Annotated in this window: 57 protein-coding genes (2 of these 57 cut by a window edge); 34 read left to right on the forward strand and 23 right to left on the reverse strand. The window is 71.3% G+C overall.

Annotation, left to right across the window (positions count from 1 at the left end):
• From EV186_RS36960 to EV186_RS36985, 6 genes are all read left to right on the forward strand, one after another.
• On the forward strand, positions 1-315 hold the end of the coding sequence (locus tag EV186_RS36960; RefSeq protein ID WP_133854197.1) for an ATP-binding protein. The gene continues 1,164 nt to the left of window position 1, outside the view; only the last 315 of its 1,479 coding nucleotides appear in the window; the start codon falls outside the window, past its left edge; the stop codon is at positions 313-315.
• 66 nt (positions 316-381) lie between these two features.
• On the forward strand, positions 382-795 hold the full coding sequence (locus tag EV186_RS36965) for a roadblock/LC7 domain-containing protein (protein ID WP_133854198.1): 414 nt from the start codon (positions 382-384) through the stop codon (positions 793-795).
• Positions 792-1,151: a DUF742 domain-containing protein gene (locus EV186_RS36970; protein ID WP_133854199.1), complete on the forward strand. Its 360-nt coding sequence runs from the start codon at positions 792-794 to the stop codon at positions 1,149-1,151. The genes EV186_RS36965 and EV186_RS36970 overlap by 4 nt, the downstream gene beginning before the upstream one ends.
• A gap of 52 nt (positions 1,152-1,203) precedes the next feature.
• On the forward strand, positions 1,204-1,740 hold the full coding sequence (locus tag EV186_RS36975) for a GTP-binding protein (RefSeq protein ID WP_243754528.1): 537 nt from the start codon (positions 1,204-1,206) through the stop codon (positions 1,738-1,740).
• Positions 1,737-2,996, forward strand: coding sequence for a cytochrome P450 (locus EV186_RS36980; RefSeq protein WP_133854201.1), 1,260 nt, complete (start codon positions 1,737-1,739; stop codon positions 2,994-2,996). The genes EV186_RS36975 and EV186_RS36980 overlap by 4 nt, the downstream gene beginning before the upstream one ends.
• 277 nt (positions 2,997-3,273) lie before the next feature.
• On the forward strand, positions 3,274-4,395 hold the full coding sequence (locus tag EV186_RS36985; RefSeq protein ID WP_166659514.1) for an HNH endonuclease signature motif containing protein: 1,122 nt from the start codon (positions 3,274-3,276) through the stop codon (positions 4,393-4,395).
• A gap of 90 nt (positions 4,396-4,485) precedes the next feature.
• Here the strand turns inward: EV186_RS36985 and EV186_RS36990 are convergent, their stop codons facing one another.
• Complete coding sequence (locus EV186_RS36990; RefSeq protein WP_133854203.1) at positions 4,486-5,703, reverse strand: cytochrome P450; 1,218 nt, start codon at positions 5,701-5,703, stop codon at positions 4,486-4,488.
• A 392-nt stretch (positions 5,704-6,095) separates the two neighbouring features.
• Here EV186_RS36990 and EV186_RS36995 point away from each other — a divergent pair, with 392 nt between their 5' ends.
• The 7 genes from EV186_RS36995 to EV186_RS37025 all read left to right on the forward strand — a co-directional run bounded on the left by EV186_RS36995 (position 6,096) and on the right by EV186_RS37025 (position 15,460).
• A complete protein-coding gene (locus EV186_RS36995; RefSeq protein WP_279538361.1) occupies positions 6,096-7,952 on the forward strand; it encodes a RiPP maturation radical SAM C-methyltransferase in 1,857 nt (618 codons plus the stop codon).
• Positions 7,949-8,620 (forward strand): DUF5825 family protein, encoded by a 672-nt coding sequence (locus tag EV186_RS37000; RefSeq protein WP_133854205.1) that lies wholly within the window; start codon positions 7,949-7,951, stop codon positions 8,618-8,620. The genes EV186_RS36995 and EV186_RS37000 overlap by 4 nt, the downstream gene beginning before the upstream one ends.
• Complete coding sequence (locus EV186_RS37005; protein WP_133854206.1) at positions 8,617-9,207, forward strand: MPN domain-containing protein; 591 nt, start codon at positions 8,617-8,619, stop codon at positions 9,205-9,207. The genes EV186_RS37000 and EV186_RS37005 overlap by 4 nt, the downstream gene beginning before the upstream one ends.
• Before the next feature lie 2 nt (positions 9,208-9,209).
• On the forward strand, positions 9,210-10,700 hold the full coding sequence (locus tag EV186_RS37010; protein WP_133854207.1) for a cytochrome P450: 1,491 nt from the start codon (positions 9,210-9,212) through the stop codon (positions 10,698-10,700).
• The gene (locus EV186_RS37015; RefSeq protein ID WP_133854208.1) at positions 10,697-11,587 is read left to right on the forward strand and encodes a 2-dehydropantoate 2-reductase; all 891 of its coding nucleotides are present in this window, start codon (positions 10,697-10,699) and stop codon (positions 11,585-11,587) included. The genes EV186_RS37010 and EV186_RS37015 overlap by 4 nt, the downstream gene beginning before the upstream one ends.
• A gap of 178 nt (positions 11,588-11,765) precedes the next feature.
• Positions 11,766-12,830 carry a tryptophan--tRNA ligase gene (trpS, locus tag EV186_RS37020; protein WP_133854209.1) on the forward strand — a complete coding sequence of 355 codons (1,065 nt, stop codon included), beginning with the start codon at positions 11,766-11,768 and terminating at the stop codon, positions 12,828-12,830.
• 113 nt (positions 12,831-12,943) lie between these two features.
• Positions 12,944-15,460, forward strand: coding sequence for an ATP-binding protein (locus EV186_RS37025; protein WP_133854210.1), 2,517 nt, complete (start codon positions 12,944-12,946; stop codon positions 15,458-15,460).
• Here EV186_RS37025 and EV186_RS37030 read toward each other — a convergent pair.
• On the reverse strand, positions 15,457-16,659 hold the full coding sequence (locus EV186_RS37030) for a metal-dependent hydrolase family protein (RefSeq protein ID WP_133854211.1): 1,203 nt from the start codon (positions 16,657-16,659) through the stop codon (positions 15,457-15,459). The two genes, EV186_RS37025 and EV186_RS37030, sit on opposite strands and share 4 nt — an antisense overlap.
• 48 nt (positions 16,660-16,707) lie before the next feature.
• Positions 16,708-17,130 carry a MarR family winged helix-turn-helix transcriptional regulator gene (locus tag EV186_RS37035; RefSeq protein WP_133854212.1) on the reverse strand — a complete coding sequence of 141 codons (423 nt, stop codon included), beginning with the start codon at positions 17,128-17,130 and terminating at the stop codon, positions 16,708-16,710.
• Between the two features lie 96 nt (positions 17,131-17,226).
• On the opposite strand from EV186_RS37035, the gene EV186_RS37040 reads away from it, so the two are divergent.
• The gene (locus tag EV186_RS37040; protein WP_133854213.1) at positions 17,227-18,111 is read left to right on the forward strand and encodes an LLM class flavin-dependent oxidoreductase; all 885 of its coding nucleotides are present in this window, start codon (positions 17,227-17,229) and stop codon (positions 18,109-18,111) included.
• 33 nt (positions 18,112-18,144) lie between these two features.
• Here EV186_RS37040 and EV186_RS37045 read toward each other — a convergent pair whose 3' ends face one another.
• Entirely contained in the window at positions 18,145-18,822 is a 678-nt protein-coding gene (locus EV186_RS37045; RefSeq protein WP_133854214.1) for an alpha/beta fold hydrolase, read from the reverse strand.
• An 86-nt stretch (positions 18,823-18,908) separates the two neighbouring features.
• Between EV186_RS37045 and EV186_RS37050 the strand changes: the two genes are divergently transcribed.
• The 3 genes from EV186_RS37050 (at position 18,909) to EV186_RS37060 (ending at position 22,006) form a co-directional block, all read left to right on the forward strand.
• Complete coding sequence (locus EV186_RS37050) at positions 18,909-19,862, forward strand: helix-turn-helix transcriptional regulator (RefSeq protein ID WP_133854215.1); 954 nt, start codon at positions 18,909-18,911, stop codon at positions 19,860-19,862.
• 58 nt (positions 19,863-19,920) lie between these two features.
• Complete coding sequence (locus EV186_RS37055; RefSeq protein ID WP_133854216.1) at positions 19,921-21,192, forward strand: sensor histidine kinase; 1,272 nt, start codon at positions 19,921-19,923, stop codon at positions 21,190-21,192.
• A gap of 118 nt (positions 21,193-21,310) precedes the next feature.
• On the forward strand, positions 21,311-22,006 hold the full coding sequence (locus tag EV186_RS37060; RefSeq protein WP_133854217.1) for an AfsR/SARP family transcriptional regulator: 696 nt from the start codon (positions 21,311-21,313) through the stop codon (positions 22,004-22,006).
• On the opposite strand, the gene EV186_RS37065 is transcribed toward EV186_RS37060, so the two are convergent.
• Positions 21,982-22,671 carry a response regulator transcription factor gene (locus tag EV186_RS37065; RefSeq protein WP_133854218.1) on the reverse strand — a complete coding sequence of 230 codons (690 nt, stop codon included), beginning with the start codon at positions 22,669-22,671 and terminating at the stop codon, positions 21,982-21,984. The two genes, EV186_RS37060 and EV186_RS37065, sit on opposite strands and share 25 nt — an antisense overlap.
• A gap of 54 nt (positions 22,672-22,725) precedes the next feature.
• Here EV186_RS37065 and EV186_RS37070 point away from each other — a divergent pair, with 54 nt between their 5' ends.
• Positions 22,726-23,376 carry a hypothetical protein gene (locus tag EV186_RS37070; RefSeq protein WP_133854219.1) on the forward strand — a complete coding sequence of 217 codons (651 nt, stop codon included), beginning with the start codon at positions 22,726-22,728 and terminating at the stop codon, positions 23,374-23,376.
• Here the strand turns inward: EV186_RS37070 and EV186_RS37075 are convergent.
• Together EV186_RS37075 and EV186_RS37080 are read right to left on the reverse strand one after the other, a co-directional pair.
• Positions 23,359-23,901 (reverse strand): dihydrofolate reductase family protein, encoded by a 543-nt coding sequence (locus EV186_RS37075; protein WP_133854220.1) that lies wholly within the window; start codon positions 23,899-23,901, stop codon positions 23,359-23,361. The genes EV186_RS37070 and EV186_RS37075 overlap by 18 nt on opposite strands.
• On the reverse strand, positions 23,889-24,458 hold the full coding sequence (locus EV186_RS37080; protein WP_133854221.1) for a GNAT family N-acetyltransferase: 570 nt from the start codon (positions 24,456-24,458) through the stop codon (positions 23,889-23,891). The genes EV186_RS37075 and EV186_RS37080 overlap by 13 nt, the downstream gene beginning before the upstream one ends.
• 37 nt (positions 24,459-24,495) lie before the next feature.
• On the opposite strand from EV186_RS37080, the gene tsaA reads away from it, so the two are divergent.
• Positions 24,496-24,903: a tRNA (N6-threonylcarbamoyladenosine(37)-N6)-methyltransferase TrmO gene (gene tsaA, locus EV186_RS37085; protein WP_133854222.1), complete on the forward strand. Its 408-nt coding sequence runs from the start codon at positions 24,496-24,498 to the stop codon at positions 24,901-24,903.
• Between the two features lie 78 nt (positions 24,904-24,981).
• Here tsaA and EV186_RS37090 read toward each other — a convergent pair whose 3' ends face one another.
• Positions 24,982-25,917, reverse strand: coding sequence for a ketopantoate reductase family protein (locus EV186_RS37090; RefSeq protein ID WP_133854223.1), 936 nt, complete (start codon positions 25,915-25,917; stop codon positions 24,982-24,984).
• A 211-nt stretch (positions 25,918-26,128) separates the two neighbouring features.
• Between EV186_RS37090 and EV186_RS37095 the strand changes: the two genes are divergently transcribed.
• Positions 26,129-26,455 (forward strand): NIPSNAP family protein, encoded by a 327-nt coding sequence (locus EV186_RS37095; protein WP_133854224.1) that lies wholly within the window; start codon positions 26,129-26,131, stop codon positions 26,453-26,455.
• A 6-nt stretch (positions 26,456-26,461) separates the two neighbouring features.
• On the opposite strand, the gene EV186_RS37100 is transcribed toward EV186_RS37095, so the two are convergent.
• The 9 genes from EV186_RS37100 to EV186_RS37140 all read right to left on the reverse strand — a co-directional run bounded on the left by EV186_RS37100 (position 26,462) and on the right by EV186_RS37140 (position 32,557).
• Positions 26,462-27,217 carry an SDR family oxidoreductase gene (locus EV186_RS37100; protein WP_133854225.1) on the reverse strand — a complete coding sequence of 252 codons (756 nt, stop codon included), beginning with the start codon at positions 27,215-27,217 and terminating at the stop codon, positions 26,462-26,464.
• A gap of 7 nt (positions 27,218-27,224) precedes the next feature.
• Complete coding sequence (locus EV186_RS37105; RefSeq protein ID WP_133854226.1) at positions 27,225-27,671, reverse strand: TIGR03618 family F420-dependent PPOX class oxidoreductase; 447 nt, start codon at positions 27,669-27,671, stop codon at positions 27,225-27,227.
• A gap of 137 nt (positions 27,672-27,808) precedes the next feature.
• A complete protein-coding gene (locus EV186_RS37110) occupies positions 27,809-28,489 on the reverse strand; it encodes an MFS transporter (RefSeq protein WP_133854227.1) in 681 nt (226 codons plus the stop codon).
• A 29-nt stretch (positions 28,490-28,518) separates the two neighbouring features.
• Positions 28,519-28,809, reverse strand: a complete 291-nt coding sequence (locus EV186_RS37115) for a DUF4235 domain-containing protein (RefSeq protein ID WP_133854228.1) — start codon at positions 28,807-28,809, stop codon at positions 28,519-28,521.
• Complete coding sequence (locus tag EV186_RS37120; protein WP_133854229.1) at positions 28,806-29,120, reverse strand: DUF3618 domain-containing protein; 315 nt, start codon at positions 29,118-29,120, stop codon at positions 28,806-28,808. Before EV186_RS37120 ends, EV186_RS37115 begins: the two co-directional genes overlap by 4 nt.
• Positions 29,117-29,533 (reverse strand): phage holin family protein, encoded by a 417-nt coding sequence (locus tag EV186_RS37125; protein ID WP_133854230.1) that lies wholly within the window; start codon positions 29,531-29,533, stop codon positions 29,117-29,119. Before EV186_RS37125 ends, EV186_RS37120 begins: the two co-directional genes overlap by 4 nt.
• A gap of 33 nt (positions 29,534-29,566) precedes the next feature.
• Positions 29,567-30,550, reverse strand: coding sequence for a TIGR03557 family F420-dependent LLM class oxidoreductase (locus EV186_RS37130; protein WP_133854231.1), 984 nt, complete (start codon positions 30,548-30,550; stop codon positions 29,567-29,569).
• Between the two features lie 37 nt (positions 30,551-30,587).
• Complete coding sequence (locus EV186_RS37135) at positions 30,588-31,454, reverse strand: PfkB family carbohydrate kinase (protein WP_133854232.1); 867 nt, start codon at positions 31,452-31,454, stop codon at positions 30,588-30,590.
• Positions 31,455-31,495: 41 nt separating this feature from the next.
• On the reverse strand, positions 31,496-32,557 hold the full coding sequence (locus tag EV186_RS37140; RefSeq protein WP_133854233.1) for a carboxylate-amine ligase: 1,062 nt from the start codon (positions 32,555-32,557) through the stop codon (positions 31,496-31,498).
• A 167-nt stretch (positions 32,558-32,724) separates the two neighbouring features.
• On the opposite strand from EV186_RS37140, the gene EV186_RS37145 reads away from it, so the two are divergent.
• The 8 genes from EV186_RS37145 (at position 32,725) to EV186_RS37180 (ending at position 42,739) form a co-directional block, all read left to right on the forward strand.
• Entirely contained in the window at positions 32,725-34,746 is a 2,022-nt protein-coding gene (locus EV186_RS37145; protein ID WP_133854234.1) for a molybdopterin oxidoreductase family protein, read from the forward strand.
• Positions 34,743-36,176 carry an FAD-dependent oxidoreductase gene (locus EV186_RS37150; protein WP_133854235.1) on the forward strand — a complete coding sequence of 478 codons (1,434 nt, stop codon included), beginning with the start codon at positions 34,743-34,745 and terminating at the stop codon, positions 36,174-36,176. Before EV186_RS37145 ends, EV186_RS37150 begins: the two co-directional genes overlap by 4 nt.
• Before the next feature lie 9 nt (positions 36,177-36,185).
• On the forward strand, positions 36,186-37,529 hold the full coding sequence (locus tag EV186_RS37155) for a nitrate/nitrite transporter (RefSeq protein WP_133854236.1): 1,344 nt from the start codon (positions 36,186-36,188) through the stop codon (positions 37,527-37,529).
• Between the two features lie 96 nt (positions 37,530-37,625).
• The gene (nirB, locus tag EV186_RS37160) at positions 37,626-40,130 is read left to right on the forward strand and encodes a nitrite reductase large subunit NirB (RefSeq protein ID WP_133854237.1); all 2,505 of its coding nucleotides are present in this window, start codon (positions 37,626-37,628) and stop codon (positions 40,128-40,130) included.
• Positions 40,127-40,450 (forward strand): nitrite reductase small subunit NirD, encoded by a 324-nt coding sequence (gene nirD / locus EV186_RS37165; protein ID WP_133854238.1) that lies wholly within the window; start codon positions 40,127-40,129, stop codon positions 40,448-40,450. The genes nirB and nirD overlap by 4 nt, the downstream gene beginning before the upstream one ends.
• Positions 40,447-41,595, forward strand: coding sequence for a uroporphyrinogen-III synthase (locus EV186_RS37170; protein ID WP_133854239.1), 1,149 nt, complete (start codon positions 40,447-40,449; stop codon positions 41,593-41,595). Before nirD ends, EV186_RS37170 begins: the two co-directional genes overlap by 4 nt.
• Complete coding sequence (locus EV186_RS37175; RefSeq protein ID WP_341816094.1) at positions 41,595-42,233, forward strand: sirohydrochlorin chelatase; 639 nt, start codon at positions 41,595-41,597, stop codon at positions 42,231-42,233. Before EV186_RS37170 ends, EV186_RS37175 begins: the two co-directional genes overlap by 1 nt.
• Entirely contained in the window at positions 42,230-42,739 is a 510-nt protein-coding gene (locus tag EV186_RS37180) for a GNAT family N-acetyltransferase (RefSeq protein ID WP_166659515.1), read from the forward strand. The genes EV186_RS37175 and EV186_RS37180 overlap by 4 nt, the downstream gene beginning before the upstream one ends.
• Here the strand turns inward: EV186_RS37180 and EV186_RS37185 are convergent.
• Positions 42,712-43,638: a LysR family transcriptional regulator gene (locus tag EV186_RS37185; RefSeq protein WP_133854242.1), complete on the reverse strand. Its 927-nt coding sequence runs from the start codon at positions 43,636-43,638 to the stop codon at positions 42,712-42,714. The two genes, EV186_RS37180 and EV186_RS37185, sit on opposite strands and share 28 nt — an antisense overlap.
• A 103-nt stretch (positions 43,639-43,741) precedes the next feature.
• Between EV186_RS37185 and EV186_RS37190 the strand changes: the two genes are divergently transcribed.
• Positions 43,742-45,475, forward strand: coding sequence for a pyruvate dehydrogenase (locus EV186_RS37190; RefSeq protein WP_133854243.1), 1,734 nt, complete (start codon positions 43,742-43,744; stop codon positions 45,473-45,475).
• Between the two features lie 53 nt (positions 45,476-45,528).
• On the opposite strand, the gene EV186_RS37195 is transcribed toward EV186_RS37190, so the two are convergent.
• Positions 45,529-48,069, reverse strand: a complete 2,541-nt coding sequence (locus EV186_RS37195) for a helix-turn-helix transcriptional regulator (protein WP_133854244.1) — start codon at positions 48,067-48,069, stop codon at positions 45,529-45,531.
• A 115-nt stretch (positions 48,070-48,184) separates the two neighbouring features.
• Here EV186_RS37195 and EV186_RS37200 point away from each other — a divergent pair, with 115 nt between their 5' ends.
• Positions 48,185-48,517, forward strand: a complete 333-nt coding sequence (locus EV186_RS37200; protein WP_133854245.1) for a hypothetical protein — start codon at positions 48,185-48,187, stop codon at positions 48,515-48,517.
• Positions 48,518-48,605: 88 nt separating this feature from the next.
• Complete coding sequence (locus EV186_RS37205) at positions 48,606-49,502, forward strand: hypothetical protein (protein ID WP_133854246.1); 897 nt, start codon at positions 48,606-48,608, stop codon at positions 49,500-49,502.
• Between the two features lie 6 nt (positions 49,503-49,508).
• On the opposite strand, the gene EV186_RS37210 is transcribed toward EV186_RS37205, so the two are convergent.
• From EV186_RS37210 to EV186_RS37220, 3 genes are read right to left on the reverse strand one after another with little or no spacing between them, the layout of a single operon-like run.
• The gene (locus EV186_RS37210; protein ID WP_133854247.1) at positions 49,509-51,005 is read right to left on the reverse strand and encodes a CYTH and CHAD domain-containing protein; all 1,497 of its coding nucleotides are present in this window, start codon (positions 51,003-51,005) and stop codon (positions 49,509-49,511) included.
• Complete coding sequence (locus tag EV186_RS37215) at positions 51,005-51,667, reverse strand: HAD family hydrolase (protein ID WP_133854248.1); 663 nt, start codon at positions 51,665-51,667, stop codon at positions 51,005-51,007. The genes EV186_RS37210 and EV186_RS37215 overlap by 1 nt, the downstream gene beginning before the upstream one ends.
• Positions 51,664-52,632, reverse strand: coding sequence for an LLM class F420-dependent oxidoreductase (locus tag EV186_RS37220; RefSeq protein WP_133854303.1), 969 nt, complete (start codon positions 52,630-52,632; stop codon positions 51,664-51,666). Before EV186_RS37220 ends, EV186_RS37215 begins: the two co-directional genes overlap by 4 nt.
• 65 nt (positions 52,633-52,697) lie before the next feature.
• Between EV186_RS37220 and EV186_RS37225 the strand changes: the two genes are divergently transcribed.
• Positions 52,698-53,339: a nucleotidyltransferase domain-containing protein gene (locus tag EV186_RS37225; protein WP_133854249.1), complete on the forward strand. Its 642-nt coding sequence runs from the start codon at positions 52,698-52,700 to the stop codon at positions 53,337-53,339.
• Between the two features lie 103 nt (positions 53,340-53,442).
• Positions 53,443-54,219 (forward strand): hypothetical protein, encoded by a 777-nt coding sequence (locus tag EV186_RS37230; RefSeq protein ID WP_133854250.1) that lies wholly within the window; start codon positions 53,443-53,445, stop codon positions 54,217-54,219.
• On the opposite strand, the gene EV186_RS37235 is transcribed toward EV186_RS37230, so the two are convergent.
• Positions 54,220-55,101, reverse strand: a complete 882-nt coding sequence (locus EV186_RS37235) for an AraC family transcriptional regulator (RefSeq protein WP_133854251.1) — start codon at positions 55,099-55,101, stop codon at positions 54,220-54,222.
• Between the two features lie 79 nt (positions 55,102-55,180).
• On the opposite strand from EV186_RS37235, the gene EV186_RS37240 reads away from it, so the two are divergent.
• Positions 55,181-55,247, forward strand: the 5' portion of a protein-coding gene (locus EV186_RS37240) for an MBL fold metallo-hydrolase (RefSeq protein ID WP_133854252.1). 767 nt of this gene lie beyond the right edge of the window; 67 of the gene's 834 nt are visible here — the first part of the coding sequence; its start codon is at positions 55,181-55,183; the stop codon falls past the right edge of the window.

A 55,247-nucleotide genomic window follows, 5' to 3' on the forward strand; every position in this document is an offset into this window, starting at 1 on the left:
CGCCGGCCGGTGGCGGTCGGCGCACCCGCCGCCGTCGCCGCCCTGGAAGCGCCGACGCTCACCGCGACCGACAGCAGGACCGACGGCAGGACCGACACCGCGCCGGGCGAACCGCTGGAGCTCCCGCAGCGCACCCGGGGCCAGACCTTGCAGTCCGCGCAGCCGGCGCGCCACGTCGCCGAACCGTCCCTCACCGAGCGCCCCCGTGGCGACGCGGGCAGCCGGTTCGGCGCGTTCCAGCAGAGCCGCACGCGCCGGTCCATCGAGGCGGTCGAACCGGCCGAGCCCAGCTGGCCCGAGCACAACGACGCCTGATTCCCTTCTCTTGCAACGAAAACCGGATTGGAGCGAGGGAGCGGCGCCACTGCTCCCGGACAGTCGATGAACGCGACCAACGCGAACCCCGAATGGCTGCTGGAGAACCTGGTGAGCATCACGCCGGGGGCGCGGCACGCGCTGGTGTTGTCCAAGGATGGGCTGAAGCTCTACCACACCGCGAGCCTCAGCGAGGACAAGGCCGACCACCTCGCCGCCATCGGCGCGGGCGTGCAGGCGCTCTCGCACGGTGCGTCGATGGAGTTCGGTGACGGCACCGGCGGCATCCGCAACAGCATGACCGAGTTCCACGGCGGCATCCTGTTCATCGTCGAGGCGGGCGCGGGCGCACACCTGGCCGTCATCGCCGCCGAGGACGCCGACGTGGGCCTCGTCGGGCACAACATGGACGAACTGGTCGAGCAGATCGGACCGTTCCTGAGCACCGGGCCCCGGTTCGCCGGGAGCCGGCAGCCATGAGCAGACGGCTGCTCGACGACGAGGACCCGGATCGCCTCTACACCGTCACCGGCGGGCGCAGCCGCACCGACGCCATCGCACTCGACCTGGTCACGCTGATCGTCAGCGAGTCCGAGCCCGCCCCGGGCATGCAGTCCGAGCACGTCCGGATCCTGCGGATGTGCCGCCGCCCGGTCGCCGTGGTCGAGATCTCCGCCGAGCTCGCCATGCCGGTCAGCGTGGTGAAGATCCTGCTCGCCGACCTGCTCGACACCGGGCGTGTGTCGGCCCGCCACCCCGTCTCCGGCGCCGCGGGCAGCTCGCTGCCCAGCGGCGACTTCCTGAGGAAGGTGCTCGTTGGACTCCACAACCTCTGAACTGCCCACCCGGACCCCACTGCGGGCGACGGCGAGCAACGGCCTGAAGATCGTGGTCGTCGGCGGGTTCGGGGTCGGCAAGACCACGATGGTGCGCGCCGTCAGCGAGATCCGGCCACTGTCCACAGAGGAGGTCATGACCCAGGCGGGCGCGACCGTCGACGTGAACAACGGCGCCTACGCGAAGACCACCACGACGGTGGCGTTCGACTTCGGCCGGATCAGCCTCGACGAGCAGATGGTGCTCTACCTCTTCGGCGCGCCGGGCCAGGAACGGTTCTGGTTCCTGTGGGACAGCCTCTTCGCGGGCACGCTCGGCGCGGTGGTGCTGGTGGACACCCGCCGGCTCGCCGACTCCTGGTACGCCATCGACCGCCTCGAACACCACGGCACACCGTTCATCGTGGCACGCAACAACTTCGAGCCACCCGTGCACGACCTCAGCGCCGTGCGCGGCGCGCTGGACCTCTCGCCGGACGTGCCGCTGATCGACTGCGACGCCCGCAACCGCGACTCGGCGAAGCAGGTCCTGATCACCCTCGTCAACCACCTGTACGCCCTGTCCACCGCCCGGGAGAACACGCCGTGACCGACATCCAGCGACCCGACGAGCTCGTGTCGAACGACGGCCGGGTGCGGCTCTACGGCCAGCAGTTCCACACGGACCCGGCGTCGCTGTACCTCGCCATCCGCCAGCACTTCGGCCCGGTCGCCCCGGTGCTGCTCGACGGCGACCTGCCCGCGTGGCTGGTCACCGGCTACCGCGAGATGCACCAGGTCACCACCGACAACGTGTTGTTCGCCCGCGACACCCGGCGCTGGAACCAGTGGGCCAACGTGCCCAGCGACTGGCCGCTGCTGCCCTACGTGATGCACAACCCGTCGGTGATGTTCACCGAACTCGGCGAGCACCAGCGCCGCGCGGGCGCCATCGGCGACGCACTGTCCGCTGTGGACCAGTTCGAGCTGCGGGCCCGCTGCGAGAAGATCGCCGACCGGCTCATCGACGGGTTCGCAGGCACCGGCGAGGCCGACCTGATCGCGCAGTTCGCCAACCAGATCCCGTTGCTGGCCGTGGCGAAGATGTACGGCCTGTCCGAGGCGGAGACCCCGCAGCTGGTGCGCGACGTGGCCATGTCGCTGGACGTCGGCCCGGAAGCGTTGCCCGCGTACATGCGCGTGCAGGAGGCCATGGGCCGCCTCGTCGCGGCGAAGCGGAGCGCGCCGGGCAACGACGTGCCGTCGACGCTGATCCAGCACAAGGCCGGGCTGTCCACCGAGGAGATCGTGCAGGACCTCCTCGTGGTCACCGCCGCCGCGCAGCAGCCCACCGCGAACTGGATCGGCAACACGATCCGGCTGATGCTGACCGACAGCCGGTTCGCCATGACCCTGACCGGCGGTCGGGGGAGCGTCGGGCAGGCGCTCAACGAGGTCCTGTGGCACGACACCCCCACCCAGAACTTCATCGGCCGCTTCGCCACCCGCGACACGCAGTTGGGCGGTCAGCGGATCCGGACCGGGGACATGCTCGTGCTGGGCTTGGCTGCCGCCAACGCGGATCCGCACGTGCGGCCGGATTTGGCGGCGGGGTCACTCGGCAACCACGCGCACATGTCGTTCGGCAATGGGGAGCACGGATGTCCTTATCCGGCGCCGGAAGTCGCGGAGATCATTGCGCGGACGACGGTTGAGGTGTTGTTGGATCGGTTGCCTGATCTGGCGTTGGCGGTGCCGGAGGAGGCGTTGGTGTGGCAGCGGTCCATGTGGATGCGGGGGCTTGAGAGTTTGCCCGTTACTTTTACGCCTACTTATGCTGTGGGGACTTCTAGTGTTGCTTGGTGACGTTTATTCCTCAACCTCTGGCTTGATTGTTTAACACGCTGCGGTCAGCGTCAAGGGCGCCTTCGGCGTCGCTTCGCGATCGGCTTCGCCGACCCTTGACTCTGACCGCAGCGTGCTAAAGGGCGCCCGGACGAGGTTGAGGGGGCGGTGTGGTGTTCGCTCTTTTGTTGGGTTGCGTTGCCGGGCTGCGGTTGCGTTGTTTGTGTCGTTGGTTTGTTTGGCTTGAGCCCGGTTGGCGTTGGGCCGTTTGGCGGTATGTTGTGGTATGATTGGGGTTATGGATCTGGGGGAGCTTCAGTTGCTTGTCGCTGAACGTCGGCGGCTTGATTTGGCGATCCTGGATTCGATTTCTCGGGTGGATTGGCGTGAGTCCGGGTATCTGTATTTGTGGCAGTTCTTGATGGATGCGTTGCGGGTGGGTCGACGCGAGGCGAAGCAGTTGGAGACGCAGGTTTCGCTGGTGTGTCCGAAGGTGGGGATCACGGGTCAGGTGATCCCGGCGCAGCTTCCCGCGGCGCGGGAAGCGATGGCCGAGGGCGCTATCTCCACCGACCATGTCACTCGGATCGCGAAGACGGTCGCGGCGGTGCCCCATCAGCACGCCGACCAGGTCGAAGCTGATCTCGCTGAGCTGGCGCGGGAGTTCAACCCGGCCCAGCTCGCCCGCTTGGGTAAGCGCATGGTTGATGCTCTGAACCCCGACGGTCACGAGCCCGCCGACCCGACTGTGGTGGAAGCGCAGAACATCCTGGACCTGCAGGAGCGCGAGGACGGCTCGTTGAAGGGCTGGTTCGAGCTGGGCGCCGAAACGGCGGCTGTGCTGCGGCCCCTGTTGTCGTCGTTGACTGCGCCGCAGCCGGGTGATGACCGCACCCTTAGCGAGCGCCAAGGTGACGCCCTGGCCGAGGTGATCCGCTTCGCCGCCGATTCCGGTAAGGCTCCGATGGAGGGTGGCGAGCGCCCGCACATCGCGGTCACCGTGTCCCTGGAGACTCTGCAGACGGCGATCGGCAAGGCCACTCTCGACGACGCCCGGTGGATGACTCCCGAGCAGGCCCGCCGTTTCGCTTGCGACGCGGAAATCATTCCGGTGGTGCTGGGCGGCAAGTCCCAGCCAATCGACATCGGCGAATCGAAACGCCTAGCGGACAAGCGATTGCGTAGAGCCCTTGCTATCAGAGATAGGGGTTGCGCGGCCCCGGGATGTGAGCGAACACCGAACCAATGTCACGCCCATCATATTCAACATTGGGCGGATGGCGGTCCTACGAGGCTGGACAACATGGTGTTGGTGTGTCAGTTCCACCATCGCCTGATCCACCATGCCGGTTGGACGGTACATATGGACAACGGCCTACCGGTATTCACCCGACCAGCGTGGACGAGGCCTGCCGCCTGAACGGCGGCAGGCCCCCAAAGCCACACCCATGCATCCGCTGCTCGGCAACGCAAACCAACCAACGAACACCACACCGAGGTTGAGGGGGAATTACATAACCGGTGTAAAGAGCACAGGCAAAGTAGCGGGCCCGCGAGTGAACACACCCTGCTCACCAGGCGAGAAGTCCGAGGCCAACCGCACATCGGGCATGGCGTCCAGCAGCATGTTCACCCCCACCTCGACTTCCGTGCGGGCCAACAGGGCTCCTACGCAGAAGTGCCGGCCCAGGGCGAACGACAAGTGCTTGCTCGCCGCCGAGAACGCCGTCTCGGTGGGCAGGTCGGTCCGGAAGATGTCGAAGCTGTCCGGGTTGGCGAACCGGCGCGGGTCGCGGTTCGCCGCGCCGATCAGGCACGTGAGGGTGCTGCCCTTGGGCACGACACCGCCGCTCAGTTCGACGTCGTCCGCCGGCTGGCGCATGATCATGTGCACTGGCGGGGTGTAGCGCAGGGTTTCCGCGAACGCCTTGTCGATCAGGCTGCGGTCCGCGCGCACCGCCTCCAGCTGCTCTGGGTGCTCCAGCAGGTTGCGGAAGATGCTCGCGATGGCCTTGTCGGTGGTCTCGCCGCCTGCTGCGAGCAACAGGCTGACGAACGCCTTGATGTCCTCGTCGCTCATCGTGGTGCCGTCGACTTCCGCCGTGCACAGGGCGGAAAGCAGGTCGTCGCCGGGGTTTTCGCGGCGCTCCTGGATGATCGGGATCATGTAGGCGGCGAGTTCGTCCTTGGTCTTCGCGCCGTCGGCCATGATGTCCGGGTCCTGCGCGAGGTTGCCCAGGAACGCGATGATCGACGTGTACCACCGCTGGAACCGCTCGTGGTCGCTCTTGTCGAGGCCCAGCATGTCCACGATGACGTTGATCGGGAAGTGCCGGGCGAAATCCTGCACCAGGTCCACCGAACCCTGGTGCCGGAACGCATCGATCAGCTCGCGGGCGTTGCGCTCGATCACCGGGCGGAACTTCTGCTCGAGTTCGCTGCCGCGGAACGGGCCGGCGACCAAGGCCCGGCGCACCGAGTGCTCGCGGCCGCTCATCTGCAGGATCGTCCGCCCGTGCACCGGTTCCAGCTGCCAGTCGTAGTTGTCGGTGGTGAAGACCGGCTCGCGGAAGGCCCGGGCGACGTCCTCGTAGCGCGACACGATGTAGCTCTGCATGCCCTCGTGCCAGATCAGCGGCTCATCGGCCAACATCACCTGGTAGGCGGGGTACGGATCGCTCGCGAACTCGGGGGAAAGGATGTCCGGCGCTTGACGTGCCGTAGTCATGAAACTCCCTTGCGTGACTAGTGGACGCGTCAGACTAGCCAGCTTTCAGCCGGCGGTGCCATAAGTTCAGGCGGTTGGCCTAATCACTTCGGCGGGTGGTCGCGAGGAGTCACGGGACCCGCCGGAGCGGCCGTACCGCCAGGTCGCCAGTGGCTCCGGCCGAACGGACGACTGACGCTCCGACATGGAGCATGGACAACTATTACGCCGTTCCGGTGGTGTCACCGCCGGCAATTGCGGCGTGATGTCCCATTGCCAAGCCGCTGGGTGATGTGCGGCTGATCCGTTCAAGCGAGTTGTTCGTTCGTGTCTGTTGGCGAACAACCAACCATGCCAAGGTCGAGGCCGGGTCACGGAGGGAAACGTGGGGGTAGCATTCTGTGAAAGTCTTGATGATCTCCATGCCTTGGCAAGGGCTGGACACGCCGTCGAGCGCGCTGGGAATCCTCGGACAATGCGTCCGGGAAAAGGCGAATGAGTGGGTCGTCGACGAGTTGTACGCCAACATCCGCTGGGCCGAATACCTGATGCGGGCGAGCAATGGCACCATCACGGCCACCCATTACGGCAGCGTCGCCGACCAGGTGTTCCACGGCGTGGGCGACTGGGTGTTCACGCCCGCGCTCTACGACGTCGACGGCTACCTCGCCGCGGAGTTCGCCGAGTTCCTCGAACAACGCGACGTCGACCCGCTCGTCCCGGTCGCGATGCAGGGTCACGCCCGCGGGTTCGTCCGCGAGCTCGCCGCCGAGATCGTCGCCGGAAAGCCGGACGTGGTCGGGTTCACCAGCACGTTCATGCAGAACGTGCCCTCGCTCGCGCTGGCCAAGGAGCTGAAGGCTCTGGCGCCGGACGTCGTGACCGTGATGGGCGGCTCGAACTGCGACGGGCCGCAGGGTGCCGCGCTGCACCGGAACTTCACCCAGCTCGACTTCGTGATCAGCGGCGAAGGCGAGCGCGCGCTGCCGGCCCTGCTGAACCGGCTGGCCGACGGGACCGGCTTCGCCGACGTGCCCGGGCTCAGCTGGCGCGACGGCGGGCAGCCGGTGGCGAACCCGCCCGCGACCTCGGCGCTGCCGCTGGCCATGGTCCCCGCACCCAACTACGACAGCTACTTCCACGCGCTCGAACGCTCGGTCGTGCGCGAGCACGTCCGGCCGATGGCGGTGCTGGAGACCTCGCGCGGCTGCTGGTGGGGCGAGCAGCACCAGTGCACCTTCTGCGGCCTGAACGGGTCGAACATCAACTTCCGGAGCAAGGCGCCGGACCGCATCGCCAAGGAGGTCCGTGAGCTCGCCGAGCGGTACCGGGTGCTCGACCTGGTCGTGGTGGACAACATCCTCGACATGAAGTACCTCGGCACGGCCATGCCGCAGCTGGCCGCGCTGGACTGCGACCTGCGCATCCACTACGAGATCAAGTCCAACATGACGCGCGACCAATTGGCGGCCTTGAAGGAGGCGAATGTCCTCTACGTCCAGCCCGGCATCGAAAGCCTGAGCAGCCACGTCCTGCGGCTGATGGACAAAGGCGTCAGCGCGGCCCACAACGTGCGCATGTTGCGGGACGGCGAGGACCTCGGCCTGAACGTCACCTGGAATATTCTCTACGGCTTTCCGGGCGAAACCGAGGACGATTACCGCGGGTTGCTCGGGAAATTCGCGGCCCTGGAACACCTGCAGCCCCCGACCGGCGCGTGGCGAATAGCGTTGGAGCGGTTCAGCCCGTATTTCGAGGACACCAGCCAGGGCTTCCTCTTCCGCCGTCCGGCGGCGATCTATGACTTCATCTACCAGGTCCCACGCGATCAGCTCTACGACCTGGTCTACCTGTTCGACAGCGGCCACCAGGGCATCTCCGGCCCCATCGAGGACGAGATCAAGCAGGCCGTGGACGAGTGGGCGAAGTCCTACGCGCACAGCAGCCTCACCTACTGGACCGACGACCGGGGCCGTGTCGTCCTCGAGGACCGCCGGGCCAGCTGGCCCGAGGAAACGATCGAGCTGGACGACGTGCACAGCAACGTCTACCTCGGCATGTTCCAGTGCGCCGGTCGCGAGGGCATCCGCCGCCGGCTGACCGAGAGCGGGCACGTGATCAGCGACGACGAGGTCGACGCGATGTTGCGGTACTTCGTCGACCGCGGCCTGGCCTTCGAGGACGAGGGCCGGTACGTGAGCGTCGCGCTGGAGGTCGATCCGTACCGCCGCAAGCTGGTGGACGGCCGGGAGGTCGTGGCAGCCCGATGAGCGCACCCACGAACATCACCGACACCACCACCAACAGCATCGACATCGCCGAACTCCGGGCGCGGGCCTCGGCCGGCGAACGCGCCGCGGGGCGTCCCGCGACCTTGGCCTTGGGGGCCGACCTGCCCACGGCCAGTGAACTGCGGACCATGCTGGCCTGCGTGCCCGTCGCCGGGGTGCGGCTGGCGCCACCCGTCGACTTCGACCGCCTGCCCGGTGACGTGCTCGTGCAGATCGTCGCCTTGCTACGCGAGTGCTCGTCGATCGGCGTGCGGGTGACGTGGTCGCTGGTCTCCGGCCCGGACAAGGCCCTCGACCACCTGCCCGCGCCCGAAGGACGGCCGCGGTGGCGCTCGGCGAACACCTTCGGCCTGTTCTACTTCCGCCGCGGGCCCGGCTTCCTGTCCGTTGTGGACCGCAGGCCCGAGTCGATCGGCCGGACCACCGTGGCCGAACCGGCCCTGCTGGACGCCTTCCACCCGACCCTGGACGGCTGTGCCTGGGACGGTTCCGCGGCGGTCCGCCGGCTGGTGGAGCTGGGTCTGGTGATGCGCTTCGGCGACCACTGCGTGGCCCTGCCGGTGCACATGCGGACCTGGCCGATCGGGGCGGCGCTGCTGGGCGGGACCCTGGCGTCGGCAGGCAAGAACCCGGACAAGAAAGTATGACCGCGACCGTCCGCCTCGGGCCGGAACCGACGCGCCGCTTCGCCGCCGTGGCCACCCAGGAGTACCAGAAGTGCCTGGACAGCCGGGATTCCGCGGGCGTGCCCAGCCACCTGCCCCGTGCTTCGGCGTTGCTGTTCGGGCGCTCGAACGACGCCGGGATCGTCATCGAGGACCTCGAGTTCGTGCCGAACGTCCGGGACAGCGACGAGACGGTGATCGCCGAGTTCGAGACGACCATCGCGGCGCGGTTCGGCGAGGTCTACCGCAACCCCGGGCGCGGCTTCTGGTGCGACGAAAGCCAAGTGCTGCAAGCGATCAAGCGGCATGCCGAGAACGGCCTCGACCTGCTGGGGTCGGTGCACTCGCACCCCAACTGGCACGAGATCGGGCCACCGCACGAGCGCTACCAGCAGCTCAGCGAACACCCGACGCGGATGGACGACTACCTGTTCCGCCAGTCGGGCTGGCCGGTGAACGTCATCTGGTACATCCGCGGCGACGAGCACCGGGTGGCCTGCTGGCGGCCCGGCCCATTGAACTGCGATCGGCTGCACATCGAAGTCCCGCTTCCCGGCCTAGGGGGTTGACCATGACCGATGGCGTGACCGTCAAACTTCCGGCGGCCTTCCACGCGCTGAGCGGCGGACGGCGCCAGGTGCCGGTCGCGGGCGACACCGTCGGCGCCGTGCTGTCCGGTTTGGACGATGCGGTGCCCGGCGTGCTCGCTCGCATCACCGAGCCCGGCGGAGCGCTGAAGCGCTACGTCAACGTCTACCGCAACGACGAGGACATCCGCGGTCTCGACGGCCTCGACACGAAGGTGACCAGCGACGACGTCGTCTGGATCATCCCGGCGGTGGCCGGCGGCAGCGACGTCCTGCCCACCGAGTTCTTCACCGACCCGGGACCGTCCCCGCACGCGGCGATCGCGGAGCTGCGGGCGCGGTGCCCGGTGCACCGGATCGACGTCCCGCCGGGGGCCGAGGCGTACGCGGTCCTCAGCCACAAGGTCGTCGAGGAAGCGCTGGGCGACGCGCGGCTGACCAAGCAGGTCGAGAACCTGCCCGCCCAGTACCGGGACAAGGCCGCCTCCAACAGCCTGCTCGTTGTGGGCAACCTGGGCTTCGCCGACCCGCCCAAGCACACCCGGTTGAAGAAGCCGCTGAACAAGGCGTTCACGCCGAGCGTCGTCGCGAAGCTGCGGCCCCGCATCCAGGACATCGTCGACGACCTCATCGACGGTTTCCCCGAGCACGGCGAGATCGACCTGCTCGCCGACTTCTCCCTGCCCATGCCGCTCACGGTGATCTGCGAATACCTGGGCATCCCGGTCGAGGACCGGCCGCTGTTCCTGCACTGGAGCTATGTGCTGAGCCAGGATCCGTTGCAGCACGCGGAAAGCGCGCTGAAGACGGCGAGCAAGGAGTTCTCCGAGTACTTCCTGGCGCTGGCCGACGAGCGGCGCAAGGACCTGCGTGACGACCTGCTGAGCGAGCTCATCCGGGCCCGCGACGACGACACGATGACCGACGCGGAGCTGCTGTCCACGCTGCTCCTGCTGATCATCGCCGGGCACAAGACTGTCGCCAACATGCTGGCCAACGGCACGCTGCTGCTGTTGCGCCACCCCGACCAGCTCGCGATGCTGCGCGCCGATCCCGGCCTGATCCCCTCGGCGATCGAGGAGATCCTGCGCTGCGAGGGTTCGGCCGCGTGGGCGTCGCTGCGGGTGGCCGGGCAGGACATGGAACTCGGCGGCGTGCCGATCGCCAAGGGCAGTTTCGTGCACCTCTACCTGACCGCGGCCGGCCACGACCCCGACGTCTACGACGACCCCGACCGATTCGACATCACCCGATCACCCAACCGGCACCTGTCCTTCGGGCACGGCCCGCACTTCTGCATCGGTGCGCCGCTGGGCCGGTTGCAAGGCGAGATCGCGTTCGCGGCGTTGCTGCGCCGGCTGCCCGACTTCGAGCTGGCCGTGCCCGAGGACGAGGTCGTCTGGCTCGCCGACAGCTCGCTCAGCCGGGGCCTGGCGGCGCTGCCGCTGCGGGTGGGCAGGCGGTTGCCGCGATGACGATCGCCGTGGTGGGAGCCGGTGCGGTGGGCGGCTACTTCGGTGGCGTGCTCGCCGCGGCCGGGAACGACGTGCGGTTCCTGACGCGTGGCTCGTGGCCGGGCGGTGTGCGCGTCAACGACCGGCCGGTCCAGGTCCAGGCGACGGACGACCCGCGTGCGCTCGGTGAAGTCGAGGTCGTGCTGCTGTGCGTCAAGACGCCGCAGTTGCCTGCCGCCGTCGACGCGCTGGGCCCGGTGATCGGCACGCGGACCGTCGTGATCACCGTGCAGAACGGGGTGGAGGCACCGGAGGAGGTCGCGCAGCGCATCGGGCGCGACCACGTGCTGCCCGGCCTGGCCCGGATCGTCGCCACCACGACCGGCCCGGGCGAGATCCGGCAGGTCGGTCCGCCCGGCGCACTGGGCTTCGCCGAATGGGACGGCTCGGTGTCCAAGCGGGTCCTTCGGCTGCGTGAGGTGTTGTCGGCGGTGCCGATGCTCGAGCCACCGGACATCTGGGCCGCGCTGTGGGCGAAGTTCCTGTTGGTCGTGCCGGTGGGCAGCCTCGGCGCCGCGACCGGCGGGGCGACCATCGGCGAACTCCGGTCGCGCGAAGGCATCCGGAAGCTGCTGATCGCCGGCATGCGGGAGATCTACGCGACCGGCCTCGAGCTGGGCATCGCGTTGCCCGTCGACGCCGTCGAGAACGCGGTCGCGCTCATGGACCGGCAGGGCGCGGACGTCACCTCCTCGCTGCAGCGCGACCTCCTGGCCGGTCGCCCGTCCGAGCTCGAAGCCTGGACGGGGGCCGCGGTTCGGTTGGCCCACAAGGCAGGCATGTCCGCGCCGGTGCACGAGTTGCTCTACGAACTGCTCGCCACCCGTGCGTCGCTCGCCATCGCGTGACGGGCGTTGCTATGGTTTCGACCGTGCATCGTTCGTCGTGCCTGTGCTGGTGGCGCTCCACGTAGGAGCGGCCGCCACCTCAGCCATGACCGGGCCGTTCGGATGAACGGCCCTTTTTCGTCGCCTGGACCAGGGGCTCGTGCATCGGAGCGGCACGACCCACTCACCAGGAGACCCCATGAACACCACCCCCGTTGACGAGCTCGGAACGTCCGCCGCGCAGGTGCGCAGCGCGGAGCTGGAGCAGCAGATCCTCAAGGAGCCCGGGAAGTTCCGGATCCTGACCGGGGACCGACCTACCGGCCGGCTGCACCTCGGGCACTACTTCGGCTCGCTGCACAACCGCGTGCGGCTGCAGGACCTCGGCGTGGAGACGCTCGTGGTCATCGCCGACTACCAGGTGCTCACCGACCGGGACGTGGCCGACAACCTGACCGGCTACGTCGAGGAACTGGTCCTGGACTACCTGGCCATCGGCGTGGATCCCGCGCGCAGCACCATCTTCACGCACAGCGCGGTGCCCGCGTTGAACCAGTTGATGCTGCCGTTCCTGAGCCTGGTCTCGGTCGCGGAGCTCAACCGCAACCCGACGGTGAAGGACGAGATCACGCACTCACGCCAGTCGGCCGTGAGCGGCCTGATGTTCACCTATCCCGTGCACCAGGCCGCGGACATCCTGTTCTGCAAGGCAAACCTGGTCCCGGTCGGTCAGGACCAGTTGCCCCACCTGGAAGTCACGCGCACCATCGCGCGGCGCTTCAACGACCGGTACGGCTCTGTCTTCCCCCAGCCGGAGGCGTTGCTGTCGAACGCGCCGCTGCTGCTCGGCACCGACGGCACGAAGATGAGCAAGAGCCGGCGCAACGCCATCCCCCTGGCCGCCGACGCCGACGAGACCGCGCGGCTGCTGAAGGGGGCCAAGACGGACTCCGAGCGGCACATCGCCTACGACCCGGCGACGCGCCCGGAGGTGTCGTCGCTGCTCCTGCTGGCCGCGCTGTGCCAGCAGCGGACACCGCAGGAGGTGGCCGAGGGCATCGGTTCCGCCGGCGCGGCCGCGCTGAAGAAGGTCGTGACGGAGTCGGTCAACGAGTTCCTGGCCCCGATCCGGGCCCGGCGGGCGGAGTACGCGCAGGACCTCGGCTTCCTCCGCGAGACGCTGCGGGAGGGCAACGAGCGAGCCCGGGCCGTCGCCGACGTGACGCTCGCCGAGGTGCGCACCGCCATGCACAGCGACTACTGAACGCGGGGGTGCAGCGGGTGGACCAGGAGAGTTAGGGTGTCCGACTGGAAATACCTGGACACAGCTGGACGGGCGGGGGAGCGGTTCTGGCCGAGGGACCGGATGCGGGACGGGTGCACGGGCTCGAGGACCTGGCGCGGGAACTCGACCTGCTGCGTGCGCGGGCCGCGCACGGCACCGGCAAGGCGCGGGTGAGCCTCGCCCAGCTCGCCGATCGCGTCCAGTTGGCGCGCTCGACGGTGCACGCCTACGTCAGCGGCGTGTCGTTGCCGCCGTCCGAGGTGCTGGACGCGATCGTGATCGCGCTCGGGGCGAGCACGGCCGAGCAGGCCGCGTGGGCCGAGGCCTGGTACCGGGTGCACGGCGAGCGGGAAGCGGTCAAGCGCACCGAGAAGGAGCACGCCGGGCCCCGCCAGCTACCCCGCGACGTCGCGGAGTTCACCGGCCGGGTCGAGCAGTTGCGGTGGCTGGACGAGTGCCTCGACCAGGGCGCCGTCGTCACCGCCATCGCGGGCACCGCCGGTGCGGGCAAGACCGCCCTTGCCGTGCACTGGGCGCATTCGGTGGCCGACCGGTTCCCCGACGGCCAGCTGTTCGTGAACCTGCGCGGCTACGACCCGGGCGCACCCGTCGACACCGCGGACGCGCTGGCGATGGTGTTGCGTGCGCTCGGCGTCACGGGACCGCGGATCCCGGGCACCGTGCCGGAGCGTGCGGCCATGTACCGCACCGCGCTGGCCGGGCGCCGGGTGCTCGTGGTGCTCGACAACGCCGGCAGCGCGGAGCAGGTGCGTGACCTGTTGCCCGGCACGGCCGGGTGCATGGCGTTGATCACCAGCCGGGACGCGCTGGGCGGGCTCGTGGTCCGCGACGGCGCGCGCCGCATCGACCTCGACGTGCTGACCGAGCCGGAGGCGGTCGCGTTGCTGGCCCGGTTGCTGGGCGACGACGAACCCGACCACGAGGCCGAGGCGGCGCAGGCGCTCGCGCGAGCCTGCGCCCGGTTGCCGTTGGCGTTGCGGATCGCCGCCGAGCTCGTGCGGTCGCGCTCGCGTGGCGGCATGGGCGATGTCGCCGCCGAACTCGCCGACCAGGACCGGCGGCTCGACCTGCTGGACGCGGGCGGTGACCCGCACACCGCGGTGCGCGCGGTGCTGTCGTGGTCGGTGCACGGGCTGACGCCCGACGCGACGAGGATGCTGGCGCTGCTGGGCGTGCACCCCGGCCGGCGCGTGGACCAGTACAGCGCGGCGGCGCTCGCGGGGTGCGAACCCGCGGCGGCACGCCGGCTGCTGGACGAGCTGCGCCGCGCGCACTTGGTGCAGGCGCAGGCGGACGGCCGCGTCGAGCAGCACGACCTGCTGCGCGCGCACGTCGTCGAGCGGGCCACGGGGCTGCCCGACGCGCACGCCGCCCGCACCCGGCTGCACGACTACTACCGTTCGGCCGCGCGTGCCGTGATGAATGTGTTGCACCCCAACGACAGCAGCCGGCGTGGTACCCGGCTGCGGGTGCCGCCCACCGCGGTGGCGCTGCCGGAGCTGCCCGATGCCGAAGCGGCGATGAGCTGGCTCGCCGCGGAGCTGGACAACATCGTGGCGATGACCGCGGACGCGGCTCGGCACGGGTTCGCCGAGCACGCGCACCACGTCACCTACCTGCTGTGGAAGCAGCTCGACCTCGCCGCCTACCGGGACGAGGCGATGGCGATGTACCAGAACACACTCGCGGCGGCCCGGTCCGTTGGCTACCCGGCCGGTGAGGCGTCGGCGCTGCGCAACATCGCGACCGTGCTCGACGCGCTCGGCCGCCACGAGGAGGCGCTGGTCCACCTGCGGCAGTCGTCGGCCATCCAGCGCGAACTCGGCGACGCCGAGGCCGCCGCGATGACCCTGACCAGCATCGGGGTGGTGCTGCAGGAGCTCGGCCGGTTCGAGGAATCCATTGCCGCGCAAGAGGAATCGCTGGCCATCCGGCTGGCCGCCGACGACCGGCAGGGCGCGGCCGCGTCGATGCTCAACCTGGGTGTCGTCCTTGAGGAGCGCGGCGAGTTCGCCCGCAGCAAGCAGTACCACTCGCAGGCGATGGCGGTGTTCGAGGAGGTCGGCGACCGGCTCGGCCAGGCGCACGCGCTGGCCAACCTGGGGAACATCTCGCGGCTGCTGGGCGATCCGTCGGCGGGCATCACTTACCTGCTCCGGGCCAAGGTGCTCTACGAGGAACTGGGCAGTCCCGTCGGCGTCACCTACGTCCACGCGGGGTGGGCGATGTGCGAAGCGGCCCTCGGGCACTCGGCGGAGGCGCTCACCCACCACCACGCCGCGCTGGACCTGGCCCGCGAGCTCGGCAACGCCGCGCTCGAGACGGAGGTCCTCAACGACCTGGGGATCACGCTGGCGGCCGGCGGTGACGAGCAACGCGCGGACGGCGCGCACCAGGCCGCGCTCGACATGGCCACCCAGCGCCAGGACCCGCACGAGCAGGCGCGTGCGCTGCACCACCTGGGCAAGCTCCGCGGGGACACGGAATACCTGCGCCGCGCCGCCGAACTGTTCGACGGGCTGAACGCGCAGAAGGCGGCGCAGGTCCGTGCCGATCTCGCGGCGATGACCCACCGCGCGGTCGGCTAAACCACGCGGACGCCGTCCTTCCAGACCTCGCGCACGTTGTCCTTCAACCCGTCCAGGTCGTACGCGTCCCCGGCCACGACCACCACGTCGGCGCGGTAGCCGGGGGCGAGCTTGCCGAGGTCGTTGTCGTAGCCCAGCAGTTGCGCCGCCGACGACGTGGTCGCGGTCAGGACCTGCGCCGGGCTCATGCCGCAGGCCGCCATCAGGGGCAGCTCTTCCAGGTTCGTGCCGTGCGGGCCGACCGCGGCGTCGGTGCCCATCGCGATCCGGACGCCCGCCGCGGCCGCCTTGCGCACCGATTCCGCGTGGATGCCAGCGACCTCTTCGGCCTTGCGGACCACGACCTCGGGCAGCGCCGCGCCCGCCTTGCCCGCGCGGATGACGTTGATCGGGGCGACCAGCGTGGGCACGAGCCACGTCCCATTGCGCAACATCAGGTCGATGGCCTCGTCGTCGAGGTAGATGCCATGCTCGATGGAGCGGATGCCCGCGCGGATCGCGTTCTTGATGCCCTCGGCGCCCTGCGCGTGGGCCATCACGTACTTGCCCTGCGCGGTCGCCTCGGTGACCAGCACCGCCAGCTCCTCGGGCGTGAACTGCGAGTGCCGCGGGTCGTCGCCGGGGGACAGGACACCGCCGGTCGTGTGGACCTTGAGCACCTCGGCCCCGGCACGCATCAGGGTCCGGGCGATCTTGCGCATCTCGTCGGGGCCGTCGACGACCGTCGCCGGGCGGCCCGGGTGCGGGGTGAAGAGCGGAACGCAGTGGCTGGACGGCAGCCAGGCGTCGCCATGACCGCCGGTCTGGCTGATCGCGTTGACCGAGATCTGCATCCGCGGCCCGGCGATCAGCCCGTCGTCGACGGCCTGCTTGATGCCGAGGTCGGCGCCGCCGGCATCGCGCACGGTGGTGATACCGAGCTCGAGGGTCTTGCGCAGGTTCTGCGCCGCCTCGAAGAACTGGTAGGAGAACGGCTTGAACAGCCGGTGCATCATGTTGATCTCGGACACCGAGACGTGCACGTGGCAGTCGAACAGGCCGGGCAGCAGCGTCGCGCCCGTGCAGTCCACGACCTCGTCGCCGTCCAGGCCGCTGCCGACCTCGACGATCCGGCCGTCCTGCACCGCGACGTCGCCGGCGGCCGGATCGGCGCCCGTCCCGTCGAAGACCTGCCCGCCCGCGAAGACCGTCCTGGTCACGGCGTCTCCTCCCACAGTTGCTTACCGCCGCTAACGTTATCGGCGCCGTCAACCGGCCGGGGACTGCATCCGATCGATGATCTTGACCAAGGCCGATTCGAGGTGCTTGCGTTCGGCGGCGGTGAGCGTGGCGAAGGCGTGGGCGGCCAGGTCGGCACGCGCACGGGCGATGTCCTGCTGGACCGACCGCGCGTGCTCGGTGAGGTGGATGCGCACCAGCCGGCCGTCGGTGGGGTCGCGCCTGCGCTCGACCAGGCCGGCGGTGGCCATCCGCGAGGCCGACTTGACGATGGTCGGGGTGGCGACGCCCAGTCGTTCGGCGAGTTCGCCCGGCGTCAGCCCGTCCTGTTCCCACAGCACCTCGAGCACCAGGTTCTGGCCGACCCGCACGCCGTACCGGCTCATCGCCTCGTCGGTGGCGGCCCGCAACAGCTTGTGCGCGCGGGTGAACAGGCGCATCAGGTCGGTCATGCGTGGAGCGTAGGCGACGGTCCTTGCCGGACGCGGCGTCGATCGCTAGATTTCGTTAGCCGACTATCGATAGTCGGCTAACGAAAGGACGCCTCCATGCTCAGCTTCGGTATCAAGACCAACCCCGTGCACACCACCTACCAGGACCTCCTGCGCGTCTGGCAGGCCGCCGACGCCGCGCCGCTGATCGAGCACGCGTGGCTGTGGGACCACTTCCTGCCGCTCTACGGTCCGGTCGACGGACCGATCCTGGAGGGCTGGACGCTGCTTTCGGCGCTGGCCGCCCGCACCGAACGCCTCGACCTCGGCCTGATGGTGACCAACAACCGGGTGCGCCCGCCCGCCGTGCTGGCCAAGATCGCGTCCACAGTGGACCAGCTGGCGAACGGCCGGCTGGTGCTCGGCATCGGCGTCGGCGGCACGCGCATGGCCAGGCCGGGCCAGGAGCTGGCCGAACGCGAGTACGCCGCCTACGGCCTCGACCTCGTGCCACCCGCCGACGGGATCGCCGCGCTCGCCGAGACCTGCGTGCTCCTCCGTCGCATGTGGACAGAATCGGTGGTCGACTTCACCGGCACCCAGTACGCGGTGACCGGCGCCTACTGCGAGCCCAAGCCGGTGCGCCCGGGCGGGCCGCCGATCCTCATCGGTGCGTGGGGCCGGCGCGCGCTGCGGGTCGTCGCCGAGCACGCCGACATCTGGAACGTGCCGGGCCCGCACCACAACAGCATCGACTACCTGCGGGAGCGGTCCCGGGTCCTCGACGAGCACTGTGCCGCCATCGGCCGGGATCCGGCTTCGGTCGTGCGCTCGACGCAGCTCGTGGTGCGTCCGGACGACCTGGCGACGCCCCGGGCCGCGGTGTTCGAGTTGGTCGACTCCGGGTTCACGCACCTCGTGCTCAACGTCGGCGCGCCGTTCCCGGACGACCTCGTGCCCCGGCTGGTCGGCGAGATCATCGAACCGGCCCTCGCCCGGTGATCCCGTCCCGTCAAGGGTCGTGCGCGGGACCGGTCAGGTCGCGGTGGCGATGAGGTGGGCGAGCTCGACCGGCTTGGTGCGCATGGGCCAGTGGCCCGAGTCGATGTCGGCGAAGTCGACGTGCTTGGCCTTCGCGAGCTCGGGCACGTCGCCCGCGGTGATCCACTCCTTCGCCTGGTCCGGGGTGAACTCGGGGCACACGACCAGGGTCGGCACGTCGAAGCGGCGCTCGTCGGTCAGCCGCACGGTGCCCTTGGCGACGCCCTCGGGCACCGGGATCGCGGCGGCTTCGAAGGCCTTCTTGGTGCCGTCGTCGAGGTCGGCCGAGTCCGGCCCCTCGAACGGGCCCCAGCCGGGGAAGGGCATGGCGCCGTCGCGCATCTCGAAGAAGTCCGCGTAGCTCGACCCGTCGGCCGACGGGAAGCCGCCGATGAGGACGGTCTTGGCGACCTTCTCGGGCCGCGCGTCGGCGGCCAGCCACGCCAGGGTGCAGGCGGCCGAGTGCCCGACCACCACGGGCCTGCCCTCGGTCGCCTCGACCGCGGCGAGGACGGCGGCGAGCTGGTCGTCGAGCGTGGCGGTGGCCGCGCCATCGCCCTGGCCGGGCAGGGTCAGCGCCACCGGGTGGTGGCCGAGCGACCGCAGTTCGGCGGCGACGTCGTCCCAGGCGGAGCCGTCGAGCCACAGGCCGGCGATGAGCAGCACATCCATGATCAGAAATCCTCTTCCTCGGGTTGGTGGCGCCAGCGTAGAACCGATTCCGGACGATCGGCTTCCGGTTCGGTTAGCCTGGCCGCGTGTCCAGTGGTCTGAGCCCCACCGCCCGCGCCCTGCGCGCCCTGGAGATCCTGCAGGCCCGTCCCGGCACGACGGCCGATCAGCTGGCCGAGAAGCTGGGCGTCACCGAGCGGGCCGCCCGCCGCTACGTCGGGATCCTGCGCGAGGCGGGCATCCAGGTCGAGTCCGCTCGCGGGCCGCACGGCGGGTACCGCCTGCGCCGCGGCACGCGGTTGCCGCCGATCGTGTTCACCCAGGCCGAGGCGCTGGGGCTGGTCATGGCCGTGCTCGACGGCCAGCCCGCCGCGACCGAGGCCGACGACCCGGTCGGCGCCGCGCTGGGCAAGGTGATCAAGGCGCTGCCCGAGAACGTCGGGCGCGAGGCCGCCGCGTTGCGTGCACACGCCTCGGCCGCGCCCGACCGGCACGCCGCGCACCCCGATCCGGTCACCACCAGCACGCTCGTCGCCGCCGTCGCGGCGCGCCGTCGGGTGCGGCTCACCTACCGCAGCGAGACCGGCACCGAATGGGAGTCCGAAGTGGACCCGTGGGCGGTGGTGGTCCGGCACGGGCGCTGGTACCTGCTGTGCCATTCCCTTCGGGCCGAGGCGATCCGCACCTACCGGGTCGACCGGGTCCGGGCGGTCACGCAGACCACGCACGAGTTCGAGCCACCCGCCGGCCTCGACCCGGTCGCGGCGCTGGAGGAGAACCTCGGCCGGGGCTGGGAGTACCCGACCCGCGTGGTGTTCGACGCGCCGCTCGCCGACGTGGCCCCGTGGATCCGGGCGACCATGGGACGGCTGGAACCGCTGGGGACGGGGTGCGTTCTGGTCGGCAGCACCAGCAACCCGGCGATGTACGCGCAGGAATGGCTGACCACCGTGCCGTTCGACTTCCGGGTCGAGGGCGGCGAGGAAGTGCGTGCGGCGGTCGCCGCGGTCGCCGCCCGCTTCCACCACGCCGTCGGCTGACCGTCGCCGGCGCGGGGTTTAATCATGCGCCAGACGTTCGGTGCTCGAAGGATGACGGGTGCGCAAGCAGATCGCGACGTTGACCGTGCTCGCCGCGTTGTTGGCGATCACGTTGTTCGGCGGCCCGCTCGCGCTCGCGGTGTCGCGCTACTACGTCACCGAGGAGCGTGCGGAGCTCGAGCGCGCCGCCGACGACGCCGCGCTCGTGCTGGCCGCCGACCTCCTGGGTGGCCGCATCCCGCAGACCATGCCGAAGGTCAGCGAGCCCGGTTCGTACGCGGTCTACGACCCGGCCGGGCGCCGACTGGCCGGTGCTGGACCCGCCGCCGTGCCCGCGGCCACGCGGGTGCACCCGGGTGAGGTGCTGGGCGACGACACCTCGGACGACTATGGCGTGCTGGTCCCGATCAGCGACGACGGCCGGGTCGTCGCCGTGTTGCGGGCCGCCACGCCACGCGTCGAAGTCGTGCTCCAGACCGCGTTGACGTGGGCGGCCATGGTCGCGTTGGCCGCCATGGCGATCGTCGCGACCTGGTTGGTCGCGCGGCGGCGGGCCGGGCGCCTCGCCGAACCGCTGGAGGCCCTGTCGCAGACCGCGCGCCGGCTCGGCGACGGCGATTTCACCGTGCGGGCCCGGCGGTCCGGCATCGCGGAGATCGACTCCGTCGGCGCGTCGCTGGACGCCACGGCCGAACGGCTGAACGGACTGCTGGCGCGGGAACGGGCGTTCACCGCCGACGCCTCGCACCAGCTGCGCACGCCGCTGACCGGTCTGCGGCTGCAACTGGAAGCGGCGTTGGACAACCCGGCCGCGGACCCGAGGCAGGCCCTCGTCGCGGGCATCGCCACCGCGGACCGGCTGGAACGCACCATCGCCGACCTGCTGGCCCTGGCCCGGGACGCGCCGCTGGCCGCCCGGCACGCCGCGCTCGGGGACGTGCTCGACGACATCCGCGGTGAGTGGTCCGGCCAACTCGACCGGGCCGGGCGCGCGCTCGAGGTGACGGTGGAGCCCGGCCTCGCCGAGTGCCTGGTCGCGGGGCCGGTCGTGCGGCAGATCCTGGCCGTGCTGCTCGACAACGCGGCACGCCACGGCGCGGGCACGGTGCGGGTCACCGCCCGCGACGCGGGCGACACCCTGGCGGTGGACGTGTCGGACGAGGGCCCGGGCATCGAGGCCGACGAGGACGTCTTCGCGCGGCGGGCCGCGGCGCACGGCATCGGCCTGGCGCTGGCCCGTCGGCTCGCCGAGGCGGAGGCCGGCCGGCTGCGGCTGACGCGGCACGCGCCGCCGCGATTCACCCTGCTGCTGCCGCTGGAGGCGCAGTGATCATTTTGCCAACCGCTAACCCGGTTTCGGGCCGGCGCTAACCTGCGCGTGCGTAGCGTCCCTCCAGTGGGCTGATTCCGAAGGCCCGTACGCCGTGTCTTTGCTTGGACCGACGGCGGTGCGGGCCGATAGAGGCTGGGTCGCGCTGCGCTCGTCGCCGCGACGCCGGTTGCTCGAACTCCTGGCGATGCAATCGGGGCGAACCGTTCCGCTCGACGCGATCGTGGGCGAGCTGTGGGGCGACGGGCCGCCCGAGTGGCCGAGGGAAGCCGTGCAGACGCAGATCCGGCGGCTGCGCAAGACGTTCACCGACCTGCCGGTGCGATCCGACGACCACGGGTACCTGCTCGACCTCCCACCCGGCGCCGTCGACGCGTTGCACATGGTGATGCTGGTCGAGTCGGCGTCCGGGCTCGAGGACGAAGAGCTCGTGAGCACGCTGGACCAGGCGCTCGCGCTGTGGTCCGGCGAGCCGTTCGGCGGCATGGCCTTTGGTGCGCGGCACGCGGCCGCCGCCGCGCACTGGGCCGAGGTGCGCTCGCGTGCGTTGCGCCTGTGGGCGAGCGCGCAGTTGCGGCTCGGCCGGCCCAAGCCGGTGATCAGCAGGCTGCGGGCCGAGCGGGTCGGCGACTTCGCCGACGAATCGCTGTACCGGCTGCTGATCGACGCGCTGGACCAGGTCGGCCGCGAGATGGAGGCCGTCACGGAACCGCCGTCGCCCGAGGTCGTCGAGCCGGTGTGGACGCTGCCCGAGCACGTGGATGACCCGACCGGCGACCGGACCGGCGATCAGCCGGGCGGTTCGAGCCGGTAACCGTGACCGCGCAGCGTGCTGATCGTCGGCACGCGGTCGGTCCCGGCCGTGGCGAGTTTGCGGCGCAAGGCGGCCACGTGCACGTCGAGGGTCTTCGTCGAGCCGAACCAGTGCGCGTCCCACACGTCGGCCATGAGCGTCTCCCGGCGCACGGCGACCCCCGGTTCGCGCGCGAGCCGAAGCAGCAGGTCGAACTCCTTGGTGCGCAAGAGGAGTTCCTGCCCGTCCACGGTGACCCGCCGTGACGCCGGGTCGATGTGCAGCAGGCCGTGCACGAGGACGGCCTGCTCGCCGGCCACGCCGGATTCGCGCCGCAGGTGCGCCCGGATCCGGGCGTGCAGCTCGGCCAGCCGGACGGGCTTGGTGAGGTAGTCGTCGGCCCCGGCCTCGAGGCCGACGATCACGTCCATCTCGTCGGTGCGGGCGGTCAGGATGACCTGGACGCAGCCGGGCCGGACCTCGCGCAACCGGCGGCAGACCTCGATGCCGTCCAGGTCGGGCAGGCCGAGGTCGACCAGCGCCAGGTCGAAGGGCCGGCCTTCGGCGTCGCGCAAGGCGTCGCGCCCGCACCGCGCCCAGCACACGTCGTGGCCGTGGTGGCTCAGGCTCGACTCCAGCGCGGACCCGATCGTCTCGTCGTCCTCGACCACCAGCAGGCGCGCCATGCTCGGCACCTTAATAACGGTGTGAACGGGCCACACAACGGGCATTCTCCTGGTGTGAACGCGAAGATCGGGTGCGCCGTGGTCGCCGTGCTGCTCGCCGCGACGGCGTGCACCACCTCCGATGCCGGAACGGCCGTGCCGACGACGGTGGCCGGCCACGACCGCGCCGAGCTGGACGTGGTCAGCGGCGCGACGGCGGTGACGATCCGGGCCGTCGACCTGGGCACCGCGCTCTACCGCGCGGACGGCGCGCGGGCCGAGGTCGACGGCGACGTGGTGCGGGTGTCGGTCGCGGACGGCGCGTCGTCGATCCACGTCGACGTGGCGACCGGCGTGGCCTGGACGATCCGGCTCGACGGCGGTGCCACCGAGGAGTCGGTCGACTTCGCCGACGGGAAGCTGGACGCGCTCGAGTTCGGCGCGGGCGCGACCCGCATCGAGGCGACGCTGCCCACGCCGAGCGCAACCGTGCCGGTGCGGATGACCGGGGGCGCGTCGAGCTTCGCCCTCGCTCTGCCGCCGGGCGTCCCGGCCACCGTGCGGTTCGCGGGCGGGGCCGGGCAGGCGAACATCGACGGGGTGGCGCACAACGGCATCGGCGGCGGCACCGTGCTGTCCACATCGGACTGGACGGACGGCGCGAACGGCTACACCGTCGACGCGGTCGCGGGCGTGTCCGCGCTGACGCTAGCCCGCAACGGCTGAGATGTACTCCAGGAGCACCACGCCGGAACGGAAAGTGCGCGCCTCGGCCAGTTCCAGCCGGGCCGGCTCGGCGAACAGCTGCCGGCCGTGGCCCTGCGCCGCCGGGTAGACGAAGATCCGGTACCGGTCGACGAGCCCGGCGCGCTGCACCGCGCGCACGAGCTCGACGCTGCCGGTCACGACGATGTCGCCGCCCTCGCCCTGCTTCAGCGCCTCGATCTCGCCGACCTCACGCAGGATCGTCGAGTTCTGCCAGTCCGCGGACCGCAAGCTCGACGACACGACGTACTTCGCGACCGCGTCGAGGTAGGCGGCGACGCCGGTCGGGTCGTCGTCCTGGTGCGGCCAGAAGCCGGCGAACTCCTCGTAGGTGACCCGGCCCAGCACGAGCGCGTCGGCCGCCTCGCGGTGTGCCTTGGTCACCGCGAGCAGGTCGTCGTCGGCGGCCAGCGGGTCGAACCAGCCGTCCATCGGGCTCACGATGCCGTCGGCGGACGCGTTCTCGGTGACGATCAGCTGCCGCATGGGCGCACCAACTCCTCGGCGACGAGGTCCATGAGCAGGCCATCGTGCCAGCCTTCGCCGTGCGCGTCGCGCTCGTAGCGGCGCATGACGCCGACCGGGCGGAAACCGACGGCGCGGTAGCAGCGGATGGCGGCCCCGTTGCCGGCCGCGGGGTCGATGACCAGGCGGTGGTGGCCGCGTTGGTCGATCAGGTGGGCCGCCAGCGTGGCCACGGCGTCGCGCCCGATGCCCTGCCCGTGCACGTCCGGGTCGAGGAAGATGTCGATCGACGCGTGCCGGTACTGCGGGTCGTGTTCCTCGCCGTACTGGACCAGGCCCACGACCTGACCGCCGACGAGGACCGCGAAGCAGACGGTCTCGTCGTCCGCGACCGGCCAGCCGTCCTCGGCGGCGACGTCCGGCCAGTACGCGCGGACCGCAGGCGTGTCGAGGATCCGGCGCAACGCGGGCACGTGGTCGGCGGTCGCGCGGGTGAGGACCACACGAGCACCACGTAGGTCGGTGGTGGGCAGATCGGTGGTGGGCAGCTCGGTGGTGGGCGGCTTGGTGGCGGGCATGGCGCCGATTGTCGGCGCCGCACGCTTGAATGTCCGCATGAATATCGAGCTGCGCGCGATCGGCCACGTCGAGTCGCCGCTCACCGACCCGGCGCAGGCGCCCCGCCAGCCCGACGAGGGCGCCCCGGCCGCCACACTGGTGTTCGCACCGTCCGTCGTGGCGGCCCTGGACGGCTTGAACGTCGGCGACGCGATCGTGCTGATCACATGGTTCGACCGCGCGGCCCGCGACGCGCTCGTCGTGCACCCCCGCGGCGACCGCACCCGGCCGCCGATGGGCGTGCTGGCGACGCGCTCGCCCGACCGCCCGAACCCGATCGGCCTGCACACCACCACCATCACCGAGATCAATGGCGCCCGGGTCGGGGTCGACCACCTCGAAGCCCTTGACGGCACCCCGATCCTCGACGTCAAGCCGGTGCTGGGCCCGGTCGACCAGCGCTAGACCGCCCTTGGTTCCATGCGGTGCAGCTGGGTCGGAACGCCGTGGGGGAGGAGTCCCGCTGCAGTTGGTCGTACTCGATCAGCCCGCCGTCACCCCGGGGCGCCCGTCGCTGTGCACGGCGAGGAGGTCCATGATCGCCCGGTTGGCCGGCGTGGGGATGCCGAGCGCCTTGCCGCGGTCGGCCACGTCGCCGCTGAGCCAGGCGACCTCGAGCCGGTTGCCGTGCTCCAGGTCGAAGTGCATGGACGACGTCATGTCGGCGGGCACCTGGTCGACGAACGCGAGCCGGTCGTCGGCGTAGTCGGCGGGCAGCGACACGCCTTGGGCGCGGGCCACCCGCACCACTTCGTCCATCACGTCGTGCAGGAACGCCCGCGAGCGTGGGTTGTCGCGGATCGGTCCGATCGGCGCGCGCACGGTGCTCGTCAGGCCGGAGAGGCCGACCAGGAAAACGAACTTCTCCCAGATCGTGCGCTCGATGTCCGCGCTGATCTCAGCGTCGATGCCCGCGTCGACGCAGGCGTCGTGGAACGCTTGCACCCGTTGCGAAGTCGTGCCGTCGTACTCGCCGAAGACCAGCTTCTGCAAGGTGTTGGCATGGCGGATGATGCCCGGTTCCGCGATGGTGGCGGCGATGTAGCAAACCCCGCCGACGACGTGCTCGGCGCCGAGCCGCGCGCGCAGGATGTCGTCCTTCACCACGCCGTTCTGGAACGACACCACGCCGGTGTGCGTGCCGAGCAGCGGCTTGATCTGCTCGGCGGCGCCCTCGGTGTCCCAGAGCTTCACGCCGAACAGCACGAGGTCGGCCTGGCCGAGTGTGGCGGGGTCGTCGGTGACCTCGATGTGGGGCAGGTGCAGGTCGCCCAGCGGGCTCTGCACCCGCAGTCCCTTGTCCCGCAGGGCTTCGAGATGGCGCCCCCGCGCCACGAACGCGACGTCGTGGCCGGCTTCGGCCAGCCGCGCCCCGAAGTAACCCCCGACCCCGCCCGTCCCCATCACGACCAAGCGCATGCCAACCCCTAGCTCGAGTGATCCCGACTCTGGGGAGAACGCGTTCGCGCGCCGATCGATGCCGCACGCGGTGTGACCTGCGACTCGGTGTGCTTCACCATCCGGCCCGGCGGCGACAGGCACACCACGGCCGCATACCGTCGGGACGTTGCCGGGACGTTGTTTGCTCGCGCGGTGGCCGAGGTCGTCCGCCGAGCGGAAGGAGACACCAATGCTGCTCGAACTGCGTGAGTACATCGCCGAACCCGGGCGCGCGGCCGATCTGCACGCCAGGTTCGCCAACCACACCATGGCGTTGTTCGCCAAGCATGACATGGAGGTCGCCGGCTTCTGGGCCGACGCCGAGGACGACGGCCGGATCATCTACCTGCTGCGTTTCGCCGACGAGGCCGCGAAGAAGGCGGCATGGGACGCGTTCAAGGCCGATCCGGAGTGGCAGCGCGTGAAGGCCGCGTCGGAGGAGAACGGTCCGATCCTCGCCGAGCTCAACAGCACCACGCTCGCGGCGGTGCCCTACTGGCCAGGGGAGCAGGCATGAAAGCGTTCAGAAGGCGCGCAAAGCGCCACCGTCGACCGGCACCATGATGCCGGTGAGGTAGGAAGCGGCAGGGGAAAGCAGAAACGCAGCCGTTCGCCCGAACTCCTGCGGCGTTCCGTACCGGCGCAACGGAATGCGCGCCTCCGCGGCCTCGCGTGCGGCCCGCGGGTCGGCGGCGAGTCCGTCGAGTTCACGCACGCGGTCCGTTTCGATCCGGGCCGGCAGCAGCCCGACGACGCGGATTCCCTTGGGCCCCAGCTCATCCGCGAGAGACTTGGCGAAGCCCGCGAGCCCGGGCCGCAGACCGTTGGAGATGGTCAGGCCGGGAATCGGCTCGTACACCGAGCCCGACAACACGAAGCCGATCACGCCGCCCGGGCCCAGGGCCGCGGCGGCCGCGCGGGCGAGGCGCACCGCGCCCAGGAACACCGACTCGAACGCGGCCTGCCACTGCTCGTCGGTGACGTCGGCGGCCGATCCGGCCGGTGGGCCGCCGACGCTGATCAGCACGCCGTCGAGGCCGCCGAACCGGTCCCGCGCGGCCGTGATCAGGCGGGTTGGCGCGTCCGGGGCGCTGTTGTCCACGGCGACGCCTGTCGCGTTCGGCCCGAGTTCGGCGCCGGCGGCCACCACCTTCTGCTCGTCGCGCCCGCTGATCACGACCTTCGCCCCGTCGGCCAGCAGCTCGCGCGCGGCGGCGTTGCCCAGTCCGCGGGTGGCGCCGGTGACGACGTAGACGCGGTCCTTCAGCCCGAGATCCATGCCCCAATCATGCGGGATTGGCATAGACGCGGCGCGGCGTGACGAGCACGGCGGTCCGGTGTTCCTCGGCCATCACGCGGTCGTAGGTGTCCCAGTCGTCGTGGGTGCCACCGGCAGCCTTGAAGATGTCGCGCAGCAACACCCGCAACGCCTCGCCGTCGACCTCCGGGTGCGGGTCGTCGGGACCGATGAGCTGGGCCGTGCCCTCGACCGCCACCCACTGCCACCCGGCCCGCACGACGAGCGTCACGCGGGGGTCGGCACGCAGGTGCGCCAGCTTGCGCGAGCCGCCCCGGGCCACCAGCCCCACGGCCTGGCCGCCGTGCAGCGGGTGCGCGAGGATTCCCGCGTTGACCACGGAGGCTTGGATGCTCCCGTCGGGACGCAGGGTGCTGACCACGGTGAGGCCGTGGTCCTGGGTCACCAACTCGGCGAACGCGGCGAGCTCGGTCATGGCCGCCACGATAGGCGCCGATCACGCCTTCGGCAGGTGCGGCCACACCTTCGCGACGATTGCCTTGGCCGTCGAGCACGCCCGGTGCGGACCGCTCGTGTCGAACACGAACACCTGGGCCTGCTCCACCAGATCTTTCAGTGGTTTGCCTTGCCCTGGTCGTTCTTGCGTTGCGGGCACACGTAACGCGTCGGGTCGCTGGCCGCCCGGGCCCCGGCCGACAGCCACGCGTGGAAGCCGCTGGGCTCCCGGGCGGACAGTTCGTCGAGGCACTGCTGGCGCAGCAGGACGATCTTCAGCCGGTCGTCGATCTTCCGGGCTTGTTGCAGGGCAACGTAACTGCGCCGCCACGTCCAGCAGATCTCGGCCGTGTCGGTGCGCACCAGTTCTGCCAGTTCCGCGGCGTCGGCCAGCCGCGGTTCCGGCACCGTCGCCTTGGTGAGCTTGACGGGTTTGACCGGCTTGGCCGGCCTGATGGCCGGAGGCGGCGCCTCGGGACCGAAGCGCCGGTGCAGCCACACCGGCGCACCGGCGATCGCCAGGCAGAGCAGCCACAGCCAGCCCAGCTCGGCGAACGCGCCGATCAGCCCACTGACGCCGATCAGGGCCGGGGCGCACACGGCGGTGACCCGGCCGAGGTGCCGCGCCAACTGGCCCTCCGCAGGTGGGGCGACTTTGACCGCGAGGGTGGCGATCCCGAGCGCGGCCACGCCCATCAGCAGGAGCACCGACAACGGGCACACGAAGACCGCGAACGCGATCCCGATGCCACAACTAGCCGCACATACCGCCAACCACACCGATTGGTACGCCCGCATGCCGCCGCCCCAAACCTCAGAGCCGAAGCTCAGCCCGCCTTCTCTTCCGCGCGATCGTCCGGCCAGTGGCCGGTCATCTTCTTGTAGCCCGTGGCCCCGGCCCGGTCAACCGCCGCCTTCACGAGGCCGAACACCGCACCCTGTGCGGCGGCCCCGATGAGCACGGTGCGCCACGTCTGCGAGGGATCGGTTGGCTCGGGCGCCTTGTCGTCGCCCGAAGTGGCCCGCCAGATCTTCCGGAACGCCGCGTTGGCCGCGAGACCGCCGAGCACGCTCACGCCGAGCCCGATGGGCTTGTACAGCGCCGCGTTGACGTTCATCGGTTCCTCCGCTTCATGAAGCTCCGCACGACGAGCGCGCTGCCGAGGAACGCGCCGACGGCCAGCCCGGGGTGCGCCACGACGGCGCCGACCCCGCGTCGGACGGGCGCGGCGGCGGGCTCGGGCAGCGCGGCGACCACGTTCTCGGTCTTGCTCAGGACGTCGGCCCGCAGTTGCGCGGCCTTCTCCTTGCCGCGCGCGCTCACGTCGAGTTTGCGGGTCAGGGCTTCGACCGTGTCGCCGACCTGGGCGCGGGTCGTCTCGATCTCCGAGCGCAGTTCGGCCTGGCTGGGTTCGGTTTGCTTCGTCATCGGTGCGCGTGCTCCTTCACGGTCGCGATGTCGCGCTGGACGCTCTGGACCGCCTGCTCCGGCACCGGCGGCGTCCCGCGGCGCAGGCGGCCGCGGCCGACCAGGGCGAGCACGCCGGCCAGGGCGAACAGCGCCACGGTCACGATCAAGGCGGCGAGCCACGCGGGCAGCACGAGGGCCAGCGCCAGCACCACGCAGGCGATGGCGGCCATCCCGCCGTACCCGGCGACGACCCCGGCGGCACCGAACATCCCGGCGCCGATCCCGGCGTTCTTGCCCTTTTCCTTCAGCTCCGCTGTGGCCAGCTGGATCTCGTCGCGCACCAGCGTGCTCACCTGGTCGGTGAGGTCGTGCACGAGCTCCGATGTGCTGCGTGCGTCGGCGCCTGACTGGACAGCGTTGTGTTCGGTCATGTCGGCCTCCAGCGAAAATTGCTCTTCATTTCCTTACCCACCAGCCGCGACCGGCAAACCGGCGTCGGCCAGGCGCGGGGCGACCTCGCCGGCCCAGAACTCGAAGAAGCCGTCCTGGTCGGGGCCGATCTGCTGGATGTGGACGTGGTCGAACCCCGCGTCGGCGAACGCCCGGATCCGGTCCACGACCGGTTGCGGATCGGGTCCGCACGGCACCGCGTCGGCGACCATTTCCGGGGTCACCAGCGTCGAGGCCTGCTCGAAGTGCCGCGGCGTCGGCAACACCTGCGCCAGCTCGCCGGGCAGTTGTTCGTTGGGCCACAAGCGATGCGCGGTGCGGGCGGCCTCCTCGGCGGTCGGCGCGTAGCAGACCTTGAACCCGCCCTGGACGGGCAGGCCCGCGCCACCCGCGTCCCGGAACGCCGACACCATGTCGGCGTCGGGCTGCACGCTGACGAACCCGTCGCCGATCCGCCCGGCCAGCCGCGCCGCCTTGGGCCCGAACCCCGACACGTAGATGGGGACCGGCTCGTCGGGAACCGTGTAGATGCGCGCGTTCTGCACCGTGTAGTGCTCGCCGTGGTGGTTGACCTCGTCGCCCCGGTGCAGCGCGCGGATGATCTCGACGGCCTCCTCCAGCATGGCCAGCCGGACGTCGGTCGCGGGCCACGCGTCGCCGAGGATGTGCTCGTTGAGCGCCTCGCCGCTGCCGACCCCGAGGACGAACCGGCCGGGCAGTTGCACGGCCGCGGTCGCCGCGGCCTGGGCGACGACGGCCGGGTGCATGCGCATCGTCGGGCAGGTCACCGCCGTGGCCACGGGCAGGTCCGTCACCTGCGACAGCGCGCCGATGACCGACCAGACGAACGGGCTCTGACCCTGCTCGTCGTTCCACGGGTGGTAGTGGTCGGAGATCCACAGGCGTTCGAAGCCCGCCTGCTGAGCGCGTTCGGCCTGCCGCACCAGTTCGCGCGGCCCGAACTCCTCACTGGACAGGAAGTAGCCCATGCTCACCATGGGGGAGAGCTACCCAACTCGCGGCACGGCAAACGTTTCAGCCCAGGTCGGGTCGCCCGCCCGGGTGACCCACGGTGGCGCTCGCCGCGGCGGCGGCGCGCCGGGCCGCGTGCTCGATCGGGTGCCCCTGGGTCAGCTCCCAGGTGAGCGTCGCGACGAGGGCGTCACCGCTGCCCGTCGTGTCCACGACTGGTGTGTCGTCCAGCGGCACGAGCAGGTGGCCGCCGGGCCAGGTGAACAGGTTGCCGACGGGGTCGACCGCCATGACGACGAGCGAGGGACCGCGTTCCAGCACGGCGTTGGCGGCCTCGAGCGCGTCGTCCTCGTTGGACAGCGACCGGCCGGTGAGCAACTCCCCCTCGTGGTGGTCCACGCGCAGCACGTCGACCGCTGCGAGGATCTCGTCCTGGTGGTCCGCGGGAACGCCGTCCGCGACCACGCGAGCTCCGGCGTCGCGGGCGATGCGCGCGGCGTACAGGATCGCGTCGGTCGGCTGTTGCAACTGCAGCACCACCGAACGCGCGCCACGCAACACCGATTCGGCGGCCGCGATGTCGGCCGCGGTGAGCAGTTCCGGCAGGTCCTCGAAGTAGCGCCACTTCCCTTGTGTGGTCAGCACATTGACGATCAACCCGGAGGTGCCGCGCTTCTGGACGCCGTGCACGTCGAGACCGTCGGCGCGGGCCGCGGTCAGCAGTTCGGCGCCCCGGTCGTCGGCGCCGACGACCCCGATCAGGGCCACCTGGGCGCCTTGTTGCGTGGCACCGACGGCGATGTTGGCGCCCTTGCCGCCCAGCATCTCCTTGCGTTGTCGCACGGATGTGGAACTCCTGGCGTCGGGCAGGTCGTCCACGAGCAGCACGAGGTCGCGGGCGATCTGCCCCACCACGGCGATGTCGGCCATGCGCGCCGGTTACCCAGCCCACGGCCGATAAATGCCGGTGCTTACGGTGTTGTCTGCGCGGCCAGGATGTCCACCACGTCATTCAGGCTTTCCCGGCGCCGGTACTCGGCGTGCTGGCGTTCGGCACCGTTGCCGTCGGTTTCGATCCAGGCCAGGACGTCCTTGGCGTAGGCGCGGTCGTCGTCGTCGGACAGGCGGCCGACGAGCCCGCGCAGCAGCTCGGGCACCGGCGTCCGGTCGCCGGTCTCCGGGTCGAGCGCCGCGGTGTGCCAGCCGTCGCGGGCCGCGCGCCAGATCTCGCCCTCCAGCACGTGGTGCGGCAACGGCTCCATCCTTTGTGGACTTTCCAGGGCCGCGTGGACCAAGCCGCGCACGAGGATCGCGAGCAGCGTCGACTCGGCGACGGTGGACGGGACGTCGTGCACCCGGACCTCGACGGTGTCCTGGTGCTCGGACGGCCGGACGTCCCAGTAGATCATCTTCCGGTCCATGGCGGCTTCGGACCGGATCATCCCGCTCACCACGTGCTCGTAGTCCTCGGCGGACCGCAGGTGCGGCGGCGGCCCGGCCGTGGGCCAGCGACGCCACAACAGGTAGCGGGTGCTGGCGTAGCCGGTGTCCTGACCGCCGTGGAACGGCGAGTTCGCCGACAACGCGAGCAGCACGGGCAACCACGGCCGCAGCTGGTTGACGACCTGGATGCGGTCCTCGGGGTCGGCGACGCCCACGTGGACGTGGCAGCCCGACGTCACCCCGCCGTAGACCAGCCGGCCGAAGTGCCGGGTCATCCGCTGGTAGCGCGCCGAGGGCGCGACCCGCATCGCGCCCGGCTGCGGGTGCACCGTGGTGCCCACGGCGACCAGCCGCAGGCCACGGCCCTCGGCGCCCGCCGCCAGCTTGCGCCGCAGGTCGGTCAGCTCGGTCTCGACCTGGGCGGCGGTCGAACACACCTCGGTGGCCGACTCGACCTGGCTGCGCCACAGCTCCGCCTTGAGGTCGGCGTCGCCGGTCGGGGCGTCGGACAACGTCTCGGATGCCTCCTCGACCAGCAGCCCCGCGTCGTCGACCAGGATGAACTCTTCTTCGACGCCGAACGTCGCCATGCCTGTTTCCACGTCCAGGAGTTACCCCCTGCGCGGGCCGGTCAAGCTTCGCGGTCCTCACCGTCGCCGCGGGCGCGTTGCGCAGGCAAGTTCGCACGCCCGAAACGTGGCGGCACCGTGGGGTAACAGCCGCTCCCTAGCGTCGGGCTCGACCCCGGAGGTGGCCGATGACCGACACGCACTGCCCGTACTGCGCCCTGCAGTGCGGCATGCGGCTGACCGGCACCGAGGTCGCGCCCCGCGGTGGCGGGCTGTGCCAGAAGGGCTGGACCGCGGGCCGGCTGCTGACCTCGCCACGGCGGCTGAGCACGCCGCTGGTCCGGGTCGACGGTGAGCTGCGGCCGGCCGACTGGGACACCGCGCTCGACACGGTCGCCGCGCGGCTGCGGGACACCATCGCCGCCTCGGGACCGGACGCGGTCGGGGTGTTCGGCGGCGGCGGGCTGACCAACGAGAAGGCTTACCTGCTCGGCAAGTTCGCGCGGGTCGCGCTCGGCACGTCGCAAGTGGACTACAACGGCCGGTTCTGCATGTCGTCGGCGGCGGCCGCGGCGAACCGGGCGTTCGGCGTCGACCGCGGGCTGCCGTTCCCGGTCACCGACCTCGCGGACGCGGACGTGGTGCTGCTGGTCGGCGCCAACCCGGCCGAGACGATGCCGCCGTTCCTGCAGCACCTGCGCCGGGCCACCGCGTCCGGCGGGCTGGTCGTGGTGGACCCCCGGCGCACGCCGACCGCCGAGCAGGCCGCGCTGCACCTGCAGCCCGCGCCGGGCACGGACCTCGCGCTGGCGCTGGGCATCCTGCACGCCGTGGTGGCCGACGGTCACCTGCGCCGCGACTACGTGGCCGCGCGCACCAGCGGGTTCGACGCGGTCTGGCGGATCGCCGCCGCGTGGTGGCCCGAGCGGGTGGAGCGGGTCACGGGCGTGGCCGCGGCCGACCAGCGCCGGGCGGCCGCGCTGCTGGCCGGTGCGCGTAACGCCTACGTGCTCACCGCGCGGGGCACCGAGCAGCACGCCCGCGGCAGCGACACCGCGCAGGCCTGGCTCAACCTGGCGCTGGCCCTCGGCCTGCCCGGCCGGCTCGGGTCGGGCTGGGGATGTCTGACAGGGCAAGGCAACGGGCAGGGTGGCCGCGAGCACGGGCAGAAGGCCGACCAGTTGCCCGGCTACCGCAAGCTCACCGATCCGGCGGCACGCGCGCACGTCGCCGGGGTGTGGGGCGTCGACCCGGCCGCGCTGCCCGGTCCCGGCCGGTCGGCGTACGAGCTGCTGACCGCTGCCGACCTGCGGGCGCTGCTGGTCTTCGGCAGCAACCCGGCGGTGTCCGCGCCCCGCGCGGGCCACGTGGTCGACCGTCTGTCCACTCTGGACTTGCTGGTGGTCGCCGACGTGGTGTTGTCGGAGACCGCGGCGATGGCCGACGTGGTCTTCCCGGTCACCCAGTGGGCCGAGGAAACCGGCACGATGACCAACCTCGAGGGCCGGGTCCTGATGCGGGAGCAGGCGGTCGAGCCGCCGGACGGCGTGCGTTCGGATCTAGCCGTGCTGCACGGGCTCGCCACCCGGCTCGGCCAGCCCGCGGCCCGGTTCCCGGTCGAGCCGTCGGCGGTGTTCGACGAACTGCGGGCCGCGTCGAAGGGCGGGATCGCCGACTACTACGGCGTGACCTATGACCGGCTGCGCTCGGGCGAGGCCCTGCACTGGCCGGTGCCGTCGACGGAGCACGCGGGCACGCCGCGCCTGTTCCTCGACGCCTTCGGCCACCCGGACGGTCGCGCGCGCTTCGTCCCGGTCGACCACACCGGCCCGGCCGAGCCTCCCGACGCGGACTACCCGCTGCTCGCGACCACCGGCCGGGTGCTGCAGCACTACCAGTCCGGCGCGCAGACCCGCCGGATCCCCGAGCTGACCGCGGCCGTGCCCGACGGTTACGTCGAGGTGCACCCGGACACCGCTCGCCACGCCGGCCTGGCCGACGGCGACCTGGCCCTGGTCGAGTCCCGCCGCGGTGGCGCGACCGTGCCGGTGCGCTTCGTGCCGAGCATGCGCACGGACACGGTGTTCCTGCCGTTCCACTTCCCGGGCGACCGGCGCGCCAACCTGATCACCAACCCGGCTCTCGACCCGGTCAGCCGCATGCCGGAGTTCAAGGTGTGCGCGGTCCGGCTGACGGCGGCCCCGTCATGACCGCGCGCCGGATCGTCGTCGTCGGGTACGGGATGGCGGGTGCGCGGCTGGCCGAGCGGTTGCGTGACCGCGACCCGGATGGCACACGCGTGGCGATCACCGTGCTGGCGGGGGAGGAGCGGCCCGCCTACAACCGGGTGCTGCTCTCCGCCGTCCTCGCCGGGTCGATGGCGGTCGACGCGATCCGGTTGCACGACGACGACTGGGCCGAGCGCCACCGCGTCGACCTGCGCCCGGCGGCGGTCGCGATCGACCGCGCGGCCCGCACCGTCGCCCTCGCCGACGGGTCCACAGTGGACTACGACGTGCTGGTGCTGGCCACCGGCGCCCGGCCCTGGCTCCCGCCGGTGGAGGGCCTGGCCTTCGACGAGCAAGGCGTCGCGGCCTTCCGCACGATCGACGACTGCGAGCGGATCATCGCCGCCGTCGCCCCCGGCGCGCCGGTCGCGGTGCTCGGCGGCGGCCTGCTCGGGCTCGAGGCGGCCCGCGGGCTGGCCGGGCGCGGCTGCCTGGTGACCGTGGTCCACCCGGTCGGCCACCTCATGGAGCGCCAGCTCGATCCGGCCGCGGCCCGCGTGCTCGCCACCGTGCTCGAAGCGCAGGGCATCGAGTTCCGCCTCGGCGCCCCGGCCGCCCGCTACCTGCCCGGCGACGGGTTGAAGCTGGCCGACGGCAGCCACGTCCCGGCGGATCTTGTGGTGGTGTCCGCCGGGGTCCGTGCGGACACCGGCCTGGCCGAGGCGGCCGGGCTGGCCGTCGACCGGGGCGTGCTCGTCGACGACGCACTGCGCACGAGCGACCCGCGCGTGCACGCCCTCGGCGACTGCGCGCACCACCCCGGCACGGTCTCCGGCCTGGTGCAACCGGCCTGGGACCAGGCCGAAGTGCTCGCCGATCTGCTCACCGGCGTCCGACCGGCGGCCCGCTACCGCGGCAGCCCGGTGGTCACCCGGCTCAAGGTACGCGGCGTGGACCTGGCCGCGCTCGGCGACGCGCTGACCGACGTGCACGACCCCGACGCCGAGGTGCTCTGCCTGACCGATCCGGCTCGCGGCCGCTACGCCAAGCTGGTGCTGCGGGCCGACCGGGTCACCGGCGCCATCCTGCTCGGCGCCCCCGACGCGGCCGCCACCATCACCCAGCTCTACGACCGCGGCACGCCCGCGCCCGCCGACCGGCTCGCGCTGCTGCTCGGCCGGGCCCTGCCGGGCGGCGCCGCGGTCGCGTCGAGCCCGGCCGACCTGCCGGCGACCGCCACGGTCTGCCGCTGCAACTCCGTCACCAAGGCCGCGCTGGTCACCGCGTGGCGTGCCGGTGCGTCCGATGTGGACGGTCTGGTTCGCGCGACGAAGGCGAGCACGGGCTGCGGCACTTGCCGGGACACCGTGTGCGGCATCGCCGACTGGCTCACGGCCGCCGAACCGAACTGAGAGGTGTGTATGCGCAAGCACTGGATCGAGCACTGGGAGCCCGAGAACGAGCAGTTCTGGGCGAGCACCGGCAAGAAGGTCGCTACCCGCAACCTGTGGCTGTCCATCTTCGCCGAGCACCTCGGGTTCTCGGTGTGGACGATGTGGTCGGTGCTGGTGTTGTTCCTGGGCAAGGACTACGGGTTCAGCCCGGCCGACAAGTTCCTCCTGACCACGACGCCCGCGCTGGTCGGGGCGGTCCTGCGCGTGCCGTACACGTTCGCGGTGGCCCGCTTCGGCGGCCGCAACTGGACCATCTTCAGCGCGTCGCTGCTGATCGTCCCGTGCATCCTCATCGGGATCGTGCTCGAACCGGGCGTCTCGCTGTCCACCTTGATCGTCGTGGCCGCGGTGGCGGGCGTCGGCGGCGGCAACTTCGCGTCGTCGATGACGAACATCAACACCTTCTACCCGGAGCGGCTCAAGGGCTGGGCGCTCGGCCTCAACGCGGGCGGCGGCAACGTCGGCGTCGCGGTCGTCCAGCTGCTCGGCCTCGCGGTGATCGCCACGGCCGGGGTCGGCCACCCGAAGATCCTGCTGTGGATCTACGTCCCGCTGGTGGTCCTCGCCGCGCTCGCCGCCACGCTGTACATGGACAACCTCGCCACGGTCCGCAACGACAAGGGCGCCGCCAGGCTCGCGCTGACCCAGTCGCACACGTGGACCATGGCGGTGCTCTACATCGGCACGTTCGGCTCGTTCATCGGTTACAGCTTCGCGTTCGGCCAGGTGCTGACCAACGAGTTCCACAAGGCCCCGCTGGACGCGGCGTACTGGACGTTCATCGGCCCGCTGGTGGGCTCGCTCATCCGGCCGATCGGCGGCAGGCTCGCGGACCGGATCGGCGGCTCGATCGTCACGTTCTGGACCTTCGCGGCCATGGCCGCCGGGTGCGTGCTGGTGATCGTGGCCGGCACGGCGCACTCGTTCCCGCTCTACCTCGCCGGGTTCCTGGTGCTGTTCGTCGGCTCCGGGGTCGGCAACGGGTCGACCTACAAGATGATCCCCGCGATCTTCCAGGCCAAGGCGCGCGGCAGGATCGCCGAGGGCGCCGACGAGCAGGCCGAACTGCTCACCGCGCGGCGGATCTCCGGCGCGGTGATCGGGCTCGTGTCCGCGATCGGCGCGCTGGGCGGGGTGTTCATCAACATCGCGTTCCGCCAGTCGTTCCTCGACACCGGCAGCGGCACCGCCGCGGTGCTCGGTTTCCTCGCCTTCTACGCCCTGTGCTTCGGCGTGACCTGGGCGGTCTACCTGCGCAAGGCGGCCGTGCCCGAGTCCACCAGGGCGGTGCTCACGACCGCGGGCGTCTGACCGGCGGCGTTCCGTAACGCGGGCGCAACGCGACCGACCCGGCCGTGACACGGCCGCGACCGAGCATGGACCCGATCGACGAGGAGGAGGACACGCATGCCCCGCAAGCTCGTGGTGGCCGGCAACGGCATGGTCGGGCACCGCACCGTCCAGGCCCTGCGCGACCGCGACCAGCACGGCGAGTGGCAGGTCACGGTGTTCGCCGAAGAGGCCCGCACGGCATACGACCGGGTCGCCCTCACGTCCTACGTGGACGGCTGGGACCCGGCCGCGCTCGCCCTGCCGGGTGCGGACTTCGCCGACGACGACGCGGTCTCGCTGCACCTCGGCGACCCCGTGGTGGCGATCGACCGTGCCGCCCGCATGGTCACCGCGGCGAGCGGGCGCCGGGTCCGCTACGACGCGCTGGTGCTGGCCACGGGTTCGGCGCCGTTCGTGCCGCCGGTGCCCGGGCACGACCTGCCGGGCTGCTTCGTCTACCGCACCATCGACGACCTGGACGCCATTCGCGCCGCCACGGCGGGCACCGGTTCCGGGCGCCGCGCCGCATTGGTCGTCGGTGGCGGGTTGCTCGGCCTGGAGGCGGCAAAAGCCTTGCGGGACATGGGGATGTCGCCGCACGTGGTCGAGCTGGCGCCGCGCCTGATGCCGTTGCAGGTCGACGACGGCGGGGGCGCACTGCTGGCCCGGCTGATCGCCGAACTGGACGTCACCGTCCACACCGGCGTGTCCACCCAGGTCATCGAGGAGGACCGCGGCCGGTTGCTGGCCAAGCTCGCCAACGGGGTCGAACTGGACGTGGACCTGGTGGTGTTCGCGGCGGGGATCCGGCCGCGCGACCAGCTCGCCACCGCTGCCGGGCTGCGGACCGGTCCGCGTGGCGGCATCGTCGTGGACGAGGCGTGCCGCACCGACGACCCGCATGTGTATGCCGTCGGCGAGTGCGCGTGCGTGGACGGTGTCGTCTACGGGCTGGTCGCGCCCGGCTACGCGATGGCCGAGGTGGTCGCAGACAGGCTGCTGGGCGGGGACAGCGTGTTCACCGCCGCGGACACCTCGACCAAGCTGAAGCTGCTCGGCGTCGACGTCGCGAGCTTCGGCGACGCGCACGCCCGCACCGAAGGCGCGCTCGAGGTCGTCGTCAACGACGCGGTCGCGGGCAGCTACAAGAAGCTCGTGGTCTCCGACGACGCCAAGACCCTGCTCGGTGGCGTCTTCGTCGGTGACGCAACGGAATACGCGCTGCTGCGGTCGCTTGTGGACCTGCCGGGTGACCCGCTGACCCTGATCGGTCCGCGCGGTGGCGGTGGTGGGGTCGGAGTCGCCGCGCTGCCCGACGACGCGCAGATCTGCTCGTGCAACGCGGTCACCAAGGGCACCATCACGGCGGCCATCGTCACCGCCGAGTGCGACGACGTGCCGAAGCTCAAGGGGTGCACCGGTGCGGGCACCGTGTGCGGGTCGTGCGTGCCGATGCTGCGCCAGTTGCTCGGCGCGTGCGGGGTCGCCCAGTCCACGGCGTTGTGCGAGCACTTCCCGCAGTCGCGGGCGTCGCTCTTCGAGATCGTCCGGGTCACCGGCATCCGCACGTTCAGCGAGCTCATCACCGCCCACGGCACCGGCCGGGGCTGCGACATCTGCAAGCCCGCCGTCGCCTCCATCCTGGCCTCGCTCGGCACCGGGCACGTGCTCGACGGCGAGCGGGCCGGCTTGCAGGACACCAACGACCGGTTCCTGGCCAACATCCAGCGCAACGGCACCTACTCGGTGGTCCCGCGCATCCCCGGCGGCGAGATCACCCCCGCCAAGCTGATGGTCATCGCCGAGGTGGCCCGGGACTTCGACCTCTACACCAAGATCACCGGCGGGCAGCGGATCGACCTGTTCGGCGCCCGGTTGGAGCAGCTGCCGCAGATCTGGGCCCGGCTCGTGGCCGCCGGGTTCGAGTCCGGGCACGCCTACGGCAAGGCGCTGCGCACGGTCAAGTCGTGCGTGGGCAGCACGTGGTGCCGCTACGGCGTGCAGGACTCGGTCGGGCTGGCCATCGAGCTCGAGTTGCGCTATCGCGGGCTGCGCTCGCCACACAAGCTGAAGGCCGCCGTGTCCGGCTGTGCCCGCGAATGCGCCGAGGCGCGCGGGAAGGACTTCGGCGTGATCGCCACCGAGCGCGGCTGGAACCTCTACGTGGGCGGCAACGGCGGCACGACGCCCCGCCACGCCGACCTGCTCGTGTCCGAAGTGGACAAGGAGACCCTGCTCCGGACCATCGACCGGTTCCTGATGTTCTACATCCGCACGGCGGACCGCCTGCAGCGCACCTCCGCCTGGCTCGAATCCCTGGAAGGCGGCCTGGACCACCTCCGCGCGGTGGTGCTGGACGACAGCCTCGGCCTGTGTGCGGACCTGGACCGGCAGATGGCCGCCCACGTCGACGCCTACACCGACGAATGGGCGGACGTCCTGGCCGATCCGGACAAGCTGGCGCGCTTCACCTCCTTCGTGAACGCCCCCGGCCTGCCGGACCCGACGGTAGAGTTCCGCGCCGAACGCGGCCAGCCGGTCCCGGTTCTGCTCGGTACCCCCGCGGTGATGGCCCGATGACCTGGTTCGCCGTGTGCCCGGTCGCGGCCGTGCCGCCGGAGCAAGGGGTCGCCGCGCTGTTGCCGGACGGCCGGCAGGTCGCGGTGTTCCGCACGCACGACGGCACCCTGCACGCACTGTCCAACGTGGACCCGTTCTCCGCCGCCGCGGTGCTGGCCCGCGGGATCGTCGGCGACCTCGGTGGGGTGGCGGTGGTGGCGTCGCCGATGCACAAGCAGCACTTCGAGCTGGCCACCGGCCGGTGCGTCGAGCACCCGGACGTCGCCGTGGCGGTGTACCCGGTGCGCGAGCACGGCGACCGGATCATGGTGGCGCCGTGACCAATGCGGAGCCGCCGGTGTTGCCGCTGGCCGGGTTCACCGTCGGCGTGACCGCCGCGCGGCGCGCCGACGAGCTCAGCGCGCTGCTGCAACGGCGTGGTGCCGTCGTGCAACACGGGCCCGCGCTGCGCATCATCCCGCTGGCCGACGACGCCGACCTGCTCGCCGCCACCCGCGACCTGGTGCGCGACCCCGTGGACGTGGCGGTCGCGACCACCGGCATCGGCTTCCGCGGCTGGGTCGAGGCGGCCGAGGGCTGGGGGCTCGGCGAGCAGCTGCGCGCCGCGCTCGCCGGCGCCCGCGTGCTGGCACGCGGCCCCAAGGCCAAGGGTGCGGTGCGCGCGGCCGGGCTCGTGGAGTCGTGGTCGCCCGCGTCGGAGGCCAGCGCCGAGCTGCTGGCGCACCTGCTCGAATCCGGTGTGGACGGTCTGCGGATCGCGGTCCAGCTGCACGGGGAACCGTTGCGGGACTTCGTGGCGAGCCTGCGCGCGGCGGGTGCCGACGTGCTGGAGATCCCGGTGTACCGCTGGACCGGGCCCGCCGACCCGGCGCCGCTCGACCGGCTGCTGGACGCCGCCGTCGCCGGTCAGCTGGATGCGTTGACCTTCACCAGTGCCCCCGCCGCGGCCAGCTTCCTGCGCACGGCCGGGCACCGGGGCCAGCTCGACGACCTCCTCGCGGCGCTGCGTACGCAGGTGCTCGTGGCGTGCGTCGGGTCGATCACCGCGGGTCCGCTGGTCGAACTCGGGGTGCCGATCGTCCAGCCGAGCCGGGCCCGGATTGGCGCGCTGGTCCGGGAACTGGTCGACACCCTGCCCACGCGGTCGCGGCGGCTGCGGGTCGGCGCCCGCGAGCTGGAGGTGCGCGGGCACGCCGTCCTGGTCGACGGTGCGCTGCGGCCGGTGCCACCGGCGCCCATGGCGGTCCTGCGCGCCCTGGCCGATTCCCCCGGCCACGTGCTGTCCCGCCCCGCGCTGGCCGGTGTCCTCTGCCGCCACTCTGGTCGGGACACCGGCGTCGACGAGCACGCGGTCGAGTCCGCCGTGGCCCGCCTGCGCACCGCCCTCGGCGAGCCCCGCCTGGTCCAGACGGTGGTGAAGCGCGGCTACCGGCTCCCGGTCCAGCCGATCGGGGCCGCGTCGTGATGGTGCTGGCGGCGCACGGCACCCGGGACCCCGCGGGCGTGCGCGTGATCGAGGCCATCGCGCGGCGGGTACGGCGTGCGGGCGTGCCGGTGCGGGTCGGCTACGCCGATGTCCGGCGACCCGCCGTGCCCGAGGTCGTGACGCCTGGATGCGTTGTGGTGCCGGCCTTCCTCGCCGCCGGCTACCACGTGCGGGTGGACCTGCCCGCCCAGCTCGCCGGTTCCGGTGCGACCCTCACCCCGCACCTGGGCACGTCGCTTGTTCCTGCTGCCTTCGAGCGGCTGCGCGAGGCCGGTTGGCGACCGGGGGATGCCGTCGTGCTGGCCGCCGCCGGCTCCTCTGACGAGCGGGCGCTGGCCGAGGTGCGCCAGGCGGCGACCCTGCTCGGCGCGTGGACCGGGAGCGAGGTGTCCGTCGGCTACGTCGCGGGTACCGCCCCCAAACTGGCGGAAGTCGTTGCCGCGCAACGAGGGCGCGTGGCCGTGGCGAGCTGGCTGCTCGCCCCGGGGCTGTTCCACCGGCGCGCCCGGGAATCGGGTGCGGACGTGGTGGCCGCGCCGATCGGTGACCACCCGCTGGTGGCCGAAGCGGTGCTGGCGCGATATCGGTTGACCGCGGCAAGCAGGATGGGTGGGTGACCGATGCTGTGACGACGGCGCGCCTCGAGGTGCGCCCGCCCGTGGAAGCCGACCGCGCGCGGTTCGTCGAGTTCCTCTGCGATCCCGACTTCATGGTGTTCTACCCGGTCTCGTACACCGAGGCGCAGGCCAACGCCAAGTTCGACCACCTGCTCGCCCTCTGCCAGGAGATCCCGTTCGGCAAGCAGCCGGTGGTCGAGCGGGCCACCGGGCGCGTGGTCGGGTACACCGGCGCCGACTACCTCGAGGTCGAGGGCCGGACCTGGCTGGAGTGGGGATACCGCTTGATCCCGGAATGCCGGGGGCTGGGCTACGCCACGGAGGCGGGCAACGCCCTGCTGGCCGTGGCCCGCCGAACCTACGAAGGTGAACTGCTGGCCGTCATCGCGCCCGACAACGTGGCGTCGCAGAAGGTGATCGGCAAGCTCGGCTTCACGTTCTGGAAGCAGGCCCCCGTCCTCGGCGATCTCTGCAACCTCTACACGTTGCTCGTCCAGCGCCCGTAGGTGGCGGGCGCCAGCTCCGGCCCGTGGCGCAGGACGTGGTCGTGGAACGCCTGCGAGGCGCCGGGGAGCTGCCGGTCGGCGAGCCAGGCCAGGCCGATGTCGCGGGCCGCGGGCACGTCGGTGACCGCCAGGTGGTGGGCCGGCTTGACCGTGGTGGACAGCACGGCGTGGGGCGGCGGCAGCAGCGCCACACCGAGCCCGGCGGCGATCAGCGACCGCAGCGTCTCGACCTCCTCGCCCTCGAACGCGACGCGCGGGCTGAACCCGGCCCGCGCGCACAGCTCCTCGGTCAGCGTGCGCAACCCGTAGCCCGCCCGGAGCAGGATGAACGGCTCGTCCGCGACCTCCGCGAGCCGCACCCGCTTGCGCCGGCCGAGGCGGTGGTTCGCGGGCACGGCCAGGCGCAGCGGTTCGACGAGCAGCCGCTGCCAGCGCACCCGCGGATGTCCCGGATCGCCGCTGGTCAGCACCAGGTCGACGACGCCGTCGAGCAGGTTGCGCAGGATCGGTTCCTCGCCGTGCTGGCGCAGCTCGAAGCGCACCGCCGGGTGCGTCTCGCGGAAGCCGCTGATCAGCGGCGGCACCAGCCACGTGCCGAGCGTGTGCAGGAACGCGACCGGCACGACCCCGCGCTCGGGGTCCACCAGTTCGGCGACCGCGCGCAGGCCGAGGTCGTACTGGTCGAGCGTCCGGTCGAGGGTGGCCTTGAACACCCGGCCCGCCGGGGTCAGGGCCAGCGTCCGGCCCACGCGGGTGAACAGCGGCGTGCCGACCTCGTGCTCCAGCCGGGCGAGGGCCCGGGACAGCGCGGACTGGGTGAGGTGGGCGCGCTGCGCGGTCTCGGTCACCGTGGCCCCCTCGGCCACGTCCTGGAACCAGCGCAGGATCTGCAGGTCCATCCATTCATGATTCCACAGAATGGAATCGGTGAAGAACCGGAATTGGACGCATGCGATGGACAGGCGCATCGTTGGGGGTGACGACACCGAGGGAGCGTGAGCGATGGCCACCGTTGCGGAGCAGCTGGTTCGCATGCTGCGGGACGCAGGCGTGCAGCGGGTCTACGGCGTGGTGGGCGACAGCCTGAACCCGATCGTGGACGCGATCCGCCGCACCGACGGCATCGACTGGGTCCACGTCCGGCACGAGGAGACGGCCGCGTTCGCCGCCGCCGCGGAAGCCCAGGTCACCGGCAAGCTGGCCGTCTGCGCGGGCAGCTGCGGGCCGGGCAACCTGCACCTGATCAACGGCCTGTACGACGCGCACCGCAGCGGCGCGCCGGTGCTGGCCATCGCCTCGCACATCCCGTCGGCGCAGATCGGCACCAACTTCTTCCAGGAGACGCACCCGGACCAGCTCTTCCGCGAGTGCAGCCACTACTGCGAGCTGGTCTCCCAGGCCGAGCAGATGCCGCGGCTGCTGCGCGTCGCCATGCAGACGGCGGTCGGGCTGCGTGGCGTGTCCGTGCTGGCCATCCCCGGGGACGTCGCCGAGCGGCGCAGTGTCGAACCCAATGCCGCGCCGGTGAAGCTGGTCGCGCCGTCGCCGGTCGTGCCGCCGGCCGAGCGGATCGCCGAGCTGGCCGAGCTGCTGAACTCCGGTGAGAAGGTCACGCTCTTCGCGGGTGCCGGTTGCGCGGGCGCGCACGACGAGGTGATGGCCCTGGCCGAGGCGCTGCAGGCGCCGGTCGGGCACAGCCTCGGCGGCAAGGAGTGGATCCAGTACGACAACCCCTACGACGTGGGCATGTCCGGGCTGCTCGGCTACGGCGCGTGCTACGACGCGATGCACGCCGCCGACCGGATCGTGTTGCTGGGCACCGACTTCCCGTACGACAACTTCCTGCCGCAAGCCCGCACGATCCAGATCGATGCCAACCCCGCCGCGCTCGGCCGGCGCACCAACCTGGACCTGGCCGTCCACGGCGACGTGAAGGCCACCATCGCCGCGGTGCTGCCGCTGCTGCGCAAGCGCACCAACAGGTCCTTCTTGGACACGATGCTGCGTGAGCACGCCCGCAAGCTGCAGAAGGTGGTCGACGCCTACACGACCCGGATCGAGCACCGCACCCCGATCCACCCCGAGTACGCCGCGGACGTCCTCGACGACGTGGCCGCCGACGACGCGGTGTTCACAGTGGACACCGGCATGGGCAACGTCTGGGCGGCGCGGTACCTGACGCCCAACGGGAAGCGCCGCGTGATCGGCTCGTTCCGGCACGGCAGCATGGCCAACGCGCTGCCGCATGCGATCGGCGCCGCGCTGTCCTCACCCGGCCGCCAGGTCGTCTCGATCTCCGGCGACGGCGGGCTGGCCATGCTGATGGGGGACCTGCTGACGCTGACGACCTACGACGTGCCGGTGAAGGTCGTGGTGTTCAACAACGCGAGCCTCGGCATGGTCAAGCTGGAGATGTACGTCGACGGCCTGCCCGAGTACGGCACCGACCACCCGCCGGTGAACTTCAGCGCGATCGCCGCGGCGTGCGGCATCCACGCGGTGCGCGTCGAGCACCCGGGCAAGATCCGCGAAGCCCTGGCCGAGGCGTTCGCCCACCCCGGCCCCGCCCTGGTCGAACTGGTCACCGACCCCAACGCCATGTCGATCCCACCCAAGATCACCGGCGACATGATGCGCGGCTTCGCGTTGGCGGTAAGCAAGACCGTGCTCAATGGCGGCGTGGGCAAAATGGTCGACCTGGCCCGGTCCAACCTGCGCAACATCCCGCGCCCCTGACGGGTTTCCTGCGGTTGCGCCCGTGGATGGCTTGCCCGCGGAGCACTTCGCGTCTAGGGCTCCGTGTCGGCCAGCACGGCCTCGAGCTCGCCGCGGCTGGTGATCCCGAGCTTCGCATACGCGGACTGCAAGTGGTTCTCCACCGTGCGCGGTGACAGGACAAGGCGCTCCGCGATGGTCTTGCTGGAGTGCCCGCCGGCGGCGAGCATCGCGATTTGGTGCTCGCGCTTGGTGAGCCCTGGCGTCTGCACCGCCCGCAAGGCCGGCGTGCGTGGCTTTTGACATCGGGCGGCGAGCGCCGAAGCCCGGGCCATGGCCGAGGCGCCGCCCCGGTCGGCTGCCATCGCCGCGGCCTCCGCGGCGTACAGCAGGCAGCCGATCCGCTCGAACTCGTCGGCGACGGCCAGCAGCTTGGCCGGATGCCCGGTGGTGGCTGCTTCGGCGTGCTGTGCGTAGGCGGCGGTGAGCCGGCCCTCGACCTCCGCGGTAAGCTGGACGATCCGCTCGCACGCCCGTTCGGGCGCGCCGAGGCGAACAACGTCGTGCAGCGCAACGGCCTCGAACCCGGACAGCCGCGATGACCGGCACCGGTCGGCGTGCGCGAGGGCGAGTTCGACGGCCTCGTCGATGGCGCCTTCGGCCACCCTGACCCATCTTTCCGCGAGGGCGATCCATTGCTGTTCACTGACGACGAACCGGTTCGACTGGACGTGGTGCGCGTGGGTCAGCGCCTCGCGGGCGGGCTCGGCGCGACCGGCGAGCGCGAGGGCGTGGGCGCGTTCGGCGAGGCAGCTCGCCCGGGTGTGCTCGGGGTGCGCGCCCGCCGTTGCGATGGCGGCAGCGGTGAGCTGCCCACGCATGCGCAGCGTCTGGGCCCGGCCGAGCATGTCGATCTGATCGGCTGCGTGCCAGTCGATGTGGCTCCCGGTCTCGGCCCGCAGACTGGCCAGGGCCAGATCGGCATCGCCGAGGTCGCCCGCGTAGAGGGCGGCCGCGTACCACGTGGCAACGACCGTCGTGATCAGCACCGGGATCTCGGCGCGCCACGATTCGACGTCGTCCATGGCCAGGCGGGCGCAGACCACGGCCTGGTCGAGCTTTCCGCGGATGGCCAAGGCCCCCGCACGCGCGCTGAGCGATTGCGCGCGCAGCGCCGGGTTGAGCTCCGATGCCTGCAGCAGCCGGCCGGTCAGCTCCAGGATGGCGGACACCTCGCCGGTCCGGCTGAGGATGAGGACGCGCAGCATGTCGACGTTTCGGCGCAATTGCGGATCCGTGACGATGTCGGATGCCCTGTCCAGCACAGCCAGTGCTTCCTCGGCGCAGCCCGGCGTCATGCTCCGGGTGAAGGCCGTGGTCATCGCGAGTTCCGCGTGTTGGCGCTGGCTCAGCGCCCCGCTGTCGATCTTGGCGAGCACCCGAGCCGCCTCGTCGATGGCGCCGCTGTGGTTGAGCACGTTCGCGAGCAGGATGCTCGCGTCGACGCCGCCGCCTGCGCGGACCGCGGCGCCCGCGAGTCGCCGGGCCGTGGGGTAGTCATGGACCGCCCACGCGGTCCGGGCCGCGGCGATCGACGAACCCGGTTCGGCGGGTTGGCCGGCATCGAGCTGCCAGATAGGCGTCCGCAGGTCGTGACCGGCCACGGCGAGCAACTCGCGATAGCGGCGCCGTCGCCTGGTGAGGGGGCATCGGTCCCGGATGACCGCCCCGATGAGCGGGTGCGCAAGGTGGGCCCGCTCCTCTTCGTCGATCCGTACGAGGTCACGCGACTCGCATTCCTCGAGCGCCACCGGATCGCACACCGCTGAGAGCACACCTAGCTCCAGTGGTTCGCCGAAGGCGACGTATTCGAGGACGGCGCTCTGCTGATCGTCGAGCGATCCGATGCGGACGTCCATCAGCTCACGAAGGCGCGGCGCCGCTACCGGCCATGGCCCGGTCCGGCGCCACGGAGGTCCGGTCAGCACACCTGCGTCGCGAGCCGCGAGGACAAGCTCGTGGAGCAGCAGTGGGTTGCCTTCGGTCAACCGCCACAGCTCGCGTGCGGTCGCCACCGGCACCGGACCGCCCAAGGCAGCGGTGAGCACCTCGGCGACCTCCGCCTCGGCAAGTGGAGGCAGGTCGATCCGGGTCGCGTGCCCGGACCGCCAGAGCGTCGAGATGGCATCCGGTGCGGGGAAGTCATCGCGCACGGTCCCCAGCACGGTCGCCCGCCGACCGCGAACCAGCTGGTTCACCATTGACGCGGACGCCGGGTCGAGCATGTGCAGGTCGTCGACGAGCACCGCCAGCCGTCGGCGGGCCGCCGCCCTCAGCACCGCGTCCACCGCCCATCCCAGGGGATTCCCGTTCGCCGGCGGCCCGTCGATCGGCAGCAGGTGGGCGAAGGCGCCGTAGGGGATGTCGCGGGTCGCGGCCGTCGCCTGTGCGGTCACCGTTGTGAATCCCCGTCGGCCGAGGTCATCAAGCACTTCGGTCGCCAGCCGCGTCTTGCCCACGCCGGTCGGCCCGGCGACGAACACCGCCACGGGCGTGTCGCCCACGCGACGCAGCAGCGTCGTGAACTGGATCCCTCGACCAGCGAATGGCCACATGCCTCGCCCGTCCCGAGTCACTGCGCCCCCGCGAACTCCAACATGAGTACCTGGTTACTCAGGCTGTCGGCCAGTCTCCCACGCATGCTGTTGCTGAGGAGGGGAGGTGGTTCCGATGTCCTACCCGGTCGGATACCCGCCGAAGAAGAAAGACGACGGGCTCGTCCAGTTGTTCCACTTCATCGCGGTGGGTGCACTCGGCTTCGGCGCGTTTCCGTTCTGGCGGCGAGGGTTCGTGCACCTCGGTGTGCCGGACTTCCTGTCGTGGCTGTTGACGATCGTCGTGGCCCTGATCTGGGTGTCGCTGGTCCTGGGCTTCATCAACGACATCGACGAGATCAAGGGGTTCGTGGCGAAGATCGTCGCCTACCTCTTCATGATCGCGGTCCAGGTCGCGCTGATCCTGCTCGCGATCGGCGGCGGTGCACAGTTCGACGCCGGCGGTTGACCTACAGGCCGTGTCCGTTGGGATCCTGCGCAACATCCCGCGCCCTGAGATGTATGGGCCGCATATGCCGGTTCGTTAGGGTTCCGGTGTGGGGAAAGCATTCCGGGTCTCGTCGATCGTGCTGCTGGTGGCGTTTCTCGCCGGGTGCACGGAATCCGCGAGCGGGGCACCCGTGATGCCGCCCAACCGGGCGGGCGTGGACACGGCGACCTGCCAGCAGGTGCTGGACATGGTTCGCGACGATCTCGAGACTGTCTTCCCGATGGTCGCCCAGTCGACGCCGGGGAACCGGCCGGAGCTGGTCCGCCAGCGCCTCGTCGGCGCGGGCGAGAACGACGTGACGGCGGTGATGACCGACTACCTGAACCACACCAAGGTGGACGAGGTGGCCGACGTCGACGCCGCGGTGGTCCGGCTCACCGGTGACCACGCTTCGGTGCTGGTGTTCGGCTGGCTGGTCGAGGACCCCACCGGGGCGAACTTCCGCCAAGAGGTGACGATGCTGATCGGCCTCGACCGGCTGGCCGGGACCTGGCGCATCAGCCGGGTCAGCTTGGACCCGACGGAGGCTCCGCTGGCCGGCGGCCCTGGCCCGGCGCCCGACGCGCAGATCGCGGAACGCGACGCGGCCGTGTCCGCCGCGGTCACCCTGGCCACCCGCCTCACCGAGTTCGACGCTTCCGACCCGGAAGCCAGCTACGACAAGTGGTTCAAGGCCAGCGTGGAGCCGCTCACCACCAAGTTGCGCACCGCTCGTGAGGAGTTCCCGCCCGGCGACGCGGTCACCGTGACCGTCTCGCCCCGTCCGATCGTCGCGCCGGTCTACGTGCGGCCGGGCGACGCCTCCTTGCTCGTCTCGCTTTACACCCACAACAGCCAGGGATCGGCGCTCCAGGCACTGCGCATTCAGGTGGTGCGCGTCGAGGACGGCTCGTGGCGGGCGGCGGACCTCACGCAGCTCCACGCCGTCGGCGGCGGCTCCTGACCGGGTTCAGCGCAGCCAGGTGGGGGTTTTCGACGGCGGGTCGGTCCACAGGGCACGGAACTTGCGGTAGCCGGCGCGCCCGTGCTCGTCCTGGCGGGCGTAGAGCAGCCCGTAGGTGTACGCGTTGCCGCCGGAGGCGTGGGTCCTGATCGCCAGTTGCCGCAGCTGCGCACCCGTCGTCACCGCGTCGTGCTGTTCACCGAGGGCGTCCTGCAGAGCTTTCAGGTGCTTGCGCCAGCGGCGCACCTTCTTGCCGAAGGCCGGTTTCAGCGCGTCGGCGGCGTAGCGTGCCTTGCGGGTTTCCTTGCGGGCGCGGTGCAGCGCGGCGTCCAGTTCGGGCCCCACGGTCGCAGATTCGCTGCGCTGCACGGCCTTCTTCACCCGACGCCACGCCTTGCGAGCGGATTTGCGCAACGCCTTCTTGCCCTTGCGCTTGCGCAGGGGCGGATCTTCCAGCAGCTGGTCGAGCCGGTCGAGCATCCGGAAGTAGCGCTTCGCGGCCATGGTGCGGGCAACGGTGTCGGCGGCGGTCGCCTCCTCGCGCGCGAAGTGCGCCGTCAGCTTCGCGGCCACCGGCCCGAGCACGTGCTCGACGGGCACCTGGCCGACCTCGTCGTGCAGGACCTCGGACATCACCTCGACGTCGCGTGCCCCGCTCAACCGCCGTTCGTACCACTGCAGTTCCTCGCGCAGCGGGTCGACCTGGCGCCGGCGCAGCACCGGCCGGAACGTCTTCAGCGTCGCCCGCAGCTTGCGGCTGGCCACCCGCGCCTGGTGCACGGCGTCCGGCAGGTCGCGCCGGATGGCGATGTCCTGCTGCCGCACGGCGTCCGCCTGCTTGCGCACGTAGGCCAGGACGACGGCGCCGGCCGAACCGGCCCGCTTGGTCCGTGGCCGCTTGACCGCCAAGGCCCGGGCGAGCTTGGACTTCGCCGACGACACGGGGAAGCCGGCCTCCGCCATCACGGCACCGAGCCGGTCGGCCGTCGCACGGTCGGCGCCACCGGCCAGCTCGATCTCGACCTCGTGCCAGCTCTTCACGGTGGCCGCCTCGGTCCCGGCCCGCTGCGGCACGGTCGCGGTCACCTGGTCGGCCGCGACCTCGGCGAGGGCCGAACCCGCGTCGTCGAGCAGCGTCCACGTGGTCCGAGTGGTCTTCAGGCGCGCGACCTCCACCAGTTCCGCGCCGCGCGCGATGCCGGCGAACAGCTTCGCCAGCTCCTCGGGCATGCCGGGCTGGGGCGCGAACCGCAGCTCCTCGCGGTCACCACCGCCCGCGGGCACCTTCGCGTGCCAGCCCGCGTCCTCGCCGCCCGCCCGGTTGCGCAGGGTGAACCCCGCCCGCAGCAGGCGCAGATCGGCCGTGTCGAAGTAGTGCGCGTCCAGTTCGGTCTGCTCGGGGCCGAGCACCGAGGCCACACCCGCGACCCCGGACCAGTCGGGCAGGCTCGCGCCGGCCGGGACGTCGTACTTGCGTTCGCTCTCCACCACGGCGGTCGTCACTAGTCCGCTGGCTCCTTTGCTGGCAGCGTGTCCAAGTCCTCGATGAGCGACGGTAGATCCTCGTACACCCGGCTCGCACCCGCTTCGGTCAGTTCGTCGTTGCCGAAGCCCCCGGTCAGCACCGCGACGGTCGGGATCTCGAGCTTCGCGGCGGCACGGCAGTCCCACACCGAGTCGCCGATCGCCATCGCCCGCTCGCCGCGGCCCTTGGTCAGCGCCACGCCGATCAGGTCGGGCGCGGGCTTGGTGTCCTCGACGTCCTCGGCGGTGGTCCAGCCGGCCACCAGCTCACGCGCGTCGAGCAGGTCGAGGTAGTGGTCCACGTGCTCCGGCTTGCCCGAACTGGCCAGCACGACGGAGAAGTCCTTGTGCCGCAACTCTTTTAGCAGCTTGCGGGCGCCATCGAGCACGGTGATCTCCTCGAGCATCGGGTCGAAGAACTCGGCCCACGCCGCGCGGATCTCGTCGCCGTACTCGCGTTCGACTTCCTCGCCCGCGACCTCGGCGGGCAGCCGGTCACCACCCATGCCGATCGCCCGGTGGATCTTCCAGATCGGCACGACGACGCCGCTGTTCTCGAACGCGCGGAACCACGCCAGGCTGTGGTGGTAGTTGGTGTCCACCAAGGTGCCGTCGACGTCGACGACCGCGATCGTGGTCATGCCGACGCCTCACGCAGAGCGGGCAGCAGCTCCTGTTCGGCGAACGGGAAGAACTCGTCCTGGTGCTCGCCGCCGATCTGCACCAGGGCAACGTCGGTGAACCCGGCTTGCCAGAACGCCGACACCGCGTCGACGATCTTGTCCACCTTCGGTCCACAAGGGATGGACTCGGCCACGTCCTCGGGCCGCACGAACTGGGTCGCCCCGGCGAAGCCGGACGGCCCCGGCAGCTCCGCGTTGACCTTCCAGCCGCCACCGAACCAGCGGAACTGGGCGTGGGCGCGCTCGATCGCCGCTTCCTCGGACTTGTCGTAGCAGATCGGGATCTGCCCGATGATCCGCTGGTCGCCGGACTTGGCCTTGCGCCACGACTTGGTCAGCTCTTCCTTGGGCTCCACCGCGATCATGGCGTCGGCCAGCGGCGCGAACCCGCTGATCGACTGCTCGCCCGACACGGCCACGGCGACGGGCACCGGCTGCTCGGGCCGGTCCCACAGCTTCGCCGAGTCCACGCGGTAGTGCTCGCCCTTGAAGTTGACGTAGCCGCCCTCGAACAGCGCGCGCATGATCCGCAGCGCCTCGTCCAGCATCTCGTGCCGCACGTTCGCCGGCGGCCACCCGCGCCCGACGACGTGCTCGTTCAGGTTCTCGCCCGCGCCGACGCCGAGGGTGAACCGGCCGTCGGACAGCAACTGGACCGTCGCCGCCTTCTGCGCCACGACCGCCGGGTGGTAGCGCATGATCGGGCAGGTCACGTACGTCATGAGGTCGACCCGCTCGGTGGCCTGCGCGACCGCGCCGAGCACGCTCCACGCGTAGGGTGCGTGGCCCTGCTCGTCGAGCCAAGGGGAGTAGTGGTCGCTCATCACCTCGAAGTCGAAGCCGGCCCGCTCCGCCGCGGTGGCGTGCCCGACGAGCTCGCGCGGCCCGGCCTGCTCGGTCATCAGTGTGTACCCGAATCGCACCATGACGGCTGGGTACCCGCTCGAACTCGATTCGAACATGGGCGGTCCGCTGCTAGGTTTCCCTGGTGGGCGAGCAACTTCCGGACGGCGGCCACGAGCTGTCACCGGCCGAGCTCGACGCCCTCGACGCGCGGTGGTCGTCCTGCTGGACCCCGGGTCAGGTGGCCCAGCGGCTGGCCGGGCTGGCCACGCCGTGGTGCGTGGCGGCGGGGTGGGCGCTGGAGCTGTTCCGCGGCACGCCGACGCGGGCGCACGGGGACATCGAGATCGCCATCCCGAGCTCCCGGTTCGCCGAGGTCCGCGATCGCCTACCCGGCTACGCCCTCGACGCCGTCGGCAGCGGCCGGGTCTGGGCCGATGCCACACCGGACATCCTGGCCGTCACCCACCAGACCTGGGTGCGCGATCCGGTCACGGGCGACTACCTGCTCGACGTGTTCCGCGAGCCGCACGACGGCGACACGTGGATCTGCCGCCACGACGAGACCATCCGCTTCCCCTACCGCGACATCATCCACCGCACCCGGGACGACATCCCTTATCTGGCGCCCGAACTGGTCCTGCTGTTCAAGGCCAAGCACACGCGGCCCAAGGACCAGGCCGACTTCGCCGCGACCGTCCCACACCTGAGCGAGGCTCAGCGCGCGACCCTGGCCGAGCTGCTGGCCCGCGTGTATCCGGGGCACGCCTGGCTCGCAGGTCTGTAGATAGATCGTGCACAAGGGTTGCGCTCCTGCGCAGCGGCCCACCAACCGACCGGCCTTTTTGTGAATTCTCTTCACGAGGGAGAACTCCAGGAGGCAGGAACACATGGGCAAGCAACCGAAGTGGGCCTTGGCGGCGGTCGGCGTGGTGGCGGTGGCGGGCATCACCGCGGCCGTCGTGATCGCGACCGGCGGGGACCAAGCCGAGGCGCAGGCCGCGCCACCGGCCGTCAGCGGCGTGCAGCTGGCGCAGGCACCCGACGAGGCCGAGCCGGACGCGCTGCAGGCCAACGCCACCGACGTCACCGCGGCGGCCAAGAGCCGTTCGGTCTCGCTGATCCTCGAGTACAAGGTCACCAAGACCTGCACGGTGCACCCGAACTACCCCAAGGACGGGGTGATCGGCAACGACATCGACTGGCAGATCGCGCCGACCGACATCGTGGCGTGGCGCTACAACGTCAACTCGACGTGGTCGATGATCAGCGACAAGAAGTACCGCAACAGCAAGCACCCGTGGTGGGGCTTCGTGCACCGCGACTGCCTGGGCACCTCGGTCGGCGGCGAGCACTTCCCGACGCCGACCAGCCACTACCCGGCCGGTGAGCCGGTGCCGCAGCGGATCCTCGAGGGCCGCAGCGCGGTCGAGGCCGACCACTACCGCACCGTCGTCTTCCGTGTCGCCGAAGGGCACGTCACCAACGACCACCGGGCCGTCAAGACCATGGGCACGTTGCGCGACGCGGCCAACCGGTTCGTCATCGGCAACGTGTTCGGTGGCTGGCACGTGCACTCGACCGACCAGCACGACCACGGCTGGACCAAGGTCTACGTGCCGAACGCCAAGCGCTGGGGCTGGGTCCAGGACATCCACCTGGCCTGATCAGGACGCGCGGTACTGACCCGGGGCCACCCCGAACTGCCGCTTGAACGCGTGCGAGAAGGCGAACACCGACCGGTAGCCGACCTGTTCGGCCACTGTGGACAGTGGCCGGTCCGACTCGCGCAGCAGGCGCGCCGCGCTGGTCAGGCGCCACCACGCCAAGTAGTTCATGGGCGGGCGCCCGACCAGCGCGGTGAACCGGCGGGCCAGGGCAGCGCGCGACAGACCCACCTGGGCGCCAAGGGTTTCCACGCTCCACGGGTGGGCCGGGTCCTCGTGCAGCACGCGCAAGGCCGAAGCCACCACCGGATCGGCCAGGGCCTGGCTCCAGCCGGACGGCCGGTCCGCGAGCCAGGCCCGCAACACGTACACCAGCAGCAGGTCCAGCAACCCGGGCAGCGCCGCGTCCCGCCCCGGCAGCGCCTGCTCGACTTCACCGCCCAGCAGGTCCACCGCCGCGCGCAGCGATGGGTGCCGGCCCGCGCCGGCGGGGACGTGCACGACGTCGGGCAACTCGGCGAGCAGCGGATGGGCCCGCGACGGGTCCGTCCGGTACTTGCCGCACAACAACTCCGACACCACCGGCCCGTCCACATCGGACTCGGTGGGCGACCACCGCTCGAAGGGGACGGCTTCGGCCGGGGCGTCGTCGGAGGCGAGGTCGTGGCCGCTGCCGTGGGGGAGCAGGACCACGTCGCCGACGTTCAGCAGCACCGGCGCGCCCGACGGCGGGTACAGCCGGCAGCTGCCACGCAACAACACGTGGAAACCGGCGCCGTCGTAGGGCGCGAAGCGCATCCGCCACTGGCGCCGGGCGACGCGGCGCCCCGACTCCGGGGTGCCGCTCCGCATCACGGTGATGGCGTCGCTCACCACGTCCATCCCGTCAGCGTAGACGATCGCGCATGCAGAAGCGCCGATCAAGCATTGAAACGCGCGTACGCAGGCTTACGGTCGAGTCATGGAGACAATCACTTTGGGCCGCGTCGAGGTCGGCCGCGTGCGTGAACTGCAGGGACCGTTCGCCC

Origin of the sequence: Labedaea rhizosphaerae (genome assembly GCF_004362825.1) — a bacterium.
GTDB lineage: Bacteria > Actinomycetota > Actinomycetes > Mycobacteriales > Pseudonocardiaceae > Labedaea > Labedaea rhizosphaerae.

Excerpts from the sequence above, each read along its gene's own strand:
- EV186_RS36965 (WP_133854198.1), top strand. The coding sequence starts at position 382 with ATGAACGCGACCAACGCGAACCCCGAATGGCTGCTGGAGAACCTGGTG.
- EV186_RS36970 (WP_133854199.1), top strand. The coding sequence starts at position 792 with ATGAGCAGACGGCTGCTCGACGACGAGGACCCGGATCGCCTCTACACC.
- EV186_RS36985 (WP_166659514.1), top strand. The coding sequence starts at position 3,274 with ATGGATCTGGGGGAGCTTCAGTTGCTTGTCGCTGAACGTCGGCGGCTT.
- EV186_RS36990 (WP_133854203.1), bottom strand. The coding sequence starts at position 5,703 with ATGACTACGGCACGTCAAGCGCCGGACATCCTTTCCCCCGAGTTCGCG.
- EV186_RS36995 (WP_279538361.1), top strand. The coding sequence starts at position 6,096 with ATGATCTCCATGCCTTGGCAAGGGCTGGACACGCCGTCGAGCGCGCTG.
- EV186_RS37000 (WP_133854205.1), top strand. The coding sequence starts at position 7,949 with ATGAGCGCACCCACGAACATCACCGACACCACCACCAACAGCATCGAC.
- EV186_RS37005 (WP_133854206.1), top strand. The coding sequence starts at position 8,617 with ATGACCGCGACCGTCCGCCTCGGGCCGGAACCGACGCGCCGCTTCGCC.
- EV186_RS37010 (WP_133854207.1), top strand. The coding sequence starts at position 9,210 with ATGACCGATGGCGTGACCGTCAAACTTCCGGCGGCCTTCCACGCGCTG.
- EV186_RS37015 (WP_133854208.1), top strand. The coding sequence starts at position 10,697 with ATGACGATCGCCGTGGTGGGAGCCGGTGCGGTGGGCGGCTACTTCGGT.
- trpS (WP_133854209.1), top strand. The coding sequence starts at position 11,766 with ATGAACACCACCCCCGTTGACGAGCTCGGAACGTCCGCCGCGCAGGTG.
- EV186_RS37035 (WP_133854212.1), bottom strand. The coding sequence starts at position 17,130 with ATGACCGACCTGATGCGCCTGTTCACCCGCGCGCACAAGCTGTTGCGG.
- EV186_RS37040 (WP_133854213.1), top strand. The coding sequence starts at position 17,227 with ATGCTCAGCTTCGGTATCAAGACCAACCCCGTGCACACCACCTACCAG.
- EV186_RS37045 (WP_133854214.1), bottom strand. The coding sequence starts at position 18,822 with ATGGATGTGCTGCTCATCGCCGGCCTGTGGCTCGACGGCTCCGCCTGG.
- EV186_RS37065 (WP_133854218.1), bottom strand. The coding sequence starts at position 22,671 with ATGGCGCGCCTGCTGGTGGTCGAGGACGACGAGACGATCGGGTCCGCG.
- EV186_RS37075 (WP_133854220.1), bottom strand. The coding sequence starts at position 23,901 with ATGCGGCAGCTGATCGTCACCGAGAACGCGTCCGCCGACGGCATCGTG.
- EV186_RS37080 (WP_133854221.1), bottom strand. The coding sequence starts at position 24,458 with ATGCCCGCCACCAAGCCGCCCACCACCGAGCTGCCCACCACCGATCTG.
- tsaA (WP_133854222.1), top strand. The coding sequence starts at position 24,496 with ATGAATATCGAGCTGCGCGCGATCGGCCACGTCGAGTCGCCGCTCACC.
- EV186_RS37090 (WP_133854223.1), bottom strand. The coding sequence starts at position 25,917 with ATGCGCTTGGTCGTGATGGGGACGGGCGGGGTCGGGGGTTACTTCGGG.
- EV186_RS37095 (WP_133854224.1), top strand. The coding sequence starts at position 26,129 with ATGCTGCTCGAACTGCGTGAGTACATCGCCGAACCCGGGCGCGCGGCC.
- EV186_RS37100 (WP_133854225.1), bottom strand. The coding sequence starts at position 27,217 with ATGGATCTCGGGCTGAAGGACCGCGTCTACGTCGTCACCGGCGCCACC.
- EV186_RS37105 (WP_133854226.1), bottom strand. The coding sequence starts at position 27,671 with ATGACCGAGCTCGCCGCGTTCGCCGAGTTGGTGACCCAGGACCACGGC.
- EV186_RS37110 (WP_133854227.1), bottom strand. The coding sequence starts at position 28,489 with ATGCGGGCGTACCAATCGGTGTGGTTGGCGGTATGTGCGGCTAGTTGT.
- EV186_RS37115 (WP_133854228.1), bottom strand. The coding sequence starts at position 28,809 with ATGAACGTCAACGCGGCGCTGTACAAGCCCATCGGGCTCGGCGTGAGC.
- EV186_RS37120 (WP_133854229.1), bottom strand. The coding sequence starts at position 29,120 with ATGACGAAGCAAACCGAACCCAGCCAGGCCGAACTGCGCTCGGAGATC.
- EV186_RS37125 (WP_133854230.1), bottom strand. The coding sequence starts at position 29,533 with ATGACCGAACACAACGCTGTCCAGTCAGGCGCCGACGCACGCAGCACA.
- EV186_RS37130 (WP_133854231.1), bottom strand. The coding sequence starts at position 30,550 with ATGGTGAGCATGGGCTACTTCCTGTCCAGTGAGGAGTTCGGGCCGCGC.
- EV186_RS37135 (WP_133854232.1), bottom strand. The coding sequence starts at position 31,454 with ATGGCCGACATCGCCGTGGTGGGGCAGATCGCCCGCGACCTCGTGCTG.
- EV186_RS37140 (WP_133854233.1), bottom strand. The coding sequence starts at position 32,557 with ATGGCGACGTTCGGCGTCGAAGAAGAGTTCATCCTGGTCGACGACGCG.
- EV186_RS37145 (WP_133854234.1), top strand. The coding sequence starts at position 32,725 with ATGACCGACACGCACTGCCCGTACTGCGCCCTGCAGTGCGGCATGCGG.
- EV186_RS37150 (WP_133854235.1), top strand. The coding sequence starts at position 34,743 with ATGACCGCGCGCCGGATCGTCGTCGTCGGGTACGGGATGGCGGGTGCG.
- EV186_RS37155 (WP_133854236.1), top strand. The coding sequence starts at position 36,186 with ATGCGCAAGCACTGGATCGAGCACTGGGAGCCCGAGAACGAGCAGTTC.
- nirB (WP_133854237.1), top strand. The coding sequence starts at position 37,626 with ATGCCCCGCAAGCTCGTGGTGGCCGGCAACGGCATGGTCGGGCACCGC.
- nirD (WP_133854238.1), top strand. The coding sequence starts at position 40,127 with ATGACCTGGTTCGCCGTGTGCCCGGTCGCGGCCGTGCCGCCGGAGCAA.
- EV186_RS37175 (WP_341816094.1), top strand. The coding sequence starts at position 41,595 with ATGGTGCTGGCGGCGCACGGCACCCGGGACCCCGCGGGCGTGCGCGTG.
- EV186_RS37185 (WP_133854242.1), bottom strand. The coding sequence starts at position 43,638 with ATGGACCTGCAGATCCTGCGCTGGTTCCAGGACGTGGCCGAGGGGGCC.
- EV186_RS37190 (WP_133854243.1), top strand. The coding sequence starts at position 43,742 with ATGGCCACCGTTGCGGAGCAGCTGGTTCGCATGCTGCGGGACGCAGGC.
- EV186_RS37195 (WP_133854244.1), bottom strand. The coding sequence starts at position 48,069 with ATGTGGCCATTCGCTGGTCGAGGGATCCAGTTCACGACGCTGCTGCGT.
- EV186_RS37200 (WP_133854245.1), top strand. The coding sequence starts at position 48,185 with ATGTCCTACCCGGTCGGATACCCGCCGAAGAAGAAAGACGACGGGCTC.
- EV186_RS37215 (WP_133854248.1), bottom strand. The coding sequence starts at position 51,667 with ATGACCACGATCGCGGTCGTCGACGTCGACGGCACCTTGGTGGACACC.
- EV186_RS37230 (WP_133854250.1), top strand. The coding sequence starts at position 53,443 with ATGGGCAAGCAACCGAAGTGGGCCTTGGCGGCGGTCGGCGTGGTGGCG.
- EV186_RS37235 (WP_133854251.1), bottom strand. The coding sequence starts at position 55,101 with ATGGACGTGGTGAGCGACGCCATCACCGTGATGCGGAGCGGCACCCCG.